The organism is Methylobacterium sp. D48H, from assembly GCF_053345715.1.
Window position 1 is genome coordinate 56,090 of the sequence record NZ_JBKFAP010000007.1, and the last position, 52,738, is coordinate 108,827.

Consider the following 52,738-nt stretch of genomic DNA (forward strand, 5'->3'; position numbering starts at 1 on the left):
AGGATCGCATCGTCATGCTGTCCCGACGCCGCGACACTCACGGCGTGATACGCCATGCAGGTAGAGATGTAGTGCCCCATGTAGGCGGCCACGAACCGGAGCCGGGCCGCCATCAGCCCGCAGGCCCATTGGACGTCCGTCGTCAGGCTCTCGTCGAGCTCGTACTGCTCGGCGCGCTCGGCCAAGGCGACGACGTCGTCAAGCTGGGGATGCTCGCGCAGGGGATCCAGCAGCGCCACGAGCAGCGGCGGCAGGCTGGACGTCTCGACTTGCAGCGCCCAGGCGCGGCAGTCCAAAAACGGGTTCGACCACGCGAACGGGGCGCCCTTGTAGAGGGCGTCGAGGTCCGGCGGGGCGTGGGGGGGCGTGACGGTGGGGGGCGTGTGGATGCGAAGCGACAGGCGCGCTTCTGCAACCCGCTGCGGGTCGTCGGTCATCGGAAGTCTCCGTGCGTCCCGGCAGTGCGCCGAAGCCGCTGATGGCAATGTCCTCCCCGGGCCGACTTAGCCGTGCTCAGGGAGGGCATGCATCATGACGGAGAAGCGTTAAGCTTCCGTTTCGCCGGCCCTCGACAGCCGCTCCATGCGGGCGCGGCCGGTCTCCTCGCGGATCTCCTCGACGAGGTCCTGCGCGGCCCGCATGACTGACTGGAGGCGGCGGTCCAAGTCCCTCTTTGAGGTGTCGGTCAACGCCCCCGTGCTGGCGTGGTACGGATCGTCCCGCCCGATGTCGTCCCACATCGTCGCCACGCTGAGCATCAGGTAGCCGACGGCTCGCGGGTGATCGACGTAGATCGAGCGGCCGAGAAAAAGGAGCGCCGGCGTCGGCAGGGCGTAGCGGCGGATGCGGTCCCTCTGGACCGTGCGCTGGCCGAGGCCGGTCACGATCTGCAGGGGGCCGACCCACAAGTCACCAAAGAGGCGACCCGCTGCTCTCTCTACGGCCTCGATCATGGCCTGGCCGATGTCCGCCGGGTCGACCGGCTCACCGTCGATGTACGGCTGGCGCGCCACGTACGAGAGCACCTTCCCCTTTTCGGGGACGGTGCCCTTGAGATTCGCGAGGCCGACGTCCCCGACACGCCCGACGGGCACGCCGGGGTACCGGGGATCATCGGGGACGGGGCAGAGCAGAATTGTCACGGGTCTCTCGTGCAGCAGGTGCGAGAAGGTCGACGGCCACGATACGGCGGCCGTCGAAAGTGTCATTGGCCACCGGCCAGAGGCTGTAGCGCACCGCATAGGCGCGCCCGGCGATGGTGATGAGGCGGACGGCGTTCACGCGGAGGCCTCGGCCTGCCGGCGGTCGTACTCCGCGAGCCACTCAGCCCTCTGGGCACGCCGGGCCGCGCGCTCCTCGGCCACCAGGCGCTTCAGGGCCGCGTCGGTGGCCTTCACAGCCTCCTCAGCCGTATCGGCCTGGGCGGTCCACACAGGGGCGCCGTAGGCGATTTCCATCTGGAACCGCCGGTCTCCTTCGGACGGATACGGATAGAACCGGATCCACGCGAACATCGTATCGTGCTTCTCGGCCCTCGCGATCTTGAAGAAGTAGAGGCCGGTCGTCATGAAGGCCTCGTGGCGCGGGCTGAGGTCGAGCAGCACCTGGGCCGTGTAATCGGACATCAGGAGCGGGGCGAGCTTTTGCTCGACCTCGCTGAGGAGCAGCAGGTGGGCGGCGCCCGTCTTGATCTTCTTGGCCATGGTCCCCTCCCTCAGGCGCGCGGGAACGTGACGGACAACACGCGGCCGTCCTGATCCGTCTCGATGCGGGCGACCTCGGTGAACGCGGCCGCCCCGGCGGAGAGGAAATCAGTCACGGACATGACCGTGACCGGCGTCGACTGGATCCGGCGCCGGGCGATGACCTCCAGGGCCTCGCACCTGTTCTTGGTGCCGATGGACCGGAACCCGGCGAACTGCCCATCCTGCAAGACGATCTCGTCCCAGATGCCGCGCGAGTCCCGGTAGATCACCGGCTTGCTGAGATCGAACTTCTGGTACCGCAGGTCCGCGATGACGGCCTCGACAGCGTTCGTGACGGTCGGCCCCCCCTGATCCAGGTCGATCAGCGTGATGACGTCGCCGACGACCTCGCTCTCGAAATCGGCGCCGGCGAGGAAATCGTCGAGGTGGAGCTGGCGACGCGTGTGCCCCGCCGCGCGGCAGACCGGCCCGATCCCCGCCTTGATGCTGTAGGGATCCGTGAGCGGGCGCCCGCAGGCCTCGCAGGTCGCGGCGCCGGCGGGCTTGGACGCGTCGGCTTGCTGGAGCTGAGCCTGCTGCTGGACCATAACCGGGCGGAGGGCCGCGGCCGCCGTTGCGTCGAGCTCGCGCAGGTCGGCCTGCAGATCCAGGCCGCGGATGCGGATGCCGTCGAGCGTCTGGTAGCGGTACTCGGAGACGCTGCCGCAGCCGTAGGCCGCGATCGTGTTCTCGATGTCGGTGTGGAGCTGGTTCCACGCCTGCGCATTGGCGGCGATGCGCGCCACGAGGGCAGCACGGGACGTGAAGGTGGTGTCGGGAGTGTTCATGGGGACCCTCTCAGGGAAATCAGTGGCCGACCTTGTCGAGCCACATTGACCTATATGGGAGGCCAATAGGATTTTATCAACCATATCTCGCGCTGGCGGGCCGAGGTCCGCCTGCAGAGTCCCGAGCGGGACCGCCCTGATTTTGGGGATGCCGGCCACGTTCTGCGGCCGTCGCGTATGAGGCGCACAAGCACCGGCCAGGGTCTAGCCGCCTTGGGGGTCGAGGGTTAACGGCGGCCGTACTTGTCAACGACGACGTGAGGTCCGCCCCGCCGCCCCTTTTCCCATGGCGCGGCCAGGATAACCTGTTCTCAGGTCCCAAATTCGAGAACAGTCCATGGCCATCAAGGTCGACGACCTAGCGGCGAGCGTCGCCGCCCTGCAGCCGGAAGAGGTCGAGGAGTTCGAGAGAACGCTCTCGGGCCTGCGTGCCGAGCGGGCCCGGGCGGAGGAGGCGCGCCTCGCCGGGCTGAAGGAGAAGACGGACGAGGAAGTGGTCACGGCCGCGCTCGATGCCGGCGTCGGCTACATCCAGTGGAACTACACCGACACGGATCTGGTCTTGAAGGTCCTTCGCGACGCCGGGTTCGTCCGCGAGGCGACCATGGAGGCGGCCTACCGTGAGGGCTACGAGCGCGGCGCCTACGATTTCGGCGCCAGTACCGAGAGCGTCCGCGACGTCGAAGACGACGAGTACGTGATGTACCGCGGCATGGACCTCGCCAAGCTGACGAGGAAGGCCTGACCATGTCGACCATGGACGTCCTCCGCGAGGCCAAGGCCCGCCGCCGCGACGAGCGCGACACCCCGGCTCTCGACCGGATCCGACACATCCAGCAGCGCTACCTGGACGATTGCGCCGCCGGCTTCGGCGGCGAGGATCAGGAGGCCTGCCTAGATCGGGCCGCGCGGCGGCACCGCCTCGCGCTCCTGCTCGTCCTGCTGGAGCAGCCCGAGGGCCCGGGCCGGGATCTCGACGTCGCCCTCAATGTCGTCCTCGGTCTCAAGCGGCCGTCGGCGGAGGCGGCCGCCTACACGGGCAGCCTCGACGCCGCGCGCGCGTTCGTGGCGGCCGCCCTGCCGGGGTTCTGGGTCTCGTCGGGCCTGTGCGGGCTAACCGGGCATGCGTCCCCGGGGCCCGATTACGCCGGCCCCTCCAGCGAGCGCCTGCACCGTGAGTGGCCCCTCGATGTCGAGGGCGCCGTCGAGACGTGGGACGAGGACCTCGCCCCCGGCGACGGCCTGCATCGTGAGTGCCGCGCCATCCTCGCCTGCGCCGTCCGGGCGCTCGCCTACCAGCACGAGAGGTCTTGATGGACGCTTACCTCGACCAACTCGCGCTGGAGGCAGCGCAGGCGATCCGTGCCCTCGAAAGGCGCGTCTATCCTGGCGGTCCGGACCAGCGCACCGCCGCCGTCCAAGTCGCCGTGCGCGAGGCCCTGGACAAGGCGCGCCGGGATCCCGGGTACGGCCCCTTCATCGCCGAGGTCGACGAGCTCGTGCGGCGGTTCGAGGTCTACCGCGTCGAGGGTTGCGAGGACGATGACGCGTGCCCCGGGATCGCCCGGGACCTGCGCGCGGCCCGCGTCCGGCTCGGGCGACGGCTGCCCCACCTGCCGCCGGTGCCGCCGACGGTCGAGCAGAGCCAGGGTTGGGAAGACCCGGCCGCCGAGGTCGAGAAGGCGGGGAGGTCCTGATCATGTCGTTCTCCCGGCACGTCTACACGCGGTCCTTCGCGTCCACCGAAGCGCGGGAGTGGCTGTACGAGAATCCCGCCGGCGCGACCTTCGTCTACCGCGAGGGCGAGCTCGTCGAGCGGACCGGCCCGGCCGACTGGACGACTCTGCGGGCGCTCGAACGCTCGGGCGACGTTTGGCAGCAGGGAAGGCGCCCGGAGCGGTTCAGCAAGGGCAACCGCGCCGGCGAGTTCCGGATCACCTTCACCCTGTCCAAGGGGACGCGGGCAGGCATCCGTTGAGACCGCGAGACCCCGGCCCATGAGAAGGCGGCCAGCATCGTCTCCCGGTCCGCGATGGAGACCGACGACCACCAGGTCAACAATCTGATTGCGGCGGCTGCCATGTGGCTCCGCACCGAGGGGCCGAAGATCGCGGCCGCCACGAACCAAGGGAGGTCCTGATCATGGTGATGCAGCCGGGATGGCAGGAGCGCTTCGCCGCCATGCAAGCCGAGGCGCGGAAACGGGCAAAGCCCCGCCGCGGCCATCGCCTCCACAGCCTAGAGGATCTCCTGAAGAACCACGATCTCCCGGACGGCACCCAGATGAACAAGGCCTTCATGGATGGCCTGATCCATGGGGGGCCGCAGCTGTCCGTGCTCAACGCCCTCAACGCCTACGTCGATCATCCCAACATCCTGCGTCGCCGGTCTGCCCGCACCCGGGATGGCGACCTCCCGGCCGTCGGGAGCTTCGGATGACCGAGGCCCTGCTCGCCGAGACGATGACCGCCTGCACCGCCGCGTACGTCCACGCCTGGCATTTCGCCCTGGCGTGGGGCCGGGCCGTTGACCTGATGATGGGGGGATCCCGTGGCTGAAGCCGTCGCCTCGAAGCTCCAGCGGGCTATCGACGAGCCCATCCCCGACGACGGCCATACGGTCGCGGACCTGATCCCGTTCGGTTGGGCACCCGGCAAATACATGGGCGGGTGCCGGGACTGCCACGAGGTCTTCACCGGCGACAAGCGGTCCCGCCGCTGCCGTGCCTGCGCCGTGAAGGCGTTGGATGCCTACCGTACCCGGCCACGCTGGCGTTCCGGCCCCACTGGCATCCCGACCGACCGACCAGTGTGGGCCTACTTCTACCAGGGCAACAGCATGAGCGAGGAGCCGGTCCTGTTCGCCCGGGGCTTGGTCGACGAGGACGGCGAAGGCATCACGGTCGAGGGCGAGGCCTGGCCGCGTTCCGGGCACGTCGTCGCCTGGATCGAGACAGAGGAGCGGCCACCGCTGACCGTGGAGTCAGTCGACGCCTTCGTGGCGGCCCTGGGCGATTTCAAGCTGTCGTTCGGCGCCGACCACATCTGCGAGGACTGGCTGCACGAGGCCGCCTTGCAGGCCGTCGTCGACGGGCACGCTCACGCCAAGGCCATCGCGGCCGCGGCGCTCAAGAGCCGGGACCTGCCCTTCTCGCGCTACTACAGCTGAGGGAGGGATCTATGGGACTGGCCGAGGACAAGGCGCGCTTCAGGGAGGCCGTCGCCAAGCGCCGCCTGGAGCCGCGCCCGCCGGGTTTCCTCGATCATGCCGGCCATGAAGCCGTGGCCCGTGCCACCGTCGAAGGGAACCCCGATCTCGTGGCGCGGACCCGCGACCGGAAGGACTTCTTCCCGCTGATCCGGGCGGCCGAGCAGGCAGCGGGCAGGGTCAATGTCAGCGCCTTCCTTCTGTCGTCGCTGATCGGGCAGATCGTGAGGGGGGAACTCTGACATGGGCCGCCGTCGAGCCTGCGAGGGAAAGATCAGACACGCCGACGTCGGCGGAGCGGTCGCTCACGCGAAGTACATGGCGCGGTCCGGTAAGGAGGTCACTCCTTACAGATGCCAGTATTGCGGCGGGTGGCACGTGGGCCGCGGTCTGGCTGGTCGATTGGACAGCCTCAACCGGGCATTCGCGGCCCTTCACGCGCAACGCCCCTGATCGCGGAGGGTATCGATGGCGGCACCGATGGATCCCGTCCGCCAAGAGGATCGCTACGGCTGCGCCATCGCGTGCGTCGCGATGCTCCTCGACCGGACCTACGCCGACATGCGGGCGGCCGTCGGCGAGCCCGGCCACGGGTTCACGCACGACTCCTTGGGCGAGCTCCTGATCCGGGGCGGGTACGCCCTGCAGCACGTGTTCAGGATCGACCAGGTCACGCAGCGGCCGCGGCCGGTCTGGCCGCTGGCACCGTGGGCCCCCATCCACGTCTGCACCGTCGACGCCGGCGGCCCCGGGTCGCATTTGGTCGTCATGCTAGCCGACGGGACGATCATGGACCCGGCTACGACCACGATGGGCCGCCTGTCCGACTACAGGGCGGTGATCTCGATGACCGGTCTAAACCGCGTCGACACGGCCCCAATAGGCTAAAGCCGGCCCGGCACCCCTGCGCTGGCGTGAGACATCCCCCACCGTCCGACGCGGTTAACTGACCGTCACTAGAGGTTAACGCGATCTCCTAAACAGGCCCGTCGAGTGACCTATATAGAGGTCATCAGGGCAAAAATCGGCCGGACTGACTATTCTGGTCCCCTGTGTGGGACGCCGCGAAATCGTTCACCATCACAGGCGTTAACCTGTGCCGCGCCTTGACTTCCCCGCCAGCCCCTCCCGCACGGCCGCCTCGACGGCGTCACCCAAGCCGTCGGTCTCGTGACCGTGCTCGCGAACCTCGTACAGGCAGGCGGGCTCGCCCTGGCGCTCGACAAGGACCGTGCTGCGGCGGGTGCCGACCATGACCCTCACGGTCACGTCAACGTAGTGCCCGGCTCCGGGGCCGTCTTCCAAGGGGTATCGGACGGACTTACTCATGCCAGGAGGCTGGCAGCTCGCACCGGCGCCGGCAATGTGGAGGATGGCGGACGTTGCGGGGATCGAACCCGCGGCCATCGCGCAGACAACGCGCCGCTCTACCGCTGAGCTAAACGTCCGATAGACCGATGATTGCCTGGCCTGGGGATTCGTCAACGGCGGGTGACGAATCGATCCGCATCACGCACGCTGGCCGCGCGGTCCCCGGGCACGGCGGCCGCGCCCCCGTCGCGGGGGATTGCCGCGACATCGAGGGCCTCCCGGCGCGCACCGGGGGGCCCTTCGCATTTTCGGGCGAGCGGCGGAATGGCGCGTGGCGGGTGGAGAATTAGGCCGAGCGGCGGAATTCACCTGAGCGGGTGGATTTCGCATGGAGCAGGGCGAAACCACCCGAGCGGGTGGATCGGGCGGCGTGTCACAGGCCGGTCCGGACGAATCATTGGGGGGTGGATACCAGCCTGCCGCTGCGGCCACGGCTGGTATCGAACTGGCATCCACCTCTCGGGAGGGGCGCCGTCCACAGGCTAAGTATCTGGGAGACTTGGAGCGGGCGATCGGGATCGAACCGACGACATTCAGCTTGGGAAGCTGACGTTCTACCACTGAACTACGCCCGCCGACATGGTCGGCACGGATACGGCCTGTCGCGGAGCGCGAACTCCGAACAGCGCCGTGCGCTCATGTACAGCTATGGTCTAGCAGTTCGACGGCGACGGCGTCAAACGGGTCCGGCATCCCCCGGTCGGCATCCCCGGGCGGCCCCGCGTGAGCTCGGCGCGCCGTCCCGGCGGAACGGCGGAACGGCGGAACGCCGCGGCGCGCGGGCCGTTTCGCTCGACGAAGCGCGCGTGGCGCCGGACCGAGACCCTGCTGACACCATGTGCGGAATCTGCGGCGAGATCTGCTTCGACCGGCCGGCGGACCCCGCCGCCGTCGACGCGATGATGGGATCTCTGCGGCCGCGCGGGCCCGACGCAGCGGGGCTCTTCGGTTCCGGCCGGGTCGTTTTCGGCCATCGCAGGCTCAAGATCATCGACCTGTCCGAGGCCGGGCAGCAGCCCATGATCGATCCCGCCCTCGGGCTCGCGATCGTGTTCAACGGCTGCATCTACAATTTCCGCGCGCTGCGCGCCGAACTCGAGGCGAAGGGCTACGCGTTCTTCTCGACGAGCGACACCGAAGTGGTGCTCAAGGCCTTCCACGCCTGGGGACCTGCCTGCGTCGAGCGCTTCGCCGGCATGTTCGCCTTCGCGATCCTGGAGCGGGATTCCGGGCGAGTCGTGCTGGCGCGCGACCGGCTCGGCGTGAAGCCGCTCTATTACAGCGAGACGAAGGGCCGCTTCCGCTTCGCCTCGTCGCTCCCGGCCCTGCTCGCCGCCGGAGACGTCGATACCGCGGTCGATCCGGTCGCGCTCCACCACTACATGAGCTGGCACGCGGGCGTCCCGGCCCCGCTCACCATCCTCAAGGGCGTGCGCAAGCTGCCACCGGCGACGATCCTGATGATCGAGCGGGACGGGACGCGGCACGCGTCGACCTACTGGACCCTGGCGATCGGCCCCCGCGCGGCCGACCGTGGCCGGACCGAGGCGGACTGGCGCGAGGCCGTCCTCGACGCCCTCGGCACCGCGGTCGAGCGCCGGCAGGTCGCCGACGTCCCGACGGGGGTTCTCCTCTCGGGCGGCCTGGACAGCTCGCTGCTGGTGGCCCTGCTGGCGCGCGGTGGCCAGCGCGGCCTCAAGACCTTCTCGGTGGGCTTCGACGCGGTCAACGGCGTCGAAGGCGACGAGTTCAAGTACTCGGACATCATCGCCGAGACCTTCGCCACCGACCACACGAAGCTCGCGGTCGACGGCACCCGGACGCTGGAGGCGCTGCCCGCGGCCATCGCGGCGATGTCGGAGCCGCAGATGAGCCACGACGCGGTGGCCTTCCTCCTGCTCTCGCAGGAGGTCGCCAGGCACGTGACGGTGATCCAGAGCGGGCAAGGCGCCGACGAAGTGTTCGGCGGCTATCACTGGTATCCGAAGCTGATGGGCTCGACGGACCCGGTCGCCGACTACGCGAAAGCGTATTTCGACCGCGACCATGCCGAGATGCGGGAGGCCCTGACGCCCGACATGGTCGGCGGCGATCACAGCACCGACTACATCGCGACCTTCTTCGCGAACTCGCGGAGCGACAGCGCCATCGACAAGACTCTGCAACTCGACCAGGAGGTCATGATGGTCGACGATCCGGTCAAGCGGGTCGACAACATGACGATGGCCTGCGGCCTCGAGGCGCGGGTGCCGTTCCTCGACCACGACCTCGTCGAGCTGGCGGCCCGCATCCCGGCGGAGCTCAAGGTCCGGGACGGCGGCAAGTACATCCTCAAGGAGGCCGCGCGGACGATCGTCCCGGCCGAGGTGATCGACCGCGAGAAGGGGTATTTCCCCGTTCCGGCGCTGAAGCACATCCGCGGCCCGTTCCTCGACTACGTCCGCGACGTGCTGGACCGGCCCGAGGCGCGCGCGCGTGGCATCTTCAACCGCGCCTACGTCGATCATCTGCTCGCCGATCCCGACGGCACGCTGACGCCCAAGGGCAACTCGAAGCTCTGGCAGGTGGCCCTCATGGAGAGCTGGCTCCAGACGCACGGCGTCTGAGACGGGCCGCGGCACGCCTTTCGCGACGGATCGTGATCGACCGCGCGCTCAAGGTGCCGCGCTTTGTCCACGATCGTCCCGGATCAGCCGGTCGACAGACACCCGGAGAAGCCCGTCGATGTGCCGCTGGATCGCCTATGCGGGACGCACCATCCCGCTGGAGCACTACGTCACCGAGCCGTCCCACAGCCTCGTCTCGCAGAGCATCGCGGCGCTCGAATCGACCGCGGCGACCAACGGCGACGGGTTCGGGCTCGGCTGGTACGGCGATCACCCGGAGCCCGGCCGGTACCGCGAGGTCCAGCCCGCCTGGTCGGACGACAACCTGCGCTACCTGTGCCGGCACCTGCACTCGCACCTGTTCTTCGCGCACGTGCGCGCCGCGACCGGCACGCCGATCACCCGGCCGAACTGCCATCCCTTCGCCTGCGGTCCGTGGCTGTTCATGCACAACGGCTATATCGGCGACTGGAGCCGCCTGCGGCGCCCGGTCGAGGCGCTGATCCCGGACGAGCTGTACCCGTCGCGCGCGGGGACCACCGATTCCGAGGCGATCTTCCTCGGGCTGCTGGGCTGCGGCCTGATGGGACCGGGGCCGCGCCGCGATCCTGTCGAGGCGACGGCGCGCGCGCTCGCGCGCCTCACGGATCTCGCCGGGCCGCATCCGTTCCGGTTCACCGCGGCGCTGGCCGACGGGCGCGATCTCTACGCGTTCCGCTACGCCGCGAACGACAAGGCGAACTCGCTCTACTACCGCGCTTCGGAGGGCGGCGTGGTCGTCGCCTCGGAGCCGCTCGACCGGGACCACGGCACTTGGACGACGGTCGCCGAGAACAGCGTGCTCGTCGCGCGGCGGGACGCGCCGGTGGAGATCCTGTCGCTGGCGCAGTTCGGCCTGACCGCGCCGCCGGTCGATGACTCGGTCCGCCGGCTGCGCGCCTGAGCGACTCCGCTCAGGCGACGCGGGAGAGGCTGCCGCTCTGCGAACCCTGCGTGCTGCGGGCGGAATCGTAGGCGCGATTGCGCAGGGCGGTCTCGCTCGGGAGCTGGTCGATCACGTTGCCGGACGACGGATCGACCACTTGGAACACGATCGAGCTGGTGTCCGGATCCTGGATGTACCGCGCCTTGCCGCCGTTCGTGCCGATGTCGAGCTTCACCGCGGGCTCGAGCGGCTTGGCGGAAGTCTCGGGCTCGGGCGCCTGCTGGGTCACGGCGGCGGCGGCCGTCGCTCCGAGCGCGTCGAGGCCCTGCGGCCCCGGCGTCGTGGATGTCAGCGTTCGGATCTCCATCGCCGGTCTCCTGCGATCCTGTGATCGAAGGATTGAGGCGCGGTCCTGCCTAATCGTTCCTTAATGGCGATCGCCGGTCCACCGGATGATGCGGCGGGATCGGAGATGCGATGAACATCGCGTTACCGGGGCGACACAAATCTGTGCTGAATTTTCTCCTGGGTCGACTCGGCGCCCAGCCGGTTCGTCTTCCCGCGACGGGACCGCGGCCCGCCCCGCGCAGCGTGGAGCACGCGATGTACAGGATCTCGGCGATGCTCGTCTTGGCGACGAGTCCCGCGCTCGCCGCGCCGGCCGCGGCTGGCGATCCGGGTACGCGCGCGCCGTTCATCCGCGAGCACCGCTGCGCCGTCGCGGAGCGGCTCGACGCCATCCACAGGCGCGGGCCGGTCGACGTCTCGCGCGACCGCTTCATCGTCGTGGCGCCGCACGGACAGGCGCAGCGCTACGTCCAGTGCATCTTCCAGGATCGGGATACGCGGATGTTCTGCGAGGCCGCGTCGGGCGCCTACGGACCACCCGGCCGAAGGCGCCTGCGGCTGGATGCGACGGCACGGCAGGCGCTGGCGGCGCTCGGATACGTCCAGGCGGACCCGGCGGAGAACTTCGCGCGCCTCGTGGAGCTGGGATCGCCGCCCGACATGGGCATCGCCGCGGATCTGATGCTCGCGGCGCTGCACGATGCCTACGGCGCCCGCCCGGGCGACATTCTCGATATCGAGGCCCCGTACGGCGGAACGACGGGGCTGCGCTGCGGCGCGCCCGAATCCTGAGCGGACCGGGCGCGCCGCCGTCTCACTCGGCGGCGTCGACGTAGAGCTTGCCGCCCTCGGCCAGGAATTCCTGCGACTTCGCCCGCATGCCGGCCTCGGCCTCGGCCTTCGACATCGCGGGCGCCGCGCCCACGACCTCGCCGGCCTCCTCCATCGCCAGCACCTCGGCGCGCAGGTCCTGCGTGATCTTCATCGAGCAGAATTTCGGCCCGCACATCGAGCAGAAATGCGCGACCTTGTGGGCGTCCTTCGGCAGGGTCTCGTCGTGGAAGCGCCGGGCGGTATCCGGATCGAGGCCCAGGTTGAACTGGTCCTCCCAGCGGAAGTCGAACCGGGCGCGGCTGAGCGCGTCGTCCCGGAGCTGCGCGGCGGGATGCCCCTTGGCGAGGTCGGCGGCGTGGGCGGCGATCTTGTAAGTGATGACGCCGGTCTTCACGTCGTCCCGGTCCGGCAGGCCGAGATGCTCCTTCGGGGTGACGTAGCAGAGCATCGCGGTGCCGAACCAGCCGATCATGGCGGCGCCGATGCCCGAGGTGATGTGATCGTAGCCCGGGGCGATGTCGGTGGTCAGCGGGCCGAGGGTGTAGAACGGCGCCTCGCCGCACTCCTTCAGCTGCTTCTCCATGTTGACCTTGATCTTGTGCATCGGCACGTGGCCGGGGCCTTCGATCATCACCTGGCAGCCCTTGTCCCAGGCGACCTTGGTCAGCTCGCCGAGCGTCTCCAGCTCGCCGAACTGCGCGGCGTCGTTGGCGTCGGCGATCGAGCCCGGGCGCAGGCCGTCGCCCAGGGAGAACGAGACGTCGTAGGCCCGCATGATGTCGCAGATCTCGTCGAACCGCTCGTAGAGGAACGATTCCCGGTGCCCGGCCAGGCACCAGCGCGCCATGATCGAGCCTCCGCGGGAGACGATGCCGGTGACGCGCCGGGCGGTCAGCGGCACGTGGGCGAGCCGCACGCCGGCATGGATCGTGAAGTAGTCGATGCCCTGCTCGGCCTGCTCGATCAGCGTGTCCTTGAAGACCTCCCAGTCGAGCTTGAGCGGGTCGCCGCCGACCTTCTCCAGCGCCTGGTAGATCGGCACTGTGCCGATCGGGACCGGGCTGTTGCGGATGATCCACGAGCGGATGTTGTGGATGTTGCGGCCGGTGGACAGGTCCATGACCGTGTCGGCGCCCCAGCGGATCGACCAGACGAGCTTCTCGACCTCGTCGGCGGCCGAGGAGGTCACGGCGGAGTTGCCGATGTTGGCGTTGATCTTGACCAGGAAGTTCCGGCCGATCGCCATCGGCTCCAGCTCGGTGTGGTTGATGTTGGCCGGGATGATCGCCCGGCCGCGGGCGATCTCATCGCGCACGAATTCCGGGGTGATGAAGGGCGGGACCGAGGCCCCGAAGCTCTGGCCGTCCGCGAGCGCGGCCTCGGCGCCCGCGAGCATGGCCTCGCGGCAGACGTTCTCGCGATGGGCGACGTAGATCATCTCCTCGGTGATGATCCCCGCGCGGGCGAACTCGTACTGGGTCACCATCTGGCCCGGGGCCGCCTTGCGGATGGTCCGCTCGGCGGGGCAGGGGGCCACGAGCTTGTCGCCCGCGAAGGCGTTATCCTCGGGCTTCACCGCCCGCGGCGCGACGGCCGCGTAACCGCGGGCCGCGACCCAGGGCTCGCGCACGCCGGGAAGGCCGGCGTTGAGGTCGATGCGGGCATCGGTCTCGGTGTAGGGGCCCGACGGGTCGTAGACCCGCACCGGCTCCTCCTTCGGATCGGAGAGGACGATCTCGCGATAGGGAACGCGGATGTCCGGCCGCCCGGCCGGGTTCGCGTACGCCTTGCGCGATCCAGTGACCGGACCCGTGGTCACGGTCTCGGGGCTGCCTTTCACGTCCTTCGGGAGAACGGGTGCGTTCATCGTGGGCCTCTCCTCGTGCTGGAGCGGTCCGGTCCACGCGATGGCCGAGATGAGATGAGGTCGCGCGAGATGCGACCGCAGGTTCCCGTCCCTCCGCCGGTATGAGCCGGATCAGGTTCAAGGGTCAGGGCAGCGTGCCCAATCTCAGCCCTCTTCAGGGCCCCCCTCGGAATGGTTCCAGACTCGGGCCCGCGGGCCGCTTTGTCAATGCTGACCGGCCGCCCTAGAAAACACATCCCCGAAACCGTTCGTCCGAACGCACGCGTCCTCCGGTACTTAATCGCACCGCAATGCGCCTCATCGCCGGCCTCCTGCTCGCCGCGCTCCTCCTCTGCGGGCTGGCCTGCGCCGCGCTCGCGCTCGGGCAGCGCCGGTTCCTCTATCCGGGCGCCTTCGGGCCGCAGAACCCGTGGACGATCCCGCCGGGCCTCGCGACGATCACGGTCGCGACCCCCGACGGCGAGACCCTGCACGGCCTGTGGCGGCCTCCGCGGCCGGGCTGCGGCGTCGTCGTGAGCTTCCACGGCAACGGGTCCCGCCCCGAGCCGCACGCGGCCCGCTTCGCCGCGGAGCCCTGGCGGGCGCGCGGCTGGGGCGTGCTCACTGTGGCCTATCGCGGCTATCCCGGCTCCACCGGCAGCCCCAGCGAGGACGGGCTGATCCGCGACGGGCTGGCGGCCGTCGAGGCCGCGCGGGCGCGGGCGCCCGACGCGCCGATCCTCCTCCACGGACACTCCCTCGGGGCCGCCGTGGCCGTGGCCGTCGCCGAACGGGTGCCGACGATCGGCCTGTACCTGGAGGCGCCGTTCGACTCGATGACCCACACCGTGCGGCTGCATGTCCCGCTAGCCCCGATCTGGCTCCTGCGCGACACGTACCGCTCGGATCTGCGCATCCGCGACGGGTCGGCGCCCGTGCTGATCGTGCAGGGCCGCGACGACACGGTGGTGCCGGCCAAGCTGGCGCGGAACCTCGCCGAGGCGGCCGGCCAGCGGGCGCGGATCGACGTGATCCCCGGGGACCACGTCTCCATCCTGGGGAGCCGGGATCGCGAGGCCGAGGCGCTGTTCGGACAGAGCGTCGGTCCGGCCTGCCCGCAACCGGTGGATCAGCAGGGGTAGGAGAGGGAGGCTCGCGTGGTCGGACGGCGCTCGCAGCGGCCTGCCCGCAACCGGTGGATCAGCAGGGGTAGGAGAGGGAGGCTCGCGTGGTCGGACGGCGCTCGCAGCGCTGGAGCGCCGAGGATCCGGACGCGCCGGGCGTCCCGGGCCCGCCGGACCCGGTCTGCCCCCTCTGCGAGCGCCCGATCCCGCGCCACGCCCGCTCCAGCCTCCATCACCTCACGCCGAAGCTGAAGGGCGGGACCCATCGCGGCACGGTCCGGCTGCACCAGATCTGCCACTCGGCGATCCACGCCCGCTACAGCGAGGCGGAGATCGCCAAGCGCCTCGCCGACGTCGAGGCCTTGCGCGCCGATCCGGAGATCGCGCGCTTCCTCGTCTGGGTCCGCGGCAAGCCCGACGATTTCCACGCCGCCACGCGCATGACCCGCGAGCGGAAGTCGGCGCGCCGCAAGATCTGACACCTGCCCGGCCGGCGTTTACCGGGCGTTCGTCACATCCGCAGGTGGCCGCCGCCCCGTTCCTTGCCGTCAACCCGAACCGGTCCAGGATCGCCCCGATCGCGAGGGTTGGGACGATGGCCGGGGTGGGTGATACGGGGGATCGGCTCGCCTGGGTCGATATCGCCAAGGGGATCTGCATCCTCCTGGTCGTCATGATGCATTCGGTCATCGGCACCGGCGAGGCCATGGGCGGCGAGGGCTTCCTCCACCCGGTCGTCGCCTTCGCGAAGCCGTTCCGGATCCCGGACTTCTTCCTGCTCTCCGGCCTGTTCGTGGGACGGGTGATCGACCGCGACTGGCGCCTGTTCTCCGACCGCCGGGTGGTCCACTTCGCCTATTTCTACCTGCTCTGGCTGGTGATCCAGTCGGTCGCCAAGTACGGCAAGATCGTCGGCGATGCCGGCCCCGCGGCCTTCGCGGCGCATCTCGCCCACGCGCTGATCGAGCCCTATTCCAGCCTCTGGTTCATTTACCTGCTCGCGGTGTTCTCGGTGGTCACCAAGGCCCTGCGCCGCGTGCCCGGCGGCGTGCTCCTCGCCGGCGCCGCCCTGCTGCAGATCGCCGACATCCGCAGCGAGTCGACCCTGATCGAGGAGTTCTGCGCCCGCTACGTCTACTTCGTCGCGGGCTACCTCTTCGCCGGGCGGATCTTCGCGCTCGCCGACGCGGCGCGCCGCCGCGTCCCACTCGCACTCTGCGGTTTGGCGGCCTGGGCGGTCCTGGAAGGCTGGCTCGCGCTGACCCCGTCGGGCCTGCCGGATCATCCGACCCTCGCCAGCCTGCCGCTGGTGAGCCTCGCCCTCGGCGGGGCCGGAGCCCTCGCGATCGTGGTGGCGGCGGCTCTCATCGGCCGCGCCGGCGGTCCGGCCGCCGAGGCGGTCCGGACCTGCGGCCAGCGCTCGATCGTGATCTACCTGGCCTTCTCGCTGCCGATGGCGGCGACGCGGGAGATCCTCGTGCGCACCGGCGCGATCACCGATATCGGCCTCGCGAGCCTGACCGTCATGGCGACGGCGGTGATCCTGCCGCTGGTGCTGGAGCGGCTGGTCCGCGGGACGGCGCTCGACCTGCTGTTCGTCCGGCCGCGCCTGTTCCGGCTGGCCGGGTCCGGGCCTAAGCCGAGCCCGGCCCTGCAGGCGACCTGAGGGACCTCAGCCGTCGAAGGCGATACCGATCCGCCGGCTGCGCCGCCACGCCACGGTGGCCGGGCGCGGTTCGGTGCCCGTGCTGACACGAAGCGCGAAGCGGTCCGGCACGGCCTGATCGTCCTCGACCTCGATCTGCGCGCCGACGTCGGTGGCGTCCCAGACCAGGCAGCTCACCTCGCCGCCGTCGAGCAGCACGGCGCCGAACGTGAAGGCGTTCTTCCGGAAGGTGCCGCGGCGATTCTCCGTCATCAGCTCCTCCGTCCCGTCTCGTGGCTCCGCGGAGCCGGACGATGCCGGATCGCGGTTAACAGGGCAAATACGTTCCCGTGCCTGCCCTGCTCGACCGAGATCAGTACTCGTCGGGATCACCCCGGTAGCGGCGTGGCCCCGGCCCGTAATCGTCGTCGTAGGAGCGGCGCGGCGGCGGGCGGTCGTAGTCGCGGCGGTCGCGGTAGGCGTCGCGCCGGTCGTCGTAGCCGTCATTTCGGTAGCCGCCCCCGCCGCCGTAGGCACCCCCGCCGCCACCGCCGTAGCCTCCGCCGCCGTAGCCCCCACCGCCGCCCGCGTTGATCCGCGGGGCGTACCAGCAGCTCTTCGCCTGGCCCGGCGCCGGATCGCCGAAGGTCTGGGTGTTGCAGGGCACGACGCCGCCCTGCGGGAACGGCCGGCCGTTCGTCCGGCCGGGCACGCCGTAATAGACGTTGGTGGGATAGGGCATCCGGCAGACGCCGCCCTCCTGCGCGCAGCCGACCAGGTTCACCGTGTCGAGCTGGTAGGCCTGGGCCGGGGCGGGTGCCAGCGCGCCGCCTCCCAGCGTGATGGCCCCGAAGGCCAGAGCGATCCGAATCTGCACGTCCCCGATTCCCCCGTGGTTTGCGGTGCGGGTGCCGAATAATCCGGTCGGCGGCTTCCGGCCAGCGGCCGCGCTCGCTATGGCGTCGCACCAGGATGCGCGCGGGCCGGTCCGCGGCCGGCGCGACGGTGATCGGGCGGAACGCCCCGTCGTCGGACGGGAGACGGCGCCCCGGGAGGCCTTGATGAGGGATGCGTCCGCGCAGGAGCTTCTGCTGCTCAGCGCGCTCCAAGAATGCCGGATCCAGCTCGACGCGGCGCGCAAGGACGAGGCGGCCCGCGCCGCCGTCCGGGAGGAGCTCGAGGCCGCGCTCCGGCGCGAGGCCGCTCTCGCGGCGGCGATCGTGGAGGAGCGCGAGCGGACCGAGGCCGTCCGCCTCGTGCTTCAGGCGCTGCTGATGAGCGTCCGCCGGTTCGGTCTGCGCCGGCGCCTGTTCGGGGCGCGCATCGCCCGGCTCGGCCGCGAGACGCCGGATTCCGGTCCGCAGGCGGCCCGCCATCCCGTGCTGCTCGCCGAGGCGCGACGGGTGCTGGGTAAGCCATCGCCCGAACCGCCGGCCGAGCGGTGATGGCGGTCGCCGCCCGAGCGCCGCCCGAGCGCCGCGCGGCGCGGCTCCTCACGGCCCGGCGCCGGCGTCTCCTGGCGCCGCGGCCAGGACGATCAGGGCCGTCAGAACGCCGAGCGGCAGGACGATGCTGCCGAAGGCGAGATGGGCGATCCCGAAGGCGCCGAACAGCGCGCCCGCGGCGAAGGCCGCGATCGCCAGGAGCACGCGCAGGAACCTCTCCCGGGTCTGATCGCGCTGTGGGCCGCGTCCCAGGACGAGGTCGGTCGCGTCGATGACGGCCTGGCTGACGCTCACCGTCATGACCGTCGTGGGGGCGAGATGGCCGAGAGACAGGCGGCCGATGGCGTTCTGTAACCCCATGGCCGCGACCGCGAGCATGCCGACGGCGATGGAAGCGGCACTGTCCGCTCCGCCGAGGGGCGACCAGACGGTGCCACACAACCCGAATCCCGCGAGCAGGGTCACCTCGACGGCGAGGAGGCAGGGCAGGGGGTCGAAAGCCCGCCGCTCCAGCGCCAGGGCCAGGATTCGAGCTCCCGCCACCGCTCCGACGAAGACGGGCAGCGCCAGGAGCTTGGCAACCACGCCGCTGGAGCTCGCCACTAACTCGGCGCCGATCAGGACGAAGTTGCCGGTGACGTGAGCGGTGAAGAGTCCGGTCAGGGCGATGAAGGCCGCCGCGTCGACGAAGCCGGCGACGAATGCCAGGGCGGCGCCGGCGAAGGGACCGGTCCCCGGTCTCCGAGCTCGCGCGGGACGGGTCATCGTCTCAGTCGGCGAAGGGCGTCGCCGTCAGGCCGACCGGCATCCGCGGATTGGCGAAGTAGTCGGGCCAGCGATCGCAGAGATACAGGATCGCGACCAGCACGGTGGCGATCGCCAGCAGGGAGGCGAGCACCTCTGTGACCTGCGTCGCCCATTTCCCGAGCGTCGGGATCGCCATGAGGCCGCCGACGAACAGCGTGGTCACGATAACGGGTGCGGTCATCGGGCAAGGCTTCGCGGCGCGGCTCTGGGACGGGGTTGTCCCGAACCCTAACGCTGCGCGGCGCCCGCAGGTTACCGATATCGGTTATCGTGACTCATGATAGGCAACCCGAACATCGAGCTCCTGCGCTCGTTCCTGGCCGTCATCGAGAGCCGCAGCTTCACCGCCGCGGCGCAGGCTCTCGGTCTGCGGCAATCCACGGTGAGCGGGCACATCGCCCGGCTCGAGCAGGCGCTCGGTCGCGCGCTCCTGACGCGGGACACCCACCGGGTCGCGCCCACGCCGGACGGTCAGGCCATGATCGGCTTCGCCCGCGACGTGGTGGACGCGCAGGATCGGCTGCGCGCCTTCTTCTCGCCGGAAGGCCTGCGCGGCCGTATCCGGCTCGGCGTCTCCGAGGACTACACCCTGTCGACCCTGGCACAGGTCCTGGCCCGCTTCGCCGATCGGCACGACGCGGTCGATCTGCAGATCACGGTCGGGCTGAGCCGCGCCCTCTACCAGGGCTACGATGCGGGCGAGCTCGACGTGATCTTCTGCAAGCGGCGGCGCGGCGACCCGCGCGGGACCTTGGCCTGGGCGGAGGATCTGATCTGGACGGGCCGGCCCGGCCTCGTGCCGGATCGAGCCAAGCCCTTGCCCCTTGTGCTCTACCCGCCACCGTCGATGACCCGCACCTTGGCGCTCGACGCCCTCGAGGCGGTGGGCCGGTCCTGGCGGGTGGCCTGCACCAGCGGAAGCCTGATGGGGCTGCGGGCCGCCGTCGAGGCGGGCCTGGGCATCGCGCCGCACTCGGCCAAGATCCTGCCGCCGGGCCTCGCCGCGATCTCCGAGGCGGCCGGCCTGCCGCCGCTCGGCGCGGTCGAGTTCGTCGTGCTCGGCCCGGGTCGCCACCACGCGGCGGCGACCGCGCTGTAGGAGACGATCCTGGCGAGCACCGGCGAGCTTCAGGGCGCCGCGCGCTAGGGCGGCGTCCTCCCGGCACGCGGTGGCCGGGCTCGATCCCGACCGTCCGGCGCGGTCCTTAACGGATTGGCCAGCCTTTTTCCGCACCGTACCGCGAAGCGGTCACAAACGGTTTCGACAAGGATCGCCGGCGGTGCCGGCCCCGGTGTCGTTGCCGGACGGGGCGCGAAACCGCCGCATTTGGCGTGCGGAAACCGTCCTGCGGCGTGCCTGACGGTCGCGCATCGCGGCGGAACATTCGAGAACGGGATGCATGGCCAAGGGTCGGGGCAGGATTGAGCCGAACTTCGACGTGCCCGAAGGGCGCGCGCGGGATCGCGGCGAACTCGACCTGCGCCTGACCCGTGAGGACCGCCCCGGGGCAGGAGACGGCGTGGCGAAGCGATCGGGCGGCGGAGCGCGGCAGCCGAACAAGGCGCCGGCGCGGACAACGGGGCGGGCGAAGGCCTCGGGTCGCGGCCGACGCCGGCGTTCCTGGCTCGGCCGCATCGTCTACGGCTGCGTCGTCCTCGGCCTCTGGGGGGTGATCGGGCTCGCGGGGCTCATCGCTTACCACGCCTCGCAGCTGCCGCCGATCGACCAGCTCGCGGTGCCGAAGCGTCCGCCCAACATCGCGATCCTGGCGAGCGACGGCTCCCTGCTCGCCAACCGCGGCGAGACCGGCGGCCGCGTCGTGTCGATCAAGGAGCTGCCGCCCTACCTGCCGCGCGCCTTCGTGGCGATCGAGGATCGGCGCTTCTACCAGCATTTCGGCGTCGACCCGGTCGGCATCATGCGGGCCATCGGCCAGAACCTGACCCGGCGCGGTGTGGCGCAGGGCGGCTCGACCCTCACCCAGCAGCTCGCCAAGAACCTGTTCCTGACCCCGGAGCGCTCGGCCTCGCGCAAGATCCAGGAGGCGATCCTCGCGCTCTGGCTCGAGCACAAGTACACGAAGGACGAGATCCTCGAACTCTACCTGAACCGCGTCTATTTCGGCGCCGGCGCCTACGGTGTCGAGGCGGCGGCGCAGCGCTATTTCGGCAAGCCCGCCAAGGAGGTGAGCCTCGCGCAGGCCGCGATGCTCGGCGGCCTCGTGCAGGCGCCCTCGCGCCTTGCCCCGAACCGCAACCTCCCGGCCGCCCAGGCCCGCGCCGCGCAGGTGCTCGCCGCCATGCAGGAGCTGGGCTTCGCGTCGGGGCAGGACGTCAAGGTGGCACTCGCCCAGCCGGCGAGGCCCGCCAACGCCCGCGGCGGCGGGTCGGCCAACTACGTCGCCGACCTCGTGATGGACGTGCTCGACGATTACGTCGGCAAGTTCGACACCGACATCACAGTCCAGACCACGGTCGATCCGAGCCTCCAGGCGGCCGCCGAGAAGGCGCTCACCGACGAGCTCAACGCCAAGGGCACGCGCTACAACGTCAGCCAGGGGGCGCTGGTCTCGATGCGGCCGGACGGCGCCATCCGCGCCCTGATCGGCGGCCGCGACTACGCGCAGAGCCAGTTCAACCGGGCCACGACCGCCAAGCGTCAGCCCGGCTCCTCGTTCAAGCCCTTCGTTTACCTCGCGGCCGTGGAGCACGGCGCCACGCCCGACACGGTCCGGGAGGACGCGCCGATCCGGATCGGCAACTGGGCGCCGGAGAACTACTCCCACCGCTACGAGGGTCCCGTCACCCTGCGGACAGCGCTCGCCCAGTCGCTCAACACCGTCGCGGTGCGCCTCGGCCAGGAGGTCGGGCCGAAGACCGTGGTCCAGACCGCCCAGCGGCTCGGCATCACCTCGCCGCTCCAGGCCAACGGCTCTATCGCCCTCGGCACGTCCGAGGTCACGCTCCTGGAGATGGTCGGCGCCTACGGGGCCTTCGCCAACGGCGGCATCGGCGTGATCCCCTACGTGGTCACCGCCGTGAAGAGCCAGGACGGGAAGGTCCTCTACAAGCGCTCCGACAACGGTCTGGGCCGGGTCATCGACGCCAACGCCGACGGCATGATGAACGCCATGATGCACGAGACCTTCGTCAGCGGCACCGGCAAGAAGGCCGACATCCCCGGCTGGGACCTCGCGGGCAAGAGCGGCACCACCCAGGATTACCGCGACGCGTGGTTCATGGGCTTCTCGGGCAGCCTCGTGACCGGCGTCTGGCTCGGCAACGACGACGGCGAGCTCACCAAGAAGGTCACCGGCGGCAACCTGCCGGCGGAGATCTGGAAGACCTATATGACCCAGGCCCTGAAGGGGCAGACGCCGGTCCCGCTCCCGGGCCTCAACCGCTGGCGCCGCCAGCCGGAAACGACCGCCTCGGTGGCGAGTGCCGCCCCGGCGGGCCCGGGCGGGCTCCTGGGCCAGATCCTCGGCGAGCCGGAGGCCCCGGCGCCGCGCCAGGCCGCGCCGTCGCGGCGCGCCCCGAAGGACGACCGCAACTTCATCGAGAAGCTGTTCGGCATCGGTGACTGACACTCCGCGGTCTCCGCGTTCGTCGGGACCAGGCGACGGCGCGCGCGTCGCGGGCGAGAGGCGGCCCGCGGCGTGCGCCGTCGCGCATCCGCGCGACTACGCCCGGGCTCCGGCCCAAGGCGACCGCGTCGAGGCGGGACTGACAGCCGCGGCGGCCTGTATTTGTATTAGCGGTGATTCAGCGCTTCTTAGTGCCGCCAATAACCGCTTTTTCAATCTTCGTGGACGTAAGATCGGGTGAACAGTAAGCCCGTCAACCGCAATGGCGCGGTTCGTGGCAGCCCGATCGAGCCCATGCTCCTGCGCGCGACCGCTACAGCGATCAGAGCTCACCTGGACGATCGCGCCTCGCGCCTGATCGCGGCGGCCGGCACATGCCTGCTGCTCTGCCTCGCGCTGCTCGGCGTCTATCTCTGCCTGGATCTGCGGGACGTCGCTTGGCACAACGCCCGCCGCAACGCCGGGAATCTCCTGGCGGTGATCGAGGAGGGCGTCGGCCACAGCCTGCGGGTCTACGACCTCTCGCTGCGGAACTCCGCACGGCTCGCGAGCCGCGCCGACATCGCGGCCCTGGACCCGGATATTCGGCGCCTGGCGCTGTTCGACACGGCTGTGGCGGGCTCCGGCCTCGGTCCGATTGCCGTCACGGACGCGGCCGGCGACGTCCGGCTGACGAGCGATCCCGGCGTGCAGACCCGGCCCAACATGCGCACGCTGCCGGAATTCGAGTTCCATCGGTCGAATCCCGAAGGCGGCCTGATCCTGTCCGGGCCGACCGTATCTCTCATGACCGGTGAGCCCATCATCCGCATGACCCGGCGGATCCGGACGCCCGACGGCTCATTCGCCGGGATCGTGTCGGGATCGATCAGGCTCGCGCATTTTCAGGCGCTGTTCGAGCGCCTGCATTTCGACGACGGCATCGCTCTGAACGTCTTCCACCGGGATGGGACGCTGCTGATCCGGGCGCCGGCACGGCCGGAGGCGCTCGGCCAGAACATCAGCGCGAGCCCCGGCTACAAGATGTACCGGGCCAAGCCGCGCGGCGAGTTCCAGGGACGCTCGTTCCTCGACGGCGTCGAGCGGGTCTACAGCTTCGCCGACCTCGACGACCTGCCGCTGATCGTGACCGTGGCGACGGACGTCGACAGCATCCGCAGCGTCTGGATCTACAAGGCGGCGATCGTCGCCGTCCTGATCCTGTGCCTCTGCCTCCTCGCCTTCGGCCTGACGATCCTGCTGCACCGGGAGGTCGGGCGCCACGTGGCCGCGGAGGCCTCCAGCCGCGAGGCCAACGCCGCGCTCGCCGTGCTCGCGCGGACCGACGGCCTGACGGGCCTGCCGAACCGGCGCAGCTACGACGAGCACTTCGCCGTGGAGTGGAAGCGGGCCGCACAGCTGCGGACGCCCCTGGCGCTGTTGATCGTCGATGCCGACCACTTCAAGCAGTTCAACGACCGCTTCGGTCACCAGCGCGGCGACGAGGCGCTGAAGGCGGTGGCGGAGTGCCTGCAACGCACCCTCGATACCGCCGGGCTGAGCTTCCGGATCGGCGGCGAGGAGTTCGTCGCCCTGTTGCCGGGCGTCGACGCGACGGCCGCCAGCGTCGCGGCGGAGCGCGTCCGCCGGGCCGTGGTGAACCTCCGCATCCCCCACGCCCCGGAGGTCGGGGGCATCGCGACGGTGAGCATCGGCGTCGCCTGTGCCGACCCGGCCGGCGGCGATCCGCCCGAAGGGCTGTTCACGGCGGCCGACGCGGCCCTCTACGCGGCCAAGAAGGCCGGGCGCAACCGTGTCCGCGCCGCCGCGCCGGCGGATCCCGTGGCCCTGGCGCTGCGGGCCTGAGCGGCCCCGCCGCTCACAGCATCGGCAGCATCCGGGGCCGCGGTCCGCGCGGGAAATGCGCGTCGATCAGGGCGATCTCGGCCGCGCCCAGGTGCAGGTCCGCCGCGCCGGCATTCTCGACGGCCCGGTCCGGGCGACCGGTCTTGGGGATCGTGAACGTGCCCGGCAGCCGGGTCAGGTAGGCGAGGGCCACCGCGTAGGGCGTCGTGCCGTGGTTCTGCGCGATGCCCGCCAGGACGCGGCCGCCCGCGCTGGCCGGATCGGGGAAGTCGCCGCTGCCGAAGGGCGAGTAGCCCACCATGGCGACGCCGTGCTTCTCGCACCAGGGCAGCACGGCGTGCTCGATGGCCCGCTCGTTCAGGTGGTAGAGGACCTGATTGCAGGCGATCCGGTCCGGCCCCGCGATGGCCCGGACGCGATCGAGATCCTCGACGTCGAAGTTGCTGACGCCCCAGGACAGGATCTTGCCGGCCCGGCGCAGATCCTCGAAGCCCGCGATCGTCTCCTCGAGCGGGTGCTGGCCCGGCCAGTGCAGCAGGTAGCAGTCCAGCCGGTCCGTCCGCAGACGCTGGAGCGACGCCTCACAGGCCCGCGCGACGCCCCGGCGCGTCGCGTTGCCCGGCACCACCTTGGAGACGAGGAACACCTCCTCGCGGCAATCCGCGACGGCGGCGGCGACGATCGCCTCGGCGTCCCCGTACATCTCCGCGGTGTCGATATGGGTCATGCCGGCGTCGATCCCGGCCCGCAGCGCCCGGACCGCGTCCGTCCGGTCCGAACTGTCGATGTGCCACGTGCCCTGGCCGATAACCGGCACAGAGACGCGCGTCGCGCCGAAGCTCCTGGCGTACATGGCAGCGCTCCCTCTTCGCTGTCACAGGGGGTTGCTGGCGGCGGTCCGGTCGAGTCCCGGGCCGCCGGCGTATCACGGCTCGGCCGCGCAACAACCCGGCACGCCTTACTCGCGCCATCTTGGGGCGTTGAGCAATGGCATGCGGCCTCCCGCGGCGCTAAACTTTAGGCCCATGCCCGAAGTCCGGCGGCGCGGGCTCGCCGAGTCTGCGCCGCCCCGCGCAGTGCCGCCGCGCAGGGCCACGCGACGCCCGGACCCGCGCACGGTCCGTCGGCTGGCCATGCTGGAGATGCCTCGATGCTGCCGGCCCACCGGATATTCTGGGGTCTGATCCTGCTGGCGGCGGCCGGCGCGGGGTTGCTCTACAACATCATCTTCGCGGCCGGCGCCTCGCCGCTCGCCGGGTTCACCTACGGCCTCTGCATGGGCGCCACGGTGCTGGCCTTCGACCGCGGGCTGATCCTGGCCGGCCTGCAGGCGAAGATCCGGCGGCTGCCGGCCTGGCTCTACGTGCTGGCCGCGGAACTCGCCTATGTCCTGATGATCATGGCGGGCAACGCCCTGGGCGGCCTGCTCGTCTGGGCGTTCGCCCTGACACCGGACGACCTCACGACCGCGACCCGCATGACCGCGCGGGTGCTCGCCTACGCCCTCGCCGTGTCGGGCCTGCTGGTCTTCGTCATACGGATGCGCGACCTGATCGGCGGCGAGGTGTTCGTGAACTTCATGATCGGCCGCTACCACAAGCCGGTGGCGGAGGAGCGGGTCTTCCTGTTCCTCGACGTGGTCGGCTCCACGGCCTTCGCGGAGACCCACGGCGACCTGCGCGCCCAGGAATATCTCAGCGCCGTGTTCGCCACGCTCGCCGAGCCGGTGCGGCGCAACGGCGGCTCGGTGGACGACTATATCGGCGATCTCGCCATGGTGACGTGGCCGATGGCCCGCGGCCTGAAGGACGCGCGCTGCGTCACCTGCGTGTTCGAGGTGCTCGACCGGATCGAGGCCGACGCCGCGGCCTGGACCGCCCGGTTCGGGACGGTCCCGCGGCTCCGGGCGGCGCTGCACGGCGGCTCGGTGGTCACGGCCGAAGTCGGGGTCGACCGCCACAAGATCGCGTATTTCGGCGACGCCGTGAACGTGACGTCGCGGATCGAGGCCCTGTGCCGCCCGCTGGGCGTCGGCATCCTGATCTCGCAGGATCTGCTCAACCGCCTCCCGCGCCTTCCGGCCGGCGTCCGGGCACGGTCCCTCGGCGCCCACGCGCTCCGCGGCCGCGGCGCGCCGCTGTCGGTGGCGACGCTCGAGCGCGGACCCGCCGAGACCGCGCCCGTGGCGGATCTGGCGCCGCGCCGCGCCGCGGTCGCCCGCTGATGGCCGGGGCGAGCACCGCGCGGGCGAACACCCTGATCGCCGTGAAGATGGCGCTGCGCTTCGGGCTGCCGCTGATCGGGCTCGCGGTCTTCGGCCGCGCCGTCGTTCGGTCGGTGGGCGGCGATATCGAGCACGGCCAGTTCGCCCTGGGCGTGCTCCTGATCCTGGCGGGTTTCACCTCGAAGCTGGTGCCCCGGCCATGAGCGACGCGCCGGCGCGCCCGCCGATCTACCTCGACGCCGATGCCTGCCCGGTCAAGGACGAGACCTACCGGGTCGCCGAGCGCTACGGCCTGACCGTCCACGTCGTCGCCAACAGCGTGCTGAACCTGCCGCGCGAGCCCTGGATCGAGCGCGTGGTCGTCGGCCCGGAACTCGACGCCGCCGACGACTGGATCGCCGCGCGGGCCGGACCCGGGAGCATCGTCCTCACCGCCGACGTTCCGCTGGCCGCGCGCTGCGTGAAGGCCGGCGCCACGGTCCTGGCGTTCACTGGGAAGCCGTTCAGCGAGGCCGGGATCGGTCTCGCCCTCGCGACGCGCGACTTGATGCAATCGTTGCGCGAGGCCGGGACGATCACGGGCGGGCCGAAACCGTTCTCGCGCGCCGACCGGTCGGCCTTCCTGTCCGCCCTCGACCGGGCGGTGAACCGGATCTTGCGCGAGCGGCCGAAGCCGGTCTGAGCATCGGTCCCAGGCGCGACAGCGTTCCCCGCGCGGGAGGTCTCAGGCCTCGGCCGCCGGGACGAGGGCCTTGAGCGCCTCGTTGATGCGATCCTGCCAGCCAGGGCCGTCCTTCTGGAAATGCGCGAGCACGGCGCTGTCGAGGCGCAGGCTCACCACTTCCCGGGAGCCCGGGACCGTTGCCGGCCGCGGCGCGGCTTGCGGCGGCGGAGCGGCCGTCTTCGGGCTCGTGGCGGCCCGGAAGGCCGCCTCGGCTGCCGCGCGCGGGTCGGTGAAGCGGCGGCGGTTGCGGTCTTCGGCCATCGACCCCTAGCCCTTCGCGGTCGTCTTCTTCGGCGCGGCCTTCTTCGCGCTGCCCTTGGCGGCCGCCTTGGCTTCCTTCTCGGCCGCCTTGGCCTGCGCGTCGGCGGCCTCCTTGGCGAGCCGGAGCGAGCGCAGCCGCACCGTCCGCTCGTCCATCGCCTTGATGGCCGCGTGGTGCTCCGCCATCGCCTGGGCGCCCTCGCGAGCCATGCGCTCCGCCCGTTCCGCGCGCTCGGCGCGGTTCTCCGCCCGGGTCTTGGCTTCCGCCTCCGCGTCGCGGGTGGCATTCACCTCGTCGAGGTCGTACTCAGTGTCGTCGTTCATCCTGTCCCTTTCACCCCGGCTCGACGGGTCCGACCCGGCGCAGCCTGCGCGGGACGGGGTCTGAGCGGGTCCGGCCTGTTCGAGGGGCGGGGGGCAAGGCCGGATCGGCGCCCTCCCGCATCGCCGTCAGGCGCGCGGGGAAGGCAGGTTCACGAAGGCTTTAGCATGCCCGCGCGGCCGATGGCGAATCCGGATCGCCGGGTGGGACTGACGGCGCACACCATTCGTACGCATTCGCCGGACGATCCGGATCGGGCTCGCGGTCGGTTGGGCGGGATCCGGCCCGGATCGTCCTCCGATCAGCGCACGCGGAAGTTGAGCGGAATGGAGACCGACAGGCTGGACTGCGTCACGCCGGGGGGCGCCGCCGGCATCGAGCCGCGCACCGCCGCGAGGGCGGCGCTGTCGATCTGGCCGACGCCGCTGGAGCGGGCCACGCCGGCGCCCGTCACCTGACCCGAGCGCATCACGGTGAAGCGCACCACCGCGGTCCCGCCACCGGTGCCGACGGCCGCGTTCACGTTCATCCGGCTGTGGATCGCCGCGCTGATGGCGCCCTGCCACTGGCGCATGGCGCTCGGATCGTTGCCCGCGGCGGCCCGGCCGGCCGCGTTCGCCCGCGAGGCCGACGCCGAACTCCGCTCGGCGCCAGCCCGCGCCTTGGCCTCGCGCGCCTTCGCCTCGCGCGCAGCCTTGGCCTTGGCCTCGCGGATCTCCTCCAGGCGCTCCTGCCGCGCCTCCTCGCGCTTCTGCTCGCGGAGCTTCTCCTCCCGGATCTTGCGCAGCTTGGCCTCGCGCTCCGCCTTCAGCTTCGCCGGATCGGGCGTCGGCTTGGGCGGCTCCTCGGACTTGGCGACCTCGGTGGGCGGCGGCGCCAGCGGCTCGGCGGCCTCGGACGCGGAGGTGATCACCTGGCTCTGCGCCTCCACGGGCTGAGCCTCTTGCGGCATCTCGACCGCCTGGGTGTCCTCCGGCTTCACCTCGGTCATCTCGGTCGGCGGCGGCGGCTGGACGGCCTCGTCGGGCGGCGTGTCCACCGGCTTCGCCTCCGGCGGGGCTTCCTGGCTCATCTGCTGCTCCGCCGGGGCCTCGGTGGCCGCGTCGGTCATGAGCGGCGCGAGGTCGACGGTGATCTGCTGCTCGCCGGGCGGTGCGGGCGGGGTGAGCCGCAGGAACATCACGGCGGCGAGCACGCAGGCGTGCAGCCCGAGGGCGACCAGGAAAGCGGCGAGCAGCCCGGACGGGCGGCGCTCGCCGAGACCGGCCGGCATATCCGTCGACGTGTAGGTGCTCATCGGCTCAGCGCGCGGTCCCTGCGGGGGCGGCGGGGGCGGCGGGAGCGGCCGTGGCGGCGCCAGGCGAGGCCGGAGCGGCGCCGCCGGGCGACTGCGCAATCAGCGACACCTTGGTGAAGCCGGCCTGCCCGACGAGGCCCATGACCTCCATGACCTTGCCGTAGGGCACGTCGCGGTCGCCGCGCACGAGGATCACCTGATCCTTGTCGGCCGCCGCCATCTCGCGCAGGCGCGGCACGATGCTCTCCATCGTGAACACCTCCTTGGCGATGGACGGGTTGCCGTCCTTGTCGACCGTCACCTCGGCGGGCTTCTTCGACTGCGCGACCTTCGGCGCCGCGGTCTTCGGCAGCTGGACCGGCACGCCGGTGGTCATCAGCGGCGCGGCGACCATGAAGATGATCAGCAGCACGAGCATCACGTCGACCATCGGGGTGACGTTGATGTCGGACATCGGCACGTCGTCGAGGTCGTCGTCGTCGTTCGCGCGAATGGATCCCATCGCCATGGGGCGTCTCCGGTACCTTTACGTTCGGCTCTCTGGGGGGCTGGCGCCGGCCGCGCTACTCGGCGGCCGCGCGGTGGGCGCCGGCGCGGTCGCGCGCGAGGCGGTTGCCCAGGACCGAGATATAGGACGAGAAGGTGCTCTGGATGCCGCTCACGTCGCTCGAGAGCTTGTTGTAGGCCATCACCGCCGGGATCGCGACGACGAGACCGATCGCCGTGGCGAACAGCGCCTCCGCGATGCCCGGCGCCACGACGGCGAGGGAGGTGTCCTGGCTCCGGGCGATGGACGAGAACGAGTTCATGATGCCCCAGACGGTGCCGAACAGGCCGACGAACGGGGCCGTGGAGCCGGAGGTCGCCAGCAGCGACAGGCCGGTGCGCAGGCGCTTCACCTCGATGGCGAGGGCGCCCTTCATCGCCCGCTCGATGCGGTCGCGGCGCTCGGCCCGGGTCTCGGAGGAATCCTGATCGCGCCACGCGTCGATCGCCGCCTTCACCACTTGGCCGGCGATGCCGCGATGCTCGCCGTCGAGGCTGCCCCCGGAGCGGACCAGATTCGCGAAGGCCTTGGCCTGGCGCCGCGCGGCGGCGAGCCGGATGACCTTCTCGAACACCACCGTCCAGCAGGCGATCGAGGCGATCACCAGCAGGATCATCACGCCCTTCACGATCGGGTCGGCCTGCAGGAACAGGCCGAGGAACGAGAAGTCGTGGGCCGCCTCGATCGGGGCTTGTGTCGGGTCCATCGCGGGCTCCTGGCGTCCTGGTCTCACGCGGCGTCGCGCCGCCATCGTCTCGGGGTGCGGCGAAAGCCGCAGGCCGCCCGGCGGCTCTCGCCGCCGGGCGGTTTGGTCTCGTCAGCCGTCACACCATCCGCATCAGCGGTCGAACGGCAGGCCGGCCTTGCTGTCGGTCTCGGTCCGCTCGAGGCAGGCCTCGCGGCCCGGATCGCCGCCGTCGCAGGTCAGGACGTCGTTCAGGAGGACGCGACCGACCTTGTTGCAGGCGATGCCGGGGAAATCGAAGATCTTCACGGTGGTCTTCTTCGGCGGCAGCGGCCCGAGTTCGACCGCCACGCGCTTCTGCGCGACGCCCTCGGGGTCGAAGGCGAAGAGATCCACCTTGTAGGACTTCAGGCCCGAACCCTTGTTGTCGATCACCATGGTGATCCGGCAGGCCTCGCCCGCGGTCTCGACCTTGTTGAGCTGCAGCTTGATCGGCGCCTTCTCGGACGCGTCCTGCGCCAGGGCCGACACGACGAGCAGCGCCGAGAGCGCGAAGCAGGCCGCCGTGTCGAGGGCGACACGCCCGATCCGACGGCGGTACAGGGGAGCGCGCAGGGCAAGCACCGTGACAAAGTCCTCTTCGAGTTCGCGCCGGCCGGCGGCTCGGGCCGCGCGGTCCGGGGTGACGGGGAGCCGGATCAGTGCAGCACCGTTCCGGCGGGGCAGGAGGCCGGGGCGAGGCGCTCGGCCGCCGCATCGAGCGGCCCGACCGCGGCGCGGACCGCCGCCACGAGGCGCGGCGCCGCGTCCTGGCCGGTGATCTCGGCCGCGGCGGCCTCGAGATCCGCCCAGAGGCGCTGCCGGCCCCGGTTGATCAGCTTCACCAGCGCGCATTCGTGGCCGGTCACGCGGCAGCAGCTCGCCGGCATGAACGACCAGTCGCCGTCGCGTTCCGCGCGGAGCGCCCGGATGATCGCGACCACGCAGGCGACGAAGCGGCACCCTTCCGTCGGCCCGAGCAACTGCTCGGCCCCGTCGAAGGCCGCGTTCCAGCAGGCGACGTCGCTGGTCATGTAGCCGGCCGCCACGAAGCGGGCCACCGACAGGGCCAGGATGTCAACCTCGTCGCCGCACACGTCTGCGACGCGCCGCATCGCCGCGTGGTCCGACGGGGTCATGGGCGTGCTCACGGCTCCGGCGCCTCGCGGAAATGGATCGCGGCGATCGAGCTCGGGAGCCGGATCGTCGCCTGCCGCGGCAGTATCCAGGCCCGCCGCCCGGATCAAGGCCCGGCGAGAAAATCAGAGCAGTTCCAAACTGTTAGAAGAAAGCGTGGCCGTTGCAGGCTTTGCCTATCGATCCCGCATAAATTTGCCGAAACTTCCCGGAAACGCGCGACCTCGGGTCGCCGTCGATTCCGGTCCCGTCCCTTGATGGCCCGGAAGGCCTTGGCCATATCTCCGAGTTGCCGGCGTCGTCGCGTCCGGCGGAGCGCTGCCCCGGGCGGGCTCCTGTCGACGAGGTGCTCGAGCATCCCGGGATTGCGGCAGATCCCGGGGTCGGAGACTTCGCTTTCTGGATGATGGCCGCGATGACTCGATCCTCGCCCTTCGGGCACCCGTTCCTGCTCGGCTTCGACGAGATCGAGCAGGCCCTCGACCGGGTCTCCAAGGCCGCCAACGACGGTTACCCACCCTACAACATCGAGCGCCTGCCCCGGACCGAGAGCGAGCCCGAGCGCCTGCGGATCACCCTGGCGGTGGCCGGCTTCACCCGCGATCAGCTGGACGTGATGCTGGAGGAGAGCCAGCTCGTCGTGCGCGGCCGGCAGGTCGACGAGCGCGAGCGCCACTTCCTGCACCGCGGCATCGCGGCGCGGCAGTTCCAGCGGGCCTTCCTGCTCGCGGACGGCATGGAGGTGCTCGGCGCCGACCTCGCCAACGGCCTCCTGTCGATCGATCTGGTCCGGCCGGAGCCGGACCGCATCGTGCGCAAGATCGATATCGGCGCCCGCGGCTGACGCCGACCGATTGATTGGCCGTCGCGGATCCCCACATCAGGGTGGAGCCGCCGATGCCTTCAGGATCGGCGGTGGACGCTCTGCCACCCCAGGAGGGCTTTATGACCGATCTGAATCCGTCTCCTCTGACCCCCGCCGATCTCGATCCGGCCGATTTCCAGCCGGCCGATCTCGCGGCGCTGGGCGAGGGGCACATCGCCTACGTCCGGCCGATCCGGTCCGACGAGGTCCGCCGCTTCTTCCCGCAGGCCCCCGAGCTGACGCCCGGCCTCGACCTGTTCGCCCTGCTCTCGGCGAGCGGCGCGCCGATCATGCTCGCCGATTCGCGGGACGTCGTGCTGGCCAACGCCGCCGCGCACGACCTGCAGCCCGTCAGCCTGCATTGACCCTGCACCCGACCCGCTGAGAGGCCTGGCCGGGAGACCGGTCAGGCGATCTCGGCCACCGCCGCCACGAGCCGCGCGATGTCCTGCGGCCGCGACAGCCGGTGGTCGCCGTCGGCGATCAGCGTCAGCACCGTTCCTTCGGCCGGCAGGCGGTCGAGGATTCGCAGGGCGTGCGTGTAGGGGACGTCGGTGTCCCGCATGCCCTGGAGGATGTGCACCGGGCAGCCCGGATCGACTTGGCCGCCCAGCATGCAGTGTCGGCGGCCGTCGTCGATCAGGGCCCGCGTGATCGGGTCCGGCTCCGGCGCGTAGTCGCTGGGCTTCCTGAGGACGCCGTCTCGGATCAGCATGGCGCGCGCCGCCTCGCTGAGGCGGTTCCAGATCAGCTCCTCGGTGAAGTCGAGGGCCGGCGCGATGAGCACCAGCCCCGCCGTGGCCTCCCCGCGCGCGGCCCGGTCGCGGGCAGCGAGGCAAGCGATCCAGCCGCCCATCGACGAGCCGACGAGCACCGGCGCCTCCGTCACGTGGGCCGCCAGGACCGCCTGCGCGTCCTCGAGCCACGACGAGATGGTGCAGTCCGTGAACGTGCCGCCCGAGGCACCGTGCGCGGCGTAGTCGAACCGCACGAGCGCCCGGCCCGTCCGTTCGGCCCAGGCATCGAGCGCCGTCGCCTTGGTCGCGGTCATGTCGGAGCGAAAGCCGCCGAGCCAGACCACCGGCGGCCCGCCGCCCGCGCGCACCCGCACGGCGATGCGGCGGGCCGCGTCGCCGATACCGACGGTCAGGAACTCGGGGGCCGTATCCGTCATCGTTCTCTCCGGTATCCCTGTCTCGACATGGAAGAAGTCCGGTCCTGAACGGTTCGGCTTCAACTCTCGTTTACCGGACCGTAAAGCCCGGCGGCGATGCTGGATCAATGGCAGCGAGCATTTGGCAGATACCGGCCGGGGGCCTGCGCGTCCTCGCCGAGGGCCCGCGAACGGGCGACGGCCCCCACGCCCTGTCGGGGTTCCCGGCGGAGGTCGGGGCGCTGGCCGGCGCCCGCATCCTGCAGATCATCCCCGAACTCGATGCGGGCGGCGCCGAGCGCACCACCGTCGACGTCGCGGGCGGCCTCGCGGCCGTGGGCGCCCGCGCCCTGGTGGCGACCGAGGGCGGACGGCTCGTCGGCGAGTTGCAGGCCAAGGGCGGGCACTGGCTCCGATTCCCGGCTGCGTCGAAGAACCCGGTGTCGATGGCGGTGAACGTCCTGCGGCTGATGGCGCTCTGCCGCCGCGAGAAGGTGCAGATCATCCACGCCCGCTCCCGCGCGCCCGCCTGGGTCGCCCTCGGGGCGGCGCGCCGGCTCGGGCTCCCGTTCGTGACCACCTATCACGGCAGCTATTCCGGCCGGACCGGCGTGAAGGTCCTCTACAACTCGATCATGGCCCGCGGCGACGTGGTGATCGCCAACTCGCATTACACCGCGGACCTGATCCACCGGCTGCACGCCGAGCAGGCCGGCGACCGCGTGCGGGTCATCCACCGCGGCACCGACCTCGCGGTGTTCAACCCGGTGGCGGTCGGGGCCGCCCGGGTCGAGGCGCTGCGCCGGAGCTGGAACGTGGCGCCGCACGAGCGGGTGATCCTGCTGGCCGCCCGCCTCACGGCCTGGAAGGGCCACCGCGTGCTGATCGAGGCCGCCGCGCGGATGCGCGATCGCGGCGTCCCGGACCTGGCCGTGGTCCTCGCGGGGGACCCGCAGGGCCGCGCCGCCTACGAGCGCGAGCTCGACGCACTGATCGCCGCGCGCGGGCTCGAGGGCATCGTCCGCAGGGTCGGGCACTGCACCGACATGCCGGCGGCCTTCCGCGCCGCATCGGTGGTGGCGGTGCCGTCCGTGGAGCCCGAGGCCTTCGGCCGCTCGGCCGTCGAGGCGCAGGCGCTCGGCGCACCCGTGGTCGTCTCGGATCTCGGCGCGGTGCCGGAGACGGTGCTGGCACCGCCCGAGACCCCCGCCGGCCAGCGCACCGGATGGCGCGTGCCGCCCGGCGACCCGGCCGCGCTCGCCGCCGCTCTGACCGAGGCCCTCTCCCTCGGCGCGAGCGCCCGCGACGCCCTCGGTCGGCGCAGCCGCGCGCATGTCGAGGCGCACTTCTCCCTGGAGCGGATGGTCGGCGACACGCTGGCGGTCTACGCCGAGCTGCTCGGCCGTTCGACCTGAGGGCATCGGTCTCGAATCGCGACGCGGCGGCCGATTATTTCCGGCGTCGCGATGGTAGCCGGTTGACTCTGGCCGCGGTTCCACCAACGTTGTATGTCCGGATGAGACCGGAGCGGCTGGCGGTCAGGAGATCTTCCTGAAGATCCGCCGTTTCGCCGTTGCAGCAGGAGACCTAAGCCATTCGTAGACCGATGAGAGCCATGCCGGCCCCGCAGAAGGACGGGCCGCGCGCCAACCGCGACATTCGCGGTGTGCGGGAAGTGCAGCTGATCGACGACACCGGGCAGAACCGCGGCGTCGTTCCCTTCTTCGACGCCCTCAATCTGGCCGAGGAGGCCGGTCTCGATCTCGTGGAGATCGCGCCGAACTCCGTGCCGCCCGTCTGCAAGCTGCTCGATTACGGGCGCTTCCGCTTCAACGAGCAGAAGAAGCAGAACGAGGCCCGCAAGCGGCAGAAGACCGTCGAGGTGAAGGAGATCAAGCTCCGCCCCGGCATCGACAAGCACGACTACGACACCAAGATGAAGTCGGTGCACCGCTTCTTCGAGGAGGGCGACAAGGTCAAGGTGACCCTGCGCTTCCGCGGTCGTGAGATGGCTCACCAGGATATCGGTCTGCGCCTCCTGGAGCGCGTGAAGAGCGAGACCGCCGAGATCGCCAAGGTCGAGAGCGAGCCGATGCTCGAAGGCCGGCAGATGATCATGATCCTCGCGCCGCGCTGAGCGGCCCGGATCCGGATCCGGAGACGCGAGACCCGCGCCGCCTCCTCACCGGGGCGGCGTTTCGCGTTCCGAGCCCTCGAACAGCGGATCGTGAGAGGCTATATCGCTTCCTGCTGGTCACCGCACCGCCGTCTCTGCGAGCGGAGCGAAGCAACCCAGTGTCGCGCTGCGCTGAGAGACGTCCCGCTGACCTGGGCCGCTGCGCTCGCGATGACGAGGTCGAAACGTCGGCCGAGATTCCGACGAGCCTTCGAGACGCGCCCGATCCTTCCATGCGCGGCCACGGCAGTCTATGGGCAGGCCATGGCCCTCGCTCCCGATGAGATCGAACGTTACGCCCGCCACCTCGTCCTCGCGGAGGTCGGCGGTCCCGGTCAGGCCCGGCTCAAGGCCGCCCGGATCCTCGTCGTTGGGGCGGGCGGCCTCGGCGCGCCGCTGATCCAGTACCTCGCCGCCGCGGGGATCGGCACGATCGGCCTCGTCGACGACGACACGGTCTCCCTGTCGAACCTGCAGCGGCAGGTGATCCACGGGACGCCGGATCTCGGTCGGCCGAAGGTCGAGAGCGCGGCCGACGCGGTGGCGCGCCTCAACCCGCACGTGTCGGTGGTCCCGCACCCGTTCCGGATCGACGCGGACAACGCCGTCGACCTGATCGCCGGCTACGACCTCGTGGCGGACGGGTCCGACAATTTCGCCACGCGCTACGCGGTGTCGGACGCCTGCTTCCGGGCGCGTCGGCCGCTGGTGACCGCGGCTCTGGGCCGCTTCGACGGCACGCTGACCACGATCCGGGCGCACGAGACGGGGCCCGACGGGACGCCGAACCCGACCTATCGCTGCCTCTTCCCGAACCCGCCGCCGCCCGGCAGCGTGCCCGCCTGCGCGGAGGCCGGCGTGCTCGGCGCGCTCGCCGGCGTCATGGGCTCGCTGATGGCCATGGAGGTGATCCGGGCCGTGGCGGGCTTCGGCGAGCCCCTCGTCGGGCGCCTCCTCATGGTCGACGCCCGCGCCATGCGGTTCGAGACCCTGAGCTACGGCTGGGATCCCGAGAATCCGCTCAGCGGCAGCGGCATCTCAGCGGCCTAGGGGTTCCGGCGGCATCCAAGGCCCCTCCGCCTCGGCCTTGCCGAGGCAGCACTTCTTGAACTTCTTGCCCGAGCCGCAGGGGCAGGGATCGTTGCGGCCGACATCCTTGAACGGGTTGCGCTGCGGCTCGCCCGCGCCCTCCTCGGCCCAGTCGAGAGCCTCGACCGGATCGTCGAGGTAGCCGTACTGGTAGGGCCCGAGCCGGTCCCGGTCGTCCGGCTTGGTCTCGGCCTTGCGCAGGGCCTCCTTGAACCAGTCGGCGTCGCTGATCTCGTCGGTCAGCCGTCCGTCGGCGCGGGCCGCGGCCGCGCGGGGCGCGAGGTCCCGGAAGCCGAGATGCGCGATCGTCTCCTCCCAGCCGACCCAGGCCGTTCCGTCCTCCACCGCGGCCTGCGCGTCGTCGAAACGGACCAGCAGGTCGTGCATCGCGGCCCGGTCGATCCGTCCCTCCAGGGTCAGGAAGGTGCAGGCGCACATCAGCGCCATGCGCGCGTGATCGTCGACCGTGCTGTCCAGGATCAGCCGGAACAGCGGCTGCGGATCGCCGTCGAACAGGCTCGCCACGACCTTGGCCAGCGTCGCCGTGACGGCGTCACCCAGCACCGCGTCGAGGGTCTCCTCGTCGTGCCGGAGCAGCCTGAGGAGCGGCGCGAGGGCGCGCGTGTCCCGGGCATGGGCCATGACGTGCAGGCCCCAGAACAGGAGGTTCGTCTCCTCCGCCGCCAGCTCGCGCCCGTCGGCGGCCGCCTCCAGCAGCGGCAGCGTCGCCTCCGCGACGGCGGCGGGGTGGTTCAGGGCCTCCCGCAACGCCGCCTTCGGCCGGTACTCGGCCGCCGCGAGGTCGTCGATGAGCAGGGCGATCCGGTCCATGGCGGCGCCTCAGGCCCGGAGCGTCGCGCCCGTCTTGCGGGTGACCTCGGCGACGATCCTGGCGCTCACCGCCTCGATCTCCGCGTCGGTCAGGGTCCGCTCGACGGGCTGGAGACGCACCGCGATCGCCACCGACTTCGCGCCGTCCGGCACGCCCGGCCCCTCGTAGAGGTCGAACACGTCGACACCCGTCACCAGCTTGCGCTCGGCGTTCTGGGCGGCCTTGACGATGTCGCCCGCCGGCACGTCGCGGCGGACCACGAAGGCGAAGTCCCGCGACAGCGGCTGGAATTCCGACAGTGCCAGGGCGGCCTTGGCCTTGGTCGGCTTGAGCTTGGGCAGGGGCAGGGCGTCGAGGACGATCTCGAACGCCACGAGCGTTCCCTTCAGGTCGAGGGCCTGCAGCGTCCGCGGATGCACCTCCCCGAACCAGCCGATCTCCGTCTTCGGACCGAAGCGCAGCGTGCCGGAGCGGCCGGGATGCAGCCAGGACGGGCCGCCGGGCGTGATCTGGAGGCCGCCGGTCGGCACGCCCAGGCTGCCGAGCAACGCGATCGCGTCCGCCTTGGCGTCGAACGCGTCGACGGTCGCCGCCGTGCCGTCCCAGTGCCGCCCGGCGCCGGCCAGGGTCGCGCCGCCGCGGCGGACCGCCGCCGCGCGGACGGTCTGGCCCTCCGGCACGTCGGAGGCGAAGCACTGGCCGACCTCGAACAGGGCGGCGTCCGGGTAGCCGCGGTCGGCGTTGCGCTGCGCCGCGCGCAGGAGGCCCGGTACGAGGCTCGGCCGCATGTCGGACAGCTCCGAGGCGATCGGGTTGGCCAGCACGAGGTCGGCCCCGCCGCCGCCGAACAGGACGGCGTCGTCGTGCGGCACGAACGACCACGTGACCGCCTCCATGAGGCCTCGACTCGCCAGGGCGCGCTTGGCGAGGCGAGTCCGCTTCTGCATCACGGTGAGCAGCGGGCGGCCGATCCCGGCGAGCGGCGGCAGGGGCTCGGCCACGATCCGGTCGAGCCCGGCGATGCGGACGACCTCCTCGACGAGGTCGGCCTTGCCCTCGACGTCGGGCCGCCAGGACGGGGGCAGCACCGTCACCCGGTCCCCGGTGCCGGAGACGTGGAAGCCCAGCGTCTCGAGGATCTGCTGCATCTCGGTGCGCGGCACGTCCAGGCCGGCGAGGCGGCGGACCTCGGTCCAGGGGAAGTCGATGCTGCGCCGGGATTCGGGCGGCGCGCCGGCAACGTGCGCCTCGGTCGGCGTTCCGCCGCAGAGATCGACCACCAGCCGCGTCGCGAGGTCGAGGCCGGGCAGCGTGAAGGCCGGGTCGACGCCCCGCTCGAAGCGGTAGCGCGCGTCGGTGATGATGCCGAGCCGTCGGCCCGACTGGGCGATGTTGGTCGGGTCCCACAGGGCCGACTCGATCAGCACGTCCGTGGTGCCGGCGTCGCAGCCCGAGGCCTCGCCGCCCATGATGCCGGCGATGGATTCGACGCCGTTCGCGTCGGCGATCACCACGGTGTCGTCGGTCAGCGTGTGGGTCCGGCCGTCGAGGGCGCGCAGGCTCTCGCCCGCCCGCGCCCGCCGCACGGTCAGCGTGCCGGCGACCTTGGCGGCGTCGAAGACGTGCAGTGGCCGCCCGCGGTCGAAGGTGACGTAGTTGGTGATGTCGACGAGGCTGTTGATCGGCCGCAGACCGATGGCGCGCAGCCGGGCCTGCATCCAGGCCGGCGACGGGCCGTTCCGGACGCCGCGCACGAGCCGCAGCGCGAACATCGGGGCGAGGTGCCGGTCGGCCGGATCGAGGGCCAGCTCGACCGCGACCGGGCAGGGACCCTCGCCGCGCAGCGCCGGCAGCGCCTCGCCCTTGAGCGTGCCGAGGCCGGCCGCCGCGAGGTCGCGGGCGATGCCGTGGACGGAGGTGCAGTCCGGCCGGTTCGGCGTCAGGTTGATCTCGATGACCGGATCGTCGAGCCCGGCGTAGAGCGCGTAGGCCTGGCCGACCGGCGCGTCGGTCGGGAGTTCCAGGATGCCGTCATGGTCGTCGCCGAGGCCGAGCTCGGCGCCCGAGCACAGCATGCCGTGGCTCTCGACGCCGCGGATCGTGCCCACCGACAGGGTGATGTTCTTGCCCGGGACGTAGGTGCCGGGCGGCGCGAAGACCGAGACGAGGTCGGACCGCGCGTTCGGGGCGCCGCACACCACCTGCACGGGGGCGCCCGTGCCGGTGTCGACCGTGCAGACCCGGAGCCGGTCCGCGTTCGGGTGCTGCTCGGCCGTCAGGATCCGGGCGATCACGTAGGGTTTGAGCGCGGCGGCCTTGTCCTCGACGCCCTCCACCTCAAGGCCGATCCGCGTGAGCGTCTCGGCGACGGTGTCGAGGGAGGCCTCGGTGTCGAGGTGGTCCTTGAGCCAGGAGAGGGTGAATTTCATGATGGACCTTCGAGAGCCCGGTATCGGCTCGACCGTCGGAGGAACAGGATCGCGGGGCCGTCGCCGGGGCCGGGGGGGCCGCGGCGGGGCCGGGGCGGCTCAGCCCGTGAGGCCGCCCACGAGGCTCGGCACGTCGAGCGGGCGGAAGCCGTAATGGTCGAGCCAGCGAACGTCGGCCTCGAAGAACGGGCGCAGGTCCGGCATGCCGTATTTCAGCATGGCGATGCGGTCGATGCCGACACCGAAGGCGAAGCCCTGCACGGCGTCCGGGTCGAGCCCGCAATTGCGCAGCACGTTCGGGTGGACCATCCCGCAGCCCAGGATCTCCAGCCAGTCGTCCCCCTCGCCGAAGCGGATCTCGCCGCCCTTGCGCGAGCACTGGATGTCGACCTCGGCGGAGGGCTCGGTGAATGGGAAGAAGGACGGGCGGAAGCGCATCTTCACGCCGTCGACCTCGAAGAACGCCTTGCAGAACTCCTCCAGCACCCATTTCAGGTTGGCGATGTTGGCCGCCTTGTCGATCACCAGCCCCTCGACTTGGTGGAACATCGGCGTGTGGGTCTGGTCGGAATCGTGCCGGTAGGTCCGCCCCGGGATGATCACGCGGATCGGTGGCGTCTGCGCCCGCATGGTCCGCACCTGCACGGGCGAGGTGTGGGTGCGCAGCACCTTGCGCTGCCCGTCGCGGTCGGGCGCCAGGAAGAAGGTGTCGTGCATCTCGCGGGCCGGGTGGCCGGGCGGGAAGTTGAGCGCCGTGAAGTTCAGCTCGTCCGTCTCGATGTCCGGACCCTCGGCGACCGCGAAGCCCATGTCGGCGAAGATCGCGGTGATCTCGTCGATCACCTGGGAGATCGGGTGGATCCGGCCGCGCACCTCGGGGGCCTCGCGGACCGGCAGGGTCACGTCGACCCGCTCGGAGGCGAGGCGGGCCTCCAGGGCGGCCTCCGCGAGTTCGGTCTTGCGGGCGGTGACGGCGCCCTGGACCCGGTCGCGCAGCCCGTTGATCAGGGGCCCGCGCTCCTTGCGCTCCTCCGGCGTCATCGACCCGAGCGTCTTCAGCAGATCCGAGACGCTGCCCTTCTTGCCGAGCGCGGCGACGCGGACCGCGTCGAGGGTGGCCTCGTCGGAGGCCGCGCTCACCTGGGCCAGGAGGTCGCGTTCCAGGGTGTCGAGATCGGTCATCGCTGTCTTCGAGCAGGGTTGGCGGAGTCGGCCGTCGGGCCGTGCTCTCGCGCGTTGCGGGCGCCGGCGCAAGCGCGGGGCGCGGGACCTCGTAAACGACGAAGGCGCGGCTCCCTGGGGAACCGCGCCTTCCGTCCGTCTCGCCTCAGGCCTGGATCAGGCGGCCTTGGCGGTGTTCTGCGGCAGCGCGGCCTTCGCCTTCTCGACGACGGCGGCGAAGCTCGCCGGCTCGTGGATCGCCAGCTCCGACAGGGCCTTGCGGTCGACGACGATGCCGGACTTCGCCAGGCCGTCGATGAAGCGCGAGTAGGTCAGGCCGTGCTCGCGGACCGCCGCGTTGAGGCGCTGGATCCAGAGGGCGCGGAACGTGCGCTTCTTGTTCTTGCGGTCGCGGTAGGCATACTGCATGCCCTTCTCGACCGCCTGCTTGGCGATGCGGATCGTATTCTTGCGCCGGCCGTAATAGCCCTTGGCGGCCTTCAGAACCTTCTTGTGCTTCGCGTGACTGGTCACGCCGCGCTTGACGCGGGCCATCGGTTATCTCCTGGATTCGACGAAAGACAGTGGCAACGGGTGTTGAAGGACTTACCGCGCGTTCGGCAGGAAGTACTTCTTCACGTTGGCGGCATCGCCCTCGAACAGGGTCGTGGTGCCGCGCAGGTTGCGGATCTGCTTGGTCGTCCGCTTGATCATCCCGTGGCGCTTGCCGGCCTGGGCGTACATCACCTTGCCGGTGCCGGTGATCTTGAAGCGCTTCTTCGCGCCCGATTTCGTCTTCAACTTGGGCATTTGGCTCTCCGTTGCGCGAAATGATCCCGGACCGACCCGGGAGGATCGGATGGGGTTCGCGCGCTGATGCTTCTGGTGGAGCAGCACGAGCCGCCACGGCAGCCCTATCGGCCGGGCGGTTCGACGCGGGGCGGCTTATGACAGAAAGCTGACGCGGCGGCAACGCCCGCGGATCGGAGCACGAGATCGAGATCCGGTGGAACGCGTCGCCGGGCTCCGGCGTATCGAGCCCTGACCGGGCTTCTCTGCACGACGCCGGCGCCGGCGAGCCGGCAACGGCGGGGCAGCGGCCGTTTCGCCCGTGCTGATTCGGAGGAATTCGGGGACGGCTTGCGCGCCGCACAAAACGGCGAGGGACAGCGGGTGCGCCAGGAACCATAACCTTAGCCGTCGGTTTCATTCATGTCCCGCTCAGGCCGGCAGGGTTAGACCCCCCGTCAAATTGGCCAACCAGGAGACACTTCGTGCGCATTGCCCAGATCGCTCCGTTGTCGGAGGCCGTCCCTCCGAAGTTCTACGGCGGCACCGAGCGCGTCGTCAGCTGGATTACAGAGGAACTGGTTCGCCAGGGCCACGAAGTCACGCTGTTCGCGAGCGGTGACTCCGAGACGACTGCCAAGCTCGCGGCCTGCACGCCCGAGGGCCTGCGCCTGCTCGGCTACCGGGATCACACGGCCAGCCACCTGGCGATGCTGCATCAGGTGCACCGCCGCGCGCACGAGTTCGACATCCTGCACTTCCACATCGACCTGCTTCAGTACCCGATGTTCGAGGATCTGAACCACAAGTGCATCACCACGATGCACGGTCGCCTGGACGTGCCGGACTTCATGCCGGTCTACCGCACCTTCACGGGCATGCCGCTGGTCTCGATCTCCGACAACCAGCGCCTGCCCATGCCGCCGACCTCCAACTGGCTGGCGACGATCCATCACGGCCTGCCGGCCGAGAACTGCCCGTACTACCCGGAGGCCAAGGGCGGCTATCTCGCCTTCCTCGGCCGGATCTCGCCCGAGAAGCGGCCCGACCGCGCGATCGAGATGGCGATCCGCTCCGGCACGCCCCTGAAGATCGCCGCCAAGGTCGACAAGGCCGATCAGGATTACTGGGACGAGGTCATCGAGCCGATGATCCACCACCCGCTGATCGAGTACATCGGCGAGATCAACGAGGAGCAGAAGAAGGACTTCCTCGGCAACGCCCTGGCGCTCGCCTTCCCGATCGACTGGCCGGAGCCCTTCGGCCTCGTGATGATCGAGGCGATGTCGGCCGGCACCCCGGTGATCGCGTTCCGCAACGGTTCCGTGCCGGAGGTCATCAAGGACGGAGTGGGCGGCGTTCTCTGCGAGAACATGGACGACGCCGTGGCCGCGGTCGCCAAGGTGAAGACCATGAGCCGCGCCGGCGTGCGCCGCCACTTCGAGAGCGCCTTCACCGCCGAGTGCATGGTGAAGAAGTACGTCGCCGCCTACGAGGACCTGCTCGCCCGCGGCGCCGACGTGATCAAGCTGCCGAAGTCCGGCTTCATGCCGCAGTACGGCGAGGTCAACGGCTCCGCGCGTCCGGCAATCCCGGTCGCCGCCATGCCGGCCTGAAAGCCGGCACCGGGCTTGCGAGGCGGGGCCGGCTCGGCCTAGCGTCTTAAAGGCGACTCATCCGTAGGGTGAACAAGGGCTGCTGCATCGAAGGGATGCAGCAGCCCTCTCGATTCGCACCCCTCACTTGCACCCGGAGATGCCCTGCATGGCGGCGGACAACACGGCAGCGGCCCACGATGCGAAGGCCCGGACCGCGGCGAGCGCCGGAAGCGTGGCGCACGGATTCCAGGACGCGGACGACGTCCTCCCGACCTATCACATCGAGGCGCAGACCTCCCTGGTCGAACGGCCGCTGCGCTCGCTGAAGTTCGGCGAGGCCTTCGGTGTCCTCGATTCCTACGGCGACATCGGCGTCCAGCCCGGGCCGGAAGGCCTCTATTTCCAGGACACGCGCTACCTCTCGCGCCTGGAGGTGACGGTCGAGGGCCAGCGCCCGCTGATGCTCTCCTCGGTGATGCAGGACGATAACGGCGCCCTCAGCGTCGACATGACGACGCCCGACATCCGCATCGACGCCCACGACGAGACCTCGATCCCCCGCGAGACGATCGCGATCGAGCGCACCAAGTTCCTGTTCCGCGGCGCCTGCTACGACCGGATCGGCCTCCGCTCCTACGATTCGAAGCACCGGCGCCTGCGCATCGCCGTCACCTTCGACGCGGATTTCCGCGACCTCTTCGAGGTCCGCGGGACAGATCGACAGGAGCGCGGCAAGCGCGGCGTGCTCGTGGCGAGCGACCGCGAGGTGCAGTTCCGCTACGTCGGCCTGGACGAGATCGTCCGGACGACCTCCCTGCATTTCGGCCCGAAGCCCGATTCGATTGAGCCCGGCAAGGTGGTGTTCGACGTGTCGCTCCCGCCGGAGGGCCGGACCTCCCTGTTCATCCGCGTCACCTTCGAGGCGCACCGGGCCTTCACCAAGCCCCCGACCGACACGATGGTCGGCGAGGACGCGGCCGCCAAGCTGACGCTCGCCGCCAATGCCGGCGGTGCCCGGCGCGAGCCGAAGGATCTCGGCGAGGGGACGATCTTCGCCCGCGCCTACCGCGATTCGCGGCGCGACCTGCGGGCGCTGACGGCGGGCATCACCACGATCATCTCGTCGAACGACCAGTTCAACGAGGGGCTGTGCCGGGCGACCGCCGACCTCTACATGCTCGCGAGCCGAACCCCGGAGGGCATCTACCCCTTCGCCGGCATCCCCTGGTACTCCACGGTGTTCGGGCGCGACGGCATCATCACCGCGATGATGGCGCTCTGGATCGACCCGAAATTCGCCCGGGGCGTGCTGCGCTACCTCGCCTCGACCCAGGCCAAGGCGGTCGATCCGGCCGCCGACGCGCAGCCCGGCAAGGTCCTCCACGAGACCCGGCGCGGCGAGATGGCGATGCTCGGCGAGGTGCCGTTCCGGCACTATTACGGCACCATCGACGGCACGCCACTCTTCGTGATGCTGGCCTGGGAGTACTACGCGGTCACGGGCGACCTCGAGACCGTGCGGGCGATCTGGCCGGCCCTCGAACTCGCGCTCGAATGGATGGACCGCTACGGCGACCGCGACGGCGACGGCTTCGTCGAGTACGCCCGCGACACCGACAAGGGTCTCGAGAACCAGGGCTGGAAGGACAGCCACGACTCGATCTTCCACACCGACGGTCACCTGGCCAAGGGCCCGATCGCCCTCTGCGAGGTGCAGGGCTACGTCTACGCCGCCAAGAACGGCATGGCGAAGCTCGCGGCGCTCCTCGGCCACGACCCGATGGCGGAGCGCCTCACCCAGGAGGCGGCGAGCCTGCGCGAGCGGTTCGACGCGGCGTTCTGGAACGAGGAGATCGGCACCTACGCGCTGGCACTCGACGGCGCCAAGAAGCAGTGCGCGGTGCGCTCCTCCAATGCCGGCCACGCCCTGTTCACCGGCATCGCCAAGCCGGAGCGGGCGGCGCGGGTCGCAGAGACGCTGCTGTGCAAGGACGGCTTCAACGGCTGGGGCGTGCGCACGATCGCCAAGGGCGAGGCGCGCTACAACCCGATGTCCTACCACAACGGCTCGATCTGGCCGCACGACAACGCGCTGATCGCGATGGGTCTGGCGCGCTACGACCGCAAGCACGAGGCCGCGCGCATCTTCCAGGGGATGTTCGACACCTCGCTCTACCAGGACCAGAAGCGGCTGCCGGAGCTGTTCTGCGGCTTCATGCGCCGCAAGCAGCGCGGCCCGGTCTCGTACCCGGTCGCCTGCAGCCCGCAGGCCTGGGCGGCGGCGGCGCCGTTCGCGTTCCTGGCGGCCTGCCTCGGCCTCGAACTGGACCACGAGCGCAACCGCGTCCGACTCAAGAACCCGATCCTGCCGGGCTTCCTCGACGGGGTGACACTCTACAACGTCAAGCTCGGCGGCTCGCGCCTGGACATCCGGTTCCAGCGCTACGACGACGACGTCACCGTGTCGGTACAGCGCCGCCACGGCGACGTGCAGGTCGTGGTGACCAAGTAGGGCCCGGGACGGGAGTTCCGGGGCGGCCCGCTTCGGGTTAAGCGGGCCGCGCGGCACGTCGCGCCGCCGAGGACGGGTTCATGCCGGCAGATCATCACGCCCCCGACGCGGCCCTGCGCCTCGCGCAGGACCTGATCCGGTGCCCGTCCGTGACGCCGGAGGATCGGGGCGCCCTCGACGTCGTCGCCGACGCGCTCCGGCCGGCCGGCTTCGCGGTCGAGCGGCCGGTCTTCTCGGAGCCGGGCTATCCCGACACGCCGAACCTCTACGCCCGTGTCGGGCGGGACGGTCCGTGCCTCGTCTTCGCCGGCCACACCGACGTCGTGCCGGAGGGCGCGGGCGCGTGGCGCCACGATCCCTTCGCGGGCGCCGTGGCCGACGGGATGCTGTACGGGCGCGGAGCGGCCGACATGAAGGGCGGCGTCGCCTGCATGCTCGCGGCGACCCTCGCCTTCCTCGACCGGCGCGGCGCCGATTTCGGCGGCTCCATCGCGTTCCTGATCACCGGCGACGAGGAGGGACCGGCGGTCAACGGCACCGTGAAGCTCCTCGACTGGGCGCGGCGCCGGGGCGAGCGGTTCGACCACTGTGTCCTCGGGGAGCCGACCAATCCGGGCCGGCTCGGCGAGATGATCAAGATCGGTCGGCGCGGGTCGCTGACCGGCAAGCTCACCGTTCTCGGCCGGCAGGGCCACGTCGCCTACCCGCACAAGGCCGAGAACCCGATCCCGGGCCTGCTGCGTCTCGCCTCGGCGCTGGTCGCCGAGCCGCTGGATCGCGGGACGGCGCATTTCGACGCCTCGAACCTCGAGTTCACCACGATCGACGTCGGCAACCCGGCCACCAACGTGATCCCGGCGACCGCCCGGGCGACCTTCAACGTCCGCTTCAACGACGACTGGACGGCCGAGAGCCTGGGCGAAGAGATCCGCCGGCGCCTGGAACAGGCGGCCGGGAACGCGGTGCGCTTCAGCCTGGATCTGCAGCCCTCGAACGCGCCGGCCTTCCTGACGCGGCCGGACGCCTTCGTGACGCTGGTCGCGGAGGCGATCCGGGCCGAGACCGGCCTTACCCCGACGCTCTCCACGACGGGCGGCACGTCGGATGCCCGCTTCATCAAGGATGCCTGCCCGGTGATCGAGTTCGGCCTCGTCGGCGAGACCATGCACCAGGTCGACGAGTGCGTGGCGGTCGCCGACCTAGAGCGGCTGACGGCGATCTACGGGCGCGTGCTCGACGCCTACTTCCCCGGTTCGTAGTCGACGCCCACGAAGGTCAGCCCGGCGGCCGGGGCCAGCGGCCCGCACCGGCGCTTGTCGCCCGAGGCCAGGATAGCGGCGACCTCGTCCGCCGAGAGGCGGCGGCAGCCGGCGAGCATCAGCGTGCCGACCATCGCCCGCACCTGATGGTGCAGGAACGAGCGCGCCGACGTCGCCACAACGATCTCGTCGTGGAGCGCCATCGGCGCGCGGGCCACGTCGAGCTGCTCCAGCGTTCGGATCGGGCTGTTCGCCTGGCACTCGGCGGCCCGGAAGGCCGAGAAGTCGTGGCGGCCGACGAGGCGCTGGGCGGCTTCGTGCATGAGGTCCGCGTCGAGGGGCCACGGCACGTGCCAGACATGGGCGCGCGTCAGCGCCGCGGGGCTGCGCCGGTTGAGGATGCGGTAGCGGTAGTGCCGGCGGATCGCCGAGTGGCGGGCGTCGAAGCTGTCCGGCACGGTCTCGGCGGACAGGATCGCCACCGGCTGCGGCCGCAGATGGGCGTTCAGGGCGTCCCGCACCGTGTCGGTCCGCCAGTCCTTGGCGAGGTCGAGATGGGCGACCTGATGGATCGCGTGCACGCCGGCATCGGTCCGGCCCGCGCAGGTGAGCCGGGCCTCCTCGCCGGAGAAGCGCGTGACCGCCGCCTCGATCGCGCCCTGGACCGTGGGATCGTCCGCCTGCCGCTGCCAGCCGCAGAACGGACCGCCGTCGTACTCGATGACGAGCTTGTAGCGGGGCATCAGCCGGCGCCCTCAAGGTCTCTCGATAGCGCTCCGAAGTTCGATCTCGCGATACGGCACAGAGCTTTGAAATGATGCGCCCGCGATCGTCTCTGCGAGCGTGGCGAAGCGATCCGGCGTCGCGCCGAGCCTCGCCAGGGTGCGCTGCCCTGGGTCGCTTCGCTGCGCTCGCGATAACGGGTCGGGCCGCGCGCCGAATGCCGTGAACGGGCGACGCGCATCAGCCGAGGCGGGCGCCGGGCGTCAGGCGGGCGCCGCGGACGAACTCGGCCCCGCTGGCGCTGCCGCCCTTCCCGGCGCGGCGCAGCTCCAGCAGCCGGACGGCGCCGTCCCCGCAGGCGACGGTGCCTTCGGAATCGCGCAGCGTGCCCGGCGCGCCCGAACCCTCCGCCGGGGCGGCGCGGAGCACCTTCACGCGCTCGGAGCCCTTGCCGAGATCGACCTCGAAGAAGGCGCCGGGGAACGGCGACAGCCCGTTGATCCGGTTGGCGACCTCAGCCGCCGGGCGGGACCAGTCGATCCGCGCCTCGTCGTTGGTGATCTTGTGGGCGTAGACGATTCCGTCCTCCGGCTGCGGCGCGAAGGTCAGCGTGCCCGTGTCGAGCGCCGCGAGGGCCCGCGCCATCAGGTCGGCGCCGAGGGGCATAAGCGCGTCGTGCAGGGCCCCCGCCGTCATGCCCGGGGTGATCGGCAGACGCGCCTCGAGGGCGACCGGGCCGGTGTCGAGGCCGGCCTCCATCCGCATCACGCCGACGCCGCTCTCGGCGTCGCCCGCCATCACGGCGCGCTGGATCGGCGCCGCGCCGCGCCAGCGCGGCAGCAGGGATCCGTGCAGGTTGAGGCAGCCGTGCCGCGGCGCGTCGAGGATCGCCTGCGGCAGCAGCATCCCGTAGGCCACGACCACCGCGACGTCGGCCCGGTGCGCCGCGAAGGTCTCGGCGGCTTCGGGCGTGCGGAGCGTCGCGGGCGTCAGCACCGGCGCGCCGAGCGTGTCGGCCAGCGCGTGGACCGGGGAGGGGCGCAGGCTCATGCCGCGGCCGGCCCTGGCGGGCGCGCGGGTGTAGACCGCTGCGATCCCGTGCCCGTCCTGCGCGAGCCGCGCCAGCGTCGGCACCGCGAAGTCCGGCGTGCCCATGAAGACGACGCGCATGACAGGCTCAGGCCGCGTCGCGCTTGGCCGCCTTGGTGAACTTCTTGATCACCCGGTCGCGCTTCAGCTTCGACAGGTGATCGATGAACAGCACGCCGTTCAGGTGGTCGATCTCGTGCTGGATGCAGGTCGAGAGCAGGCCGTCGGCCTCGATCTCCTGCTCCTTGCCGTCGAGGTCTCGGAACTTCACGCGCACCCGGTCCGGGCGCTCGACCTCGGCGTAGTAGTCCGGGATCGACAGGCAGCCCTCGTCGTAGACCCGCTTCTCCTCGGACGACCAGACGATCTCGGGATCGATGAAGACCCGCGCGTCGCGGACGCCTTCCTCCTTCGACGTGTCGATCGTCACGACGCGCTTCGCCACGCCGATCTGGATCGCCGCCAGCCCGACGCCGGGAGCGTCGTACATCGTCTCGAACATGTCGGCGACGAGGGTCCGGATCTCGGCGGTGATCGGCCCGACCGGTTCGGAGCCCAGGCGCAGGACGGGATCGGGAAGGATGACGAGCGGGCGGATGGTCATGGCGGGAACCGGCAGGGAAGGCGCCGGGACGGGTCCGGGCTCACCGTCGAATAGGATGCGGCCGAGGACCGGTCAAATACCGGTTCGCGACCTGTCGCCGACCCTCAGAACACCGTCCGGCTGCGGATCGCCGCCGAGAGCGTGCCCTCGTCGAGGTAGTCGAGCTCGCCGCCGACCGGCACGCCGTGGGCGAGGCGCGTGACCTTCACGTCGCAGTGTCGGATCGATTCCGTGACGTAGTGGGCGGTGGTCTGGCCGTCGACGGTGGCGTTGAGCGCCAGGATGACCTCGGTCACCTCGGGCCGGGCCACGCGCTCCACGAGGCTCGCGAGGTTCAGGTGCTCCGGACGGACGCCATCGAGCGCCGAGAGGACGCCGCCGAGCACGTGGTAGCGCGCCTTCACGGCCCCGGACCGCTCCAGCGCCCAGAGGTCGGACACATCCTCCACCACCACGAGCGTCGTCGGATCGCGCTCGGCGTCCCGGCAGATCGTGCACGGGTCTGAGGTGTCGACGTTCCCGCAGCTCGTGCACACGATGATGCGGTCGGCCGCCACCCGCATCGCGTCGGCGAGGGGCCCGAGCAGCGTGTCGCGCTTCTTGATGAGCTGCAGGGCGGCCCGCCGCGCCGAGCGCGGTCCGAGGCCCGGCATGCGGGCGAGGAGCTGGATCAGGCGCTCGATCTCGGGGCCGGCGACGGCTTGGGGCATCGTGCCTCTGGGGCGAGGAAGGGGCTGCGGATCGGGACGGGCATAGACGGCGCCGGGGGCCGCGCAAGGGTCCGCGCGCCGATGCGGTCCATCGTATGTGGTATATGGGTATTCCGACGTCGCTGCGCCGGTGGCATTATGCTGCACGACGAACGGAACTGCTTACAGACCTGGGTTCCTGAGTCCACGACTGTGGTCTAACCTGTTTGTACACGTTGCGGGCTCCCGGCGGAGCCCATTATGACAGCGAAGCTTCGCCGCCTACGCGGGCGTGGGATGGCGAGCGGCCGGGAACGGAGAACCTGCGTGCGGCGGTCCTGTACGACCGCACGGACGTCTCCCGGGCAAACCCGGACGGCGGTGCCGTCCGGCTCAGTCGCGTCGACGGTCGAACAGGGGCCCGGGAGATACGATCATGACCAACATCGGTGATCACAACGCGGCCCACGGCGCCGAGGCGGCGGGCTTCCGCGACCTCAAGGCCGTCCACTGGAATTTCGAGGCCCCGCGCCTCTACGAGGAGGCCCTGTCCCGCAAGGAGGCGCAGCTCGCCCGCGGCGGCGCCCTCGTCGCCACCACCGGCAGCCATACCGGCCGCTCGCCCAAGGACAAGTTCGTGGTGCGCGACGCCGGTACCGAGAACGAGGTCTGGTGGGACAACAACGGCGCCATCACGCCCGAGCAGTTCGAGACCCTGCGCCAGGACTTCCTGAAGCACGCCGAGGGCAAGGAGCTGTTCGCCCAGGACCTCTACGGCGGCGCCGATCCAGCCTACCGGGTCAAGGCCCGGGTCTTCACCGAGTTCGCGTGGCACTCGCTGTTCATCCGCAACCTGCTGATCCGTCCGGACCGCTCCGAGATCGCGTCCTACGTGCCGGACATGACGATCATCGACCTGCCGAGCTTCCAGGCCGATCCCGCCCGGCACGGCTGCCGCTCCAAGACCGTGATCGCCATCGACTTCTCGAAGAAGCTCGTGCTGATCGGTGGCTCCGCCTACGCGGGCGAGATGAAGAAGTCGGTCTTCACCTACCTGAACTACATCCTGCCCGGCCAGGGCGTGATGCCGATGCACTGCTCGGCCAACGCGGCGCTAGATGCCGAGGGCGGCTCGGCGATCTTCTTCGGCCTCTCGGGCACCGGCAAGACGACGCTGTCGAACGACAGCTCCCGCCAGCTGCTGGGCGACGACGAGCACGGCTGGTCGAACGAGGGCATCTTCAACTTCGAGGGCGGCTGCTACGCCAAGACCATCCGCCTCTCGCGCAACGCCGAGCCGGAGATCTACGCCACCACCGAGCGCTTCGGCACGGTGATGGAGAACGTGATCATCGATCCGGTCACCCGCGCACCGGATTTCGACGACGCGTCGCTCACCGAGAACACCCGCTGCGCCTACCCGCTAGACTTCATCGCCAACGCCAGCGCCTCCGGCCGGGCCGGACATCCGAAGAACATCGTCATGCTGACCTGCGACGCCTTCGGGGTGATGCCGCCGATCGCCAAGCTCACCGGCGCCGAGGCGATGTACCACTTCCTCTCGGGCTACACCGCCAAGGTGGCCGGCACCGAGCGCGGCCTGACCGGGCCCGAGGCGACCTTCTCGACCTGCTTCGGCGCGCCGTTCATGCCGCGGCATCCGAGCACCTACGGCAACCTGCTGCGCGACCTCATCGCCAAGCACAGCGTCGATTGCTGGCTGGTCAACACGGGCTGGACCGGCGGCGGCGTCGGCACCGGCCGGCGGATGCCGATCCGCGTGACGCGCCGCCTGCTGAGCGCCGCCCTCGACGGCTCGCTGGCGCAGGCCGAGTTCCGCCGCGACCCGTATTTCGGCTTCGCGGTGCCTGTCTCGGTTCCGGGCGTCGAGCCGCACATCCTGACGCCGGTGAAGACCTGGGCCAACAAGGGCGCCTTCGTGGAGACGGCGGCGCGGCTCGTAAAGATGTTCGACGATAACTTCAAGCGGTTCGAGGCCCATGTCGACGCCGACGTGCGCGCCGCCGGGCCGACCGCGCAGGCGATCGCGGCGTAAACCGAGAGCGGGCGGCCCGCGGGGCCGCCCGTTCCGTTCGTCTTAGCGAGCGCAGCGAAGCAGCCCGGTCGCGCTACGCTGGATCGCTTCGCTGCGCGCGCGAAGACGGTTCAGACGTCCTGTCCGGGATGCGTCCTAGAACGGCAGCTTCATGCCCGGCGGCAGGGGCAGGCCCTTGGTCAGCTCGGCCATGCGCTCCTGCATGGTCGCCTCGGCCTTCCCGCGGGCGTCGTTGCAGGCCGCGACGATCAGGTCCTCAAGGATCTCGCGCTCGTCCGCCACCATCAGCGAGGGGTCGATGCTGACTCCCTTCATCTGGCCCTTGGCGCTCATGGTGACCCGGACGGAGCCGCCG

General features: G+C 70.9%; 61 protein-coding genes, 2 tRNA genes and 1 riboswitch (2 of these 64 cut by a window edge). Of the genes, 31 read left to right on the plus strand and 32 right to left on the minus strand.

Translation table 11 applies throughout. The features are described from left to right. The 4 genes from ACLBX8_RS14440 to ACLBX8_RS14455 all read right to left on the minus strand — a co-directional run. Nucleotides 1–437: the 5' portion of an AAA family ATPase gene (locus tag ACLBX8_RS14440; RefSeq protein ID WP_447715396.1), read on the minus strand. Its footprint begins 1,174 nt before the window's first position; only the first 437 of its 1,611 coding nucleotides appear in the window; its start codon is at nt 435–437; its stop codon lies beyond the left edge, outside the window. 108 nt (nt 438–545) lie between these two features. Continuing rightward, nucleotides 546–1,142 (minus strand): hypothetical protein, encoded by a 597-nt coding sequence (locus ACLBX8_RS14445; RefSeq protein WP_447715397.1) that lies wholly within the window; start codon nt 1,140–1,142, stop codon nt 546–548. 135 nt (nt 1,143–1,277) lie between these two features. After that, complete coding sequence (locus ACLBX8_RS14450) at nt 1,278–1,703, minus strand: hypothetical protein (protein WP_447715398.1); 426 nt, start codon at nt 1,701–1,703, stop codon at nt 1,278–1,280. 11 nt (nt 1,704–1,714) lie between these two features. Then, on the minus strand, nt 1,715–2,533 hold the full coding sequence (locus tag ACLBX8_RS14455) for a DUF6011 domain-containing protein (RefSeq protein WP_447715399.1): 819 nt from the start codon (nt 2,531–2,533) through the stop codon (nt 1,715–1,717). A 337-nt stretch (nt 2,534–2,870) separates the two neighbouring features. On the opposite strand from ACLBX8_RS14455, the gene ACLBX8_RS14460 reads away from it, so the two are divergent. The 9 genes from ACLBX8_RS14460 to ACLBX8_RS14500 all read left to right on the plus strand — a co-directional run bounded on the left by ACLBX8_RS14460 (nt 2,871) and on the right by ACLBX8_RS14500 (nt 6,628). Then, the gene (locus tag ACLBX8_RS14460; RefSeq protein WP_447715400.1) at nt 2,871–3,278 is read left to right on the plus strand and encodes a hypothetical protein; all 408 of its coding nucleotides are present in this window, start codon (nt 2,871–2,873) and stop codon (nt 3,276–3,278) included. 2 nt (nt 3,279–3,280) lie between these two features. Beyond that, a complete protein-coding gene (locus tag ACLBX8_RS14465) occupies nt 3,281–3,847 on the plus strand; it encodes a hypothetical protein (protein WP_447715401.1) in 567 nt (188 codons plus the stop codon). Beyond that, entirely contained in the window at nt 3,847–4,230 is a 384-nt protein-coding gene (locus ACLBX8_RS14470; RefSeq protein ID WP_447715402.1) for a hypothetical protein, read from the plus strand. Before ACLBX8_RS14465 ends, ACLBX8_RS14470 begins: the two co-directional genes overlap by 1 nt. A 2-nt stretch (nt 4,231–4,232) precedes the next feature. After that, the gene (locus tag ACLBX8_RS14475; RefSeq protein ID WP_447715403.1) at nt 4,233–4,511 is read left to right on the plus strand and encodes a hypothetical protein; all 279 of its coding nucleotides are present in this window, start codon (nt 4,233–4,235) and stop codon (nt 4,509–4,511) included. A 164-nt stretch (nt 4,512–4,675) separates the two neighbouring features. Next, complete coding sequence (locus tag ACLBX8_RS14480) at nt 4,676–4,972, plus strand: hypothetical protein (RefSeq protein WP_447715404.1); 297 nt, start codon at nt 4,676–4,678, stop codon at nt 4,970–4,972. Further along, on the plus strand, nt 4,969–5,091 hold the full coding sequence (locus ACLBX8_RS14485; protein WP_447715405.1) for a hypothetical protein: 123 nt from the start codon (nt 4,969–4,971) through the stop codon (nt 5,089–5,091). The genes ACLBX8_RS14480 and ACLBX8_RS14485 overlap by 4 nt, the downstream gene beginning before the upstream one ends. Then, nucleotides 5,084–5,701, plus strand: coding sequence for a hypothetical protein (locus ACLBX8_RS14490; RefSeq protein WP_447715406.1), 618 nt, complete (start codon nt 5,084–5,086; stop codon nt 5,699–5,701). Before ACLBX8_RS14485 ends, ACLBX8_RS14490 begins: the two co-directional genes overlap by 8 nt. An 11-nt stretch (nt 5,702–5,712) precedes the next feature. Continuing rightward, nucleotides 5,713–5,982: a hypothetical protein gene (locus ACLBX8_RS14495; RefSeq protein ID WP_447715407.1), complete on the plus strand. Its 270-nt coding sequence runs from the start codon at nt 5,713–5,715 to the stop codon at nt 5,980–5,982. A 226-nt stretch (nt 5,983–6,208) separates the two neighbouring features. Then, the gene (locus ACLBX8_RS14500) at nt 6,209–6,628 is read left to right on the plus strand and encodes a hypothetical protein (RefSeq protein WP_447715408.1); all 420 of its coding nucleotides are present in this window, start codon (nt 6,209–6,211) and stop codon (nt 6,626–6,628) included. 201 nt (nt 6,629–6,829) lie between these two features. Here ACLBX8_RS14500 and ACLBX8_RS14505 read toward each other — a convergent pair whose 3' ends face one another. From ACLBX8_RS14505 to ACLBX8_RS14515, 3 genes are all read right to left on the minus strand, one after another. Further along, nucleotides 6,830–7,009, minus strand: a complete 180-nt coding sequence (locus ACLBX8_RS14505; RefSeq protein ID WP_447715409.1) for a hypothetical protein — start codon at nt 7,007–7,009, stop codon at nt 6,830–6,832. A 104-nt stretch (nt 7,010–7,113) separates the two neighbouring features. Then, nucleotides 7,114–7,188: transfer RNA gene (locus tag ACLBX8_RS14510), tRNA-Asp, on the minus strand. Between the two features lie 423 nt (nt 7,189–7,611). Further along, a tRNA-Gly gene (locus tag ACLBX8_RS14515) sits at nt 7,612–7,686 on the minus strand. A gap of 261 nt (nt 7,687–7,947) precedes the next feature. Here ACLBX8_RS14515 and ACLBX8_RS14520 point away from each other — a divergent pair. After that, nucleotides 7,948–9,717, plus strand: coding sequence for an N-acetylglutaminylglutamine amidotransferase (locus tag ACLBX8_RS14520; RefSeq protein WP_447698918.1), 1,770 nt, complete (start codon nt 7,948–7,950; stop codon nt 9,715–9,717). A gap of 118 nt (nt 9,718–9,835) precedes the next feature. Beyond that, nucleotides 9,836–10,660 carry a class II glutamine amidotransferase gene (locus tag ACLBX8_RS14525; RefSeq protein ID WP_447698917.1) on the plus strand — a complete coding sequence of 275 codons (825 nt, stop codon included), beginning with the start codon at nt 9,836–9,838 and terminating at the stop codon, nt 10,658–10,660. Between the two features lie 10 nt (nt 10,661–10,670). Here the strand turns inward: ACLBX8_RS14525 and ACLBX8_RS14530 are convergent, their stop codons facing one another. After that, entirely contained in the window at nt 10,671–11,009 is a 339-nt protein-coding gene (locus ACLBX8_RS14530) for a flagellar protein FlaG (RefSeq protein ID WP_020092829.1), read from the minus strand. Between the two features lie 236 nt (nt 11,010–11,245). On the opposite strand from ACLBX8_RS14530, the gene ACLBX8_RS14535 reads away from it, so the two are divergent. Beyond that, entirely contained in the window at nt 11,246–11,782 is a 537-nt protein-coding gene (locus ACLBX8_RS14535) for a TY-Chap domain-containing protein (RefSeq protein WP_447715410.1), read from the plus strand. Between the two features lie 22 nt (nt 11,783–11,804). Here the strand turns inward: ACLBX8_RS14535 and thiC are convergent, their stop codons facing one another. Continuing rightward, nucleotides 11,805–13,691 carry a phosphomethylpyrimidine synthase ThiC gene (gene thiC / locus ACLBX8_RS14540; RefSeq protein WP_447715411.1) on the minus strand — a complete coding sequence of 629 codons (1,887 nt, stop codon included), beginning with the start codon at nt 13,689–13,691 and terminating at the stop codon, nt 11,805–11,807. A gap of 71 nt (nt 13,692–13,762) precedes the next feature. Next, nucleotides 13,763–13,868, minus strand: a riboswitch (TPP riboswitch). Nucleotides 13,869–13,981: 113 nt separating this feature from the next. On the opposite strand from thiC, the gene ACLBX8_RS14545 reads away from it, so the two are divergent. The 3 genes from ACLBX8_RS14545 (at nt 13,982) to ACLBX8_RS14555 (ending at nt 16,460) form a co-directional block, all read left to right on the plus strand. Further along, complete coding sequence (locus tag ACLBX8_RS14545; protein ID WP_447698915.1) at nt 13,982–14,812, plus strand: alpha/beta hydrolase; 831 nt, start codon at nt 13,982–13,984, stop codon at nt 14,810–14,812. 86 nt (nt 14,813–14,898) lie between these two features. Then, nucleotides 14,899–15,273: a restriction endonuclease gene (locus ACLBX8_RS14550; protein ID WP_447698914.1), complete on the plus strand. Its 375-nt coding sequence runs from the start codon at nt 14,899–14,901 to the stop codon at nt 15,271–15,273. Nucleotides 15,274–15,389: 116 nt separating this feature from the next. Beyond that, entirely contained in the window at nt 15,390–16,460 is a 1,071-nt protein-coding gene (locus ACLBX8_RS14555) for an acyltransferase family protein (protein WP_447698913.1), read from the plus strand. Between the two features lie 6 nt (nt 16,461–16,466). Here ACLBX8_RS14555 and ACLBX8_RS14560 read toward each other — a convergent pair whose 3' ends face one another. Both ACLBX8_RS14560 and ACLBX8_RS14565 read right to left on the minus strand, forming a co-directional pair. Beyond that, entirely contained in the window at nt 16,467–16,712 is a 246-nt protein-coding gene (locus ACLBX8_RS14560; protein WP_020092823.1) for a hypothetical protein, read from the minus strand. Between the two features lie 100 nt (nt 16,713–16,812). Further along, nucleotides 16,813–17,316, minus strand: coding sequence for a hypothetical protein (locus tag ACLBX8_RS14565; protein ID WP_091680853.1), 504 nt, complete (start codon nt 17,314–17,316; stop codon nt 16,813–16,815). A 184-nt stretch (nt 17,317–17,500) separates the two neighbouring features. Between ACLBX8_RS14565 and ACLBX8_RS14570 the strand changes: the two genes are divergently transcribed. After that, entirely contained in the window at nt 17,501–17,884 is a 384-nt protein-coding gene (locus tag ACLBX8_RS14570; RefSeq protein ID WP_026604872.1) for a hypothetical protein, read from the plus strand. A gap of 48 nt (nt 17,885–17,932) precedes the next feature. Here the strand turns inward: ACLBX8_RS14570 and ACLBX8_RS14575 are convergent, their stop codons facing one another. Together ACLBX8_RS14575 and ACLBX8_RS14580 are read right to left on the minus strand one after the other, a co-directional pair. After that, the gene (locus tag ACLBX8_RS14575; protein ID WP_447698912.1) at nt 17,933–18,649 is read right to left on the minus strand and encodes a YoaK family protein; all 717 of its coding nucleotides are present in this window, start codon (nt 18,647–18,649) and stop codon (nt 17,933–17,935) included. Nucleotides 18,650–18,653: 4 nt separating this feature from the next. Beyond that, a complete protein-coding gene (locus tag ACLBX8_RS14580) occupies nt 18,654–18,872 on the minus strand; it encodes a hypothetical protein (RefSeq protein ID WP_447698911.1) in 219 nt (72 codons plus the stop codon). Between the two features lie 96 nt (nt 18,873–18,968). Here ACLBX8_RS14580 and ACLBX8_RS14585 point away from each other — a divergent pair, with 96 nt between their 5' ends. The 3 genes from ACLBX8_RS14585 to ACLBX8_RS14595 all read left to right on the plus strand — a co-directional run bounded on the left by ACLBX8_RS14585 (nt 18,969) and on the right by ACLBX8_RS14595 (nt 24,123). Continuing rightward, the gene (locus ACLBX8_RS14585; RefSeq protein ID WP_447715412.1) at nt 18,969–19,790 is read left to right on the plus strand and encodes a LysR family transcriptional regulator; all 822 of its coding nucleotides are present in this window, start codon (nt 18,969–18,971) and stop codon (nt 19,788–19,790) included. Nucleotides 19,791–20,091: 301 nt separating this feature from the next. Beyond that, nucleotides 20,092–22,278 carry a transglycosylase domain-containing protein gene (locus tag ACLBX8_RS14590; protein WP_447698909.1) on the plus strand — a complete coding sequence of 729 codons (2,187 nt, stop codon included), beginning with the start codon at nt 20,092–20,094 and terminating at the stop codon, nt 22,276–22,278. 294 nt (nt 22,279–22,572) lie between these two features. Next, nucleotides 22,573–24,123 (plus strand): diguanylate cyclase, encoded by a 1,551-nt coding sequence (locus ACLBX8_RS14595; RefSeq protein WP_447715413.1) that lies wholly within the window; start codon nt 22,573–22,575, stop codon nt 24,121–24,123. Between the two features lie 13 nt (nt 24,124–24,136). Here ACLBX8_RS14595 and ACLBX8_RS14600 read toward each other — a convergent pair whose 3' ends face one another. Continuing rightward, nucleotides 24,137–24,976 (minus strand): aldo/keto reductase, encoded by an 840-nt coding sequence (locus ACLBX8_RS14600; protein WP_056527978.1) that lies wholly within the window; start codon nt 24,974–24,976, stop codon nt 24,137–24,139. Between the two features lie 297 nt (nt 24,977–25,273). Here ACLBX8_RS14600 and ACLBX8_RS14605 point away from each other — a divergent pair, with 297 nt between their 5' ends. Genes ACLBX8_RS14605 through ACLBX8_RS14615 form a run of 3 tightly spaced genes read left to right on the plus strand, consistent with a single transcriptional unit; the run spans nt 25,274 to nt 27,029 of the window. Continuing rightward, nucleotides 25,274–26,347, plus strand: coding sequence for an adenylate/guanylate cyclase domain-containing protein (locus ACLBX8_RS14605; RefSeq protein ID WP_056527981.1), 1,074 nt, complete (start codon nt 25,274–25,276; stop codon nt 26,345–26,347). Continuing rightward, entirely contained in the window at nt 26,347–26,550 is a 204-nt protein-coding gene (locus ACLBX8_RS14610; RefSeq protein ID WP_447698907.1) for a hypothetical protein, read from the plus strand. The genes ACLBX8_RS14605 and ACLBX8_RS14610 overlap by 1 nt, the downstream gene beginning before the upstream one ends. Next, the gene (locus ACLBX8_RS14615; RefSeq protein ID WP_091978859.1) at nt 26,547–27,029 is read left to right on the plus strand and encodes a YaiI/YqxD family protein; all 483 of its coding nucleotides are present in this window, start codon (nt 26,547–26,549) and stop codon (nt 27,027–27,029) included. Before ACLBX8_RS14610 ends, ACLBX8_RS14615 begins: the two co-directional genes overlap by 4 nt. A 42-nt stretch (nt 27,030–27,071) precedes the next feature. On the opposite strand, the gene ACLBX8_RS14620 is transcribed toward ACLBX8_RS14615, so the two are convergent. From ACLBX8_RS14620 to ACLBX8_RS14650, 7 genes are all read right to left on the minus strand, one after another. After that, nucleotides 27,072–27,332, minus strand: coding sequence for a BrnA antitoxin family protein (locus ACLBX8_RS14620; RefSeq protein ID WP_056527989.1), 261 nt, complete (start codon nt 27,330–27,332; stop codon nt 27,072–27,074). A gap of 6 nt (nt 27,333–27,338) precedes the next feature. Next, entirely contained in the window at nt 27,339–27,656 is a 318-nt protein-coding gene (locus ACLBX8_RS14625; protein WP_020665400.1) for a hypothetical protein, read from the minus strand. 299 nt (nt 27,657–27,955) lie between these two features. Beyond that, nucleotides 27,956–28,951, minus strand: a complete 996-nt coding sequence (gene tolA / locus ACLBX8_RS14630; protein WP_447698906.1) for a cell envelope integrity protein TolA — start codon at nt 28,949–28,951, stop codon at nt 27,956–27,958. 4 nt (nt 28,952–28,955) lie between these two features. Further along, a complete protein-coding gene (locus ACLBX8_RS14635) occupies nt 28,956–29,459 on the minus strand; it encodes an ExbD/TolR family protein (RefSeq protein ID WP_447698905.1) in 504 nt (167 codons plus the stop codon). A 55-nt stretch (nt 29,460–29,514) separates the two neighbouring features. Continuing rightward, nucleotides 29,515–30,204, minus strand: a complete 690-nt coding sequence (locus ACLBX8_RS14640) for a MotA/TolQ/ExbB proton channel family protein (RefSeq protein WP_447715414.1) — start codon at nt 30,202–30,204, stop codon at nt 29,515–29,517. Between the two features lie 132 nt (nt 30,205–30,336). After that, the gene (locus tag ACLBX8_RS14645) at nt 30,337–30,807 is read right to left on the minus strand and encodes a hypothetical protein (RefSeq protein ID WP_056527997.1); all 471 of its coding nucleotides are present in this window, start codon (nt 30,805–30,807) and stop codon (nt 30,337–30,339) included. A gap of 74 nt (nt 30,808–30,881) precedes the next feature. After that, a complete protein-coding gene (locus ACLBX8_RS14650) occupies nt 30,882–31,361 on the minus strand; it encodes a hypothetical protein (RefSeq protein ID WP_447698904.1) in 480 nt (159 codons plus the stop codon). Between the two features lie 413 nt (nt 31,362–31,774). Here ACLBX8_RS14650 and ACLBX8_RS14655 point away from each other — a divergent pair, with 413 nt between their 5' ends. Next, nucleotides 31,775–32,203 (plus strand): Hsp20 family protein, encoded by a 429-nt coding sequence (locus ACLBX8_RS14655; RefSeq protein ID WP_012320108.1) that lies wholly within the window; start codon nt 31,775–31,777, stop codon nt 32,201–32,203. Between the two features lie 101 nt (nt 32,204–32,304). Further along, the gene (locus tag ACLBX8_RS14660; RefSeq protein WP_020092805.1) at nt 32,305–32,589 is read left to right on the plus strand and encodes a BQ00720 family protein; all 285 of its coding nucleotides are present in this window, start codon (nt 32,305–32,307) and stop codon (nt 32,587–32,589) included. Between the two features lie 41 nt (nt 32,590–32,630). Here the strand turns inward: ACLBX8_RS14660 and ACLBX8_RS14665 are convergent, their stop codons facing one another. Continuing rightward, a complete protein-coding gene (locus ACLBX8_RS14665) occupies nt 32,631–33,398 on the minus strand; it encodes an alpha/beta hydrolase (RefSeq protein WP_447715415.1) in 768 nt (255 codons plus the stop codon). Nucleotides 33,399–33,505: 107 nt separating this feature from the next. Between ACLBX8_RS14665 and ACLBX8_RS14670 the strand changes: the two genes are divergently transcribed. The 3 genes from ACLBX8_RS14670 to ACLBX8_RS14680 all read left to right on the plus strand — a co-directional run bounded on the left by ACLBX8_RS14670 (nt 33,506) and on the right by ACLBX8_RS14680 (nt 36,603). Continuing rightward, entirely contained in the window at nt 33,506–34,792 is a 1,287-nt protein-coding gene (locus ACLBX8_RS14670; protein ID WP_447715416.1) for a glycosyltransferase family 4 protein, read from the plus strand. A gap of 200 nt (nt 34,793–34,992) precedes the next feature. Next, nucleotides 34,993–35,514, plus strand: coding sequence for a translation initiation factor IF-3 (gene infC, locus ACLBX8_RS14675; protein WP_020092802.1), 522 nt, complete (start codon nt 34,993–34,995; stop codon nt 35,512–35,514). 303 nt (nt 35,515–35,817) lie between these two features. Beyond that, nucleotides 35,818–36,603, plus strand: a complete 786-nt coding sequence (locus ACLBX8_RS14680) for a HesA/MoeB/ThiF family protein (protein WP_447715417.1) — start codon at nt 35,818–35,820, stop codon at nt 36,601–36,603. Here the strand turns inward: ACLBX8_RS14680 and ACLBX8_RS14685 are convergent. The 5 genes from ACLBX8_RS14685 to rpmI form a co-directional block, all read right to left on the minus strand. Continuing rightward, entirely contained in the window at nt 36,592–37,473 is an 882-nt protein-coding gene (locus tag ACLBX8_RS14685) for a DUF1186 domain-containing protein (RefSeq protein ID WP_447715418.1), read from the minus strand. The genes ACLBX8_RS14680 and ACLBX8_RS14685 overlap by 12 nt on opposite strands. Before the next feature lie 9 nt (nt 37,474–37,482). After that, nucleotides 37,483–39,903 carry a phenylalanine--tRNA ligase subunit beta gene (pheT, locus tag ACLBX8_RS14690; protein ID WP_447715419.1) on the minus strand — a complete coding sequence of 807 codons (2,421 nt, stop codon included), beginning with the start codon at nt 39,901–39,903 and terminating at the stop codon, nt 37,483–37,485. Between the two features lie 99 nt (nt 39,904–40,002). Next, a complete protein-coding gene (gene pheS / locus ACLBX8_RS14695) occupies nt 40,003–41,085 on the minus strand; it encodes a phenylalanine--tRNA ligase subunit alpha (RefSeq protein WP_447715420.1) in 1,083 nt (360 codons plus the stop codon). Nucleotides 41,086–41,241: 156 nt separating this feature from the next. After that, on the minus strand, nt 41,242–41,619 hold the full coding sequence (gene rplT, locus ACLBX8_RS14700; RefSeq protein WP_012320099.1) for a 50S ribosomal protein L20: 378 nt from the start codon (nt 41,617–41,619) through the stop codon (nt 41,242–41,244). 51 nt (nt 41,620–41,670) lie between these two features. Further along, nucleotides 41,671–41,874: a 50S ribosomal protein L35 gene (gene rpmI / locus ACLBX8_RS14705; RefSeq protein WP_007561407.1), complete on the minus strand. Its 204-nt coding sequence runs from the start codon at nt 41,872–41,874 to the stop codon at nt 41,671–41,673. Nucleotides 41,875–42,338: 464 nt separating this feature from the next. On the opposite strand from rpmI, the gene ACLBX8_RS14710 reads away from it, so the two are divergent. From ACLBX8_RS14710 to dapE, 3 genes are all read left to right on the plus strand, one after another. Next, nucleotides 42,339–43,469: a glycosyltransferase family 4 protein gene (locus ACLBX8_RS14710; protein WP_447695280.1), complete on the plus strand. Its 1,131-nt coding sequence runs from the start codon at nt 42,339–42,341 to the stop codon at nt 43,467–43,469. A gap of 148 nt (nt 43,470–43,617) precedes the next feature. Beyond that, a complete protein-coding gene (locus tag ACLBX8_RS14715; RefSeq protein WP_020092796.1) occupies nt 43,618–45,963 on the plus strand; it encodes an amylo-alpha-1,6-glucosidase in 2,346 nt (781 codons plus the stop codon). Between the two features lie 80 nt (nt 45,964–46,043). Beyond that, nucleotides 46,044–47,222 (plus strand): succinyl-diaminopimelate desuccinylase, encoded by a 1,179-nt coding sequence (dapE, locus tag ACLBX8_RS14720; RefSeq protein WP_447715421.1) that lies wholly within the window; start codon nt 46,044–46,046, stop codon nt 47,220–47,222. Here the strand turns inward: dapE and truA are convergent. The 4 genes from truA to recR all read right to left on the minus strand — a co-directional run bounded on the left by truA (nt 47,204) and on the right by recR (nt 50,348). After that, the gene (truA, locus tag ACLBX8_RS14725) at nt 47,204–47,965 is read right to left on the minus strand and encodes a tRNA pseudouridine(38-40) synthase TruA (protein WP_447715422.1); all 762 of its coding nucleotides are present in this window, start codon (nt 47,963–47,965) and stop codon (nt 47,204–47,206) included. The two genes, dapE and truA, sit on opposite strands and share 19 nt — an antisense overlap. Before the next feature lie 220 nt (nt 47,966–48,185). Further along, complete coding sequence (fmt, locus tag ACLBX8_RS14730) at nt 48,186–49,115, minus strand: methionyl-tRNA formyltransferase (protein WP_447715423.1); 930 nt, start codon at nt 49,113–49,115, stop codon at nt 48,186–48,188. Nucleotides 49,116–49,122: 7 nt separating this feature from the next. Further along, entirely contained in the window at nt 49,123–49,638 is a 516-nt protein-coding gene (gene def / locus ACLBX8_RS14735) for a peptide deformylase (RefSeq protein ID WP_091680823.1), read from the minus strand. Between the two features lie 104 nt (nt 49,639–49,742). Then, nucleotides 49,743–50,348: a recombination mediator RecR gene (recR, locus tag ACLBX8_RS14740; RefSeq protein ID WP_020092791.1), complete on the minus strand. Its 606-nt coding sequence runs from the start codon at nt 50,346–50,348 to the stop codon at nt 49,743–49,745. A 415-nt stretch (nt 50,349–50,763) separates the two neighbouring features. Here recR and ACLBX8_RS14745 point away from each other — a divergent pair, with 415 nt between their 5' ends. Further along, a complete protein-coding gene (locus tag ACLBX8_RS14745; protein ID WP_020092790.1) occupies nt 50,764–52,383 on the plus strand; it encodes a phosphoenolpyruvate carboxykinase in 1,620 nt (539 codons plus the stop codon). Between the two features lie 135 nt (nt 52,384–52,518). Here the strand turns inward: ACLBX8_RS14745 and ACLBX8_RS14750 are convergent, their stop codons facing one another. Continuing rightward, nucleotides 52,519–52,738 carry the 3' portion of a YbaB/EbfC family nucleoid-associated protein gene (locus ACLBX8_RS14750; protein ID WP_020092789.1) on the minus strand. 104 nt of this gene lie beyond the right edge of the window, so only the last 220 of its 324 coding nucleotides appear in the window; its start codon lies off the right edge, out of view — the gene reads right to left on this strand; its stop codon occupies nt 52,519–52,521.

What these genes read in the sequence shown, in the direction of transcription:
- ACLBX8_RS14450 (WP_447715398.1), bottom strand. Translation starts at nt 1,703, where the DNA reads ATGGCCAAGAAGATCAAGACGGGCGCCGCCCACCTGCTGCTCCTCAGC.
- ACLBX8_RS14455 (WP_447715399.1), bottom strand. Translation starts at nt 2,533, where the DNA reads ATGAACACTCCCGACACCACCTTCACGTCCCGTGCTGCCCTCGTGGCG.
- ACLBX8_RS14460 (WP_447715400.1), top strand. Translation starts at nt 2,871, where the DNA reads ATGGCCATCAAGGTCGACGACCTAGCGGCGAGCGTCGCCGCCCTGCAG.
- ACLBX8_RS14465 (WP_447715401.1), top strand. Translation starts at nt 3,281, where the DNA reads ATGTCGACCATGGACGTCCTCCGCGAGGCCAAGGCCCGCCGCCGCGAC.
- ACLBX8_RS14470 (WP_447715402.1), top strand. Translation starts at nt 3,847, where the DNA reads ATGGACGCTTACCTCGACCAACTCGCGCTGGAGGCAGCGCAGGCGATC.
- ACLBX8_RS14475 (WP_447715403.1), top strand. Translation starts at nt 4,233, where the DNA reads ATGTCGTTCTCCCGGCACGTCTACACGCGGTCCTTCGCGTCCACCGAA.
- ACLBX8_RS14480 (WP_447715404.1), top strand. Translation starts at nt 4,676, where the DNA reads ATGGTGATGCAGCCGGGATGGCAGGAGCGCTTCGCCGCCATGCAAGCC.
- ACLBX8_RS14485 (WP_447715405.1), top strand. Translation starts at nt 4,969, where the DNA reads ATGACCGAGGCCCTGCTCGCCGAGACGATGACCGCCTGCACCGCCGCG.
- ACLBX8_RS14495 (WP_447715407.1), top strand. Translation starts at nt 5,713, where the DNA reads ATGGGACTGGCCGAGGACAAGGCGCGCTTCAGGGAGGCCGTCGCCAAG.
- ACLBX8_RS14500 (WP_447715408.1), top strand. Translation starts at nt 6,209, where the DNA reads ATGGCGGCACCGATGGATCCCGTCCGCCAAGAGGATCGCTACGGCTGC.
- ACLBX8_RS14520 (WP_447698918.1), top strand. Translation starts at nt 7,948, where the DNA reads ATGTGCGGAATCTGCGGCGAGATCTGCTTCGACCGGCCGGCGGACCCC.
- ACLBX8_RS14525 (WP_447698917.1), top strand. Translation starts at nt 9,836, where the DNA reads ATGTGCCGCTGGATCGCCTATGCGGGACGCACCATCCCGCTGGAGCAC.
- ACLBX8_RS14530 (WP_020092829.1), bottom strand. Translation starts at nt 11,009, where the DNA reads ATGGAGATCCGAACGCTGACATCCACGACGCCGGGGCCGCAGGGCCTC.
- ACLBX8_RS14535 (WP_447715410.1), top strand. Translation starts at nt 11,246, where the DNA reads ATGTACAGGATCTCGGCGATGCTCGTCTTGGCGACGAGTCCCGCGCTC.
- thiC (WP_447715411.1), bottom strand. Translation starts at nt 13,691, where the DNA reads ATGAACGCACCCGTTCTCCCGAAGGACGTGAAAGGCAGCCCCGAGACC.
- ACLBX8_RS14545 (WP_447698915.1), top strand. Translation starts at nt 13,982, where the DNA reads ATGCGCCTCATCGCCGGCCTCCTGCTCGCCGCGCTCCTCCTCTGCGGG.
- ACLBX8_RS14555 (WP_447698913.1), top strand. Translation starts at nt 15,390, where the DNA reads ATGGCCGGGGTGGGTGATACGGGGGATCGGCTCGCCTGGGTCGATATC.
- ACLBX8_RS14560 (WP_020092823.1), bottom strand. Translation starts at nt 16,712, where the DNA reads ATGACGGAGAATCGCCGCGGCACCTTCCGGAAGAACGCCTTCACGTTC.
- ACLBX8_RS14570 (WP_026604872.1), top strand. Translation starts at nt 17,501, where the DNA reads ATGAGGGATGCGTCCGCGCAGGAGCTTCTGCTGCTCAGCGCGCTCCAA.
- ACLBX8_RS14575 (WP_447698912.1), bottom strand. Translation starts at nt 18,649, where the DNA reads ATGACCCGTCCCGCGCGAGCTCGGAGACCGGGGACCGGTCCCTTCGCC.
- ACLBX8_RS14580 (WP_447698911.1), bottom strand. Translation starts at nt 18,872, where the DNA reads ATGACCGCACCCGTTATCGTGACCACGCTGTTCGTCGGCGGCCTCATG.
- ACLBX8_RS14585 (WP_447715412.1), top strand. Translation starts at nt 18,969, where the DNA reads ATGATAGGCAACCCGAACATCGAGCTCCTGCGCTCGTTCCTGGCCGTC.
- ACLBX8_RS14590 (WP_447698909.1), top strand. Translation starts at nt 20,092, where the DNA reads ATGGCCAAGGGTCGGGGCAGGATTGAGCCGAACTTCGACGTGCCCGAA.
- ACLBX8_RS14595 (WP_447715413.1), top strand. Translation starts at nt 22,573, where the DNA reads ATGCTCCTGCGCGCGACCGCTACAGCGATCAGAGCTCACCTGGACGAT.
- ACLBX8_RS14600 (WP_056527978.1), bottom strand. Translation starts at nt 24,976, where the DNA reads ATGTACGCCAGGAGCTTCGGCGCGACGCGCGTCTCTGTGCCGGTTATC.
- ACLBX8_RS14605 (WP_056527981.1), top strand. Translation starts at nt 25,274, where the DNA reads ATGCTGCCGGCCCACCGGATATTCTGGGGTCTGATCCTGCTGGCGGCG.
- ACLBX8_RS14610 (WP_447698907.1), top strand. Translation starts at nt 26,347, where the DNA reads ATGGCCGGGGCGAGCACCGCGCGGGCGAACACCCTGATCGCCGTGAAG.
- ACLBX8_RS14615 (WP_091978859.1), top strand. Translation starts at nt 26,547, where the DNA reads ATGAGCGACGCGCCGGCGCGCCCGCCGATCTACCTCGACGCCGATGCC.
- ACLBX8_RS14620 (WP_056527989.1), bottom strand. Translation starts at nt 27,332, where the DNA reads ATGGCCGAAGACCGCAACCGCCGCCGCTTCACCGACCCGCGCGCGGCA.
- ACLBX8_RS14625 (WP_020665400.1), bottom strand. Translation starts at nt 27,656, where the DNA reads ATGAACGACGACACTGAGTACGACCTCGACGAGGTGAATGCCACCCGC.
- tolA (WP_447698906.1), bottom strand. Translation starts at nt 28,951, where the DNA reads ATGAGCACCTACACGTCGACGGATATGCCGGCCGGTCTCGGCGAGCGC.
- ACLBX8_RS14635 (WP_447698905.1), bottom strand. Translation starts at nt 29,459, where the DNA reads ATGGCGATGGGATCCATTCGCGCGAACGACGACGACGACCTCGACGAC.
- ACLBX8_RS14640 (WP_447715414.1), bottom strand. Translation starts at nt 30,204, where the DNA reads ATGGACCCGACACAAGCCCCGATCGAGGCGGCCCACGACTTCTCGTTC.
- ACLBX8_RS14650 (WP_447698904.1), bottom strand. Translation starts at nt 31,361, where the DNA reads ATGACCCCGTCGGACCACGCGGCGATGCGGCGCGTCGCAGACGTGTGC.
- ACLBX8_RS14655 (WP_012320108.1), top strand. Translation starts at nt 31,775, where the DNA reads ATGACTCGATCCTCGCCCTTCGGGCACCCGTTCCTGCTCGGCTTCGAC.
- ACLBX8_RS14660 (WP_020092805.1), top strand. Translation starts at nt 32,305, where the DNA reads ATGACCGATCTGAATCCGTCTCCTCTGACCCCCGCCGATCTCGATCCG.
- ACLBX8_RS14665 (WP_447715415.1), bottom strand. Translation starts at nt 33,398, where the DNA reads ATGACGGATACGGCCCCCGAGTTCCTGACCGTCGGTATCGGCGACGCG.
- ACLBX8_RS14670 (WP_447715416.1), top strand. Translation starts at nt 33,506, where the DNA reads ATGGCAGCGAGCATTTGGCAGATACCGGCCGGGGGCCTGCGCGTCCTC.
- infC (WP_020092802.1), top strand. Translation starts at nt 34,993, where the DNA reads ATGCCGGCCCCGCAGAAGGACGGGCCGCGCGCCAACCGCGACATTCGC.
- ACLBX8_RS14680 (WP_447715417.1), top strand. Translation starts at nt 35,818, where the DNA reads ATGGCCCTCGCTCCCGATGAGATCGAACGTTACGCCCGCCACCTCGTC.
- ACLBX8_RS14685 (WP_447715418.1), bottom strand. Translation starts at nt 37,473, where the DNA reads ATGGACCGGATCGCCCTGCTCATCGACGACCTCGCGGCGGCCGAGTAC.
- pheT (WP_447715419.1), bottom strand. Translation starts at nt 39,903, where the DNA reads ATGAAATTCACCCTCTCCTGGCTCAAGGACCACCTCGACACCGAGGCC.
- pheS (WP_447715420.1), bottom strand. Translation starts at nt 41,085, where the DNA reads ATGACCGATCTCGACACCCTGGAACGCGACCTCCTGGCCCAGGTGAGC.
- rplT (WP_012320099.1), bottom strand. Translation starts at nt 41,619, where the DNA reads ATGGCCCGCGTCAAGCGCGGCGTGACCAGTCACGCGAAGCACAAGAAG.
- rpmI (WP_007561407.1), bottom strand. Translation starts at nt 41,874, where the DNA reads ATGCCCAAGTTGAAGACGAAATCGGGCGCGAAGAAGCGCTTCAAGATC.
- ACLBX8_RS14715 (WP_020092796.1), top strand. Translation starts at nt 43,618, where the DNA reads ATGGCGGCGGACAACACGGCAGCGGCCCACGATGCGAAGGCCCGGACC.
- dapE (WP_447715421.1), top strand. Translation starts at nt 46,044, where the DNA reads ATGCCGGCAGATCATCACGCCCCCGACGCGGCCCTGCGCCTCGCGCAG.
- truA (WP_447715422.1), bottom strand. Translation starts at nt 47,965, where the DNA reads ATGCCCCGCTACAAGCTCGTCATCGAGTACGACGGCGGTCCGTTCTGC.
- fmt (WP_447715423.1), bottom strand. Translation starts at nt 49,115, where the DNA reads ATGCGCGTCGTCTTCATGGGCACGCCGGACTTCGCGGTGCCGACGCTG.
- def (WP_091680823.1), bottom strand. Translation starts at nt 49,638, where the DNA reads ATGACCATCCGCCCGCTCGTCATCCTTCCCGATCCCGTCCTGCGCCTG.
- recR (WP_020092791.1), bottom strand. Translation starts at nt 50,348, where the DNA reads ATGCCCCAAGCCGTCGCCGGCCCCGAGATCGAGCGCCTGATCCAGCTC.
- ACLBX8_RS14745 (WP_020092790.1), top strand. Translation starts at nt 50,764, where the DNA reads ATGACCAACATCGGTGATCACAACGCGGCCCACGGCGCCGAGGCGGCG.